The organism is Microvirga yunnanensis (genome assembly GCF_025460875.1).
In genome coordinates this window covers 1-46,422 of the sequence record NZ_JAMXFI010000061.1, presented here as the reverse complement: position 1 = coordinate 46,422, position 46,422 = coordinate 1, and the positions used below count along the sequence as shown (strand labels likewise).

Annotated in this window: 43 protein-coding genes, 3 tRNA genes and 1 pseudogene; 15 read left to right on the top strand and 32 right to left on the bottom strand. The window is 67.4% G+C overall.

Features of this window, described 5'->3' with window-relative positions; genetic code table 11:
- Positions 1–710: 710 nt before the first annotated feature.
- Positions 711–1,526, bottom strand: coding sequence for a CDP-diacylglycerol diphosphatase (locus NF876_RS25675; protein ID WP_262271237.1), 816 nt, complete (start codon positions 1,524–1,526; stop codon positions 711–713).
- Positions 1,527–1,677: 151 nt separating this feature from the next.
- On the opposite strand from NF876_RS25675, the gene NF876_RS25670 reads away from it, so the two are divergent.
- Complete coding sequence (locus NF876_RS25670) at positions 1,678–2,343, top strand: FABP family protein (RefSeq protein WP_262271236.1); 666 nt, start codon at positions 1,678–1,680, stop codon at positions 2,341–2,343.
- Positions 2,344–2,740: 397 nt separating this feature from the next.
- Here NF876_RS25670 and NF876_RS25665 read toward each other — a convergent pair whose 3' ends face one another.
- From NF876_RS25665 to NF876_RS25655, 3 genes are all read right to left on the bottom strand, one after another.
- Positions 2,741–3,637 (bottom strand): calcium-binding protein, encoded by an 897-nt coding sequence (locus tag NF876_RS25665; RefSeq protein WP_262271235.1) that lies wholly within the window; start codon positions 3,635–3,637, stop codon positions 2,741–2,743.
- 268 nt (positions 3,638–3,905) lie between these two features.
- Complete coding sequence (locus NF876_RS25660) at positions 3,906–4,061, bottom strand: hypothetical protein (protein ID WP_262271234.1); 156 nt, start codon at positions 4,059–4,061, stop codon at positions 3,906–3,908.
- A gap of 167 nt (positions 4,062–4,228) precedes the next feature.
- Positions 4,229–4,537, bottom strand: a complete 309-nt coding sequence (locus tag NF876_RS25655; RefSeq protein ID WP_262271233.1) for a hypothetical protein — start codon at positions 4,535–4,537, stop codon at positions 4,229–4,231.
- A 324-nt stretch (positions 4,538–4,861) separates the two neighbouring features.
- Between NF876_RS25655 and NF876_RS25650 the strand changes: the two genes are divergently transcribed.
- Entirely contained in the window at positions 4,862–5,596 is a 735-nt protein-coding gene (locus tag NF876_RS25650; protein WP_262271232.1) for a hypothetical protein, read from the top strand.
- Between the two features lie 249 nt (positions 5,597–5,845).
- On the opposite strand, the gene NF876_RS25645 is transcribed toward NF876_RS25650, so the two are convergent.
- The 3 genes from NF876_RS25645 to NF876_RS25635 all read right to left on the bottom strand — a co-directional run bounded on the left by NF876_RS25645 (position 5,846) and on the right by NF876_RS25635 (position 7,183).
- On the bottom strand, positions 5,846–6,127 hold the full coding sequence (locus NF876_RS25645) for a hypothetical protein (protein ID WP_262271231.1): 282 nt from the start codon (positions 6,125–6,127) through the stop codon (positions 5,846–5,848).
- A gap of 184 nt (positions 6,128–6,311) precedes the next feature.
- Positions 6,312–6,506 (bottom strand): hypothetical protein, encoded by a 195-nt coding sequence (locus NF876_RS25640; RefSeq protein WP_262271230.1) that lies wholly within the window; start codon positions 6,504–6,506, stop codon positions 6,312–6,314.
- 104 nt (positions 6,507–6,610) lie between these two features.
- A complete protein-coding gene (locus tag NF876_RS25635; protein WP_262271229.1) occupies positions 6,611–7,183 on the bottom strand; it encodes a PRC-barrel domain-containing protein in 573 nt (190 codons plus the stop codon).
- A gap of 255 nt (positions 7,184–7,438) precedes the next feature.
- Here NF876_RS25635 and NF876_RS25630 point away from each other — a divergent pair, with 255 nt between their 5' ends.
- The gene (locus NF876_RS25630) at positions 7,439–7,705 is read left to right on the top strand and encodes a hypothetical protein (RefSeq protein ID WP_262271228.1); all 267 of its coding nucleotides are present in this window, start codon (positions 7,439–7,441) and stop codon (positions 7,703–7,705) included.
- Positions 7,706–7,744: 39 nt separating this feature from the next.
- On the opposite strand, the gene NF876_RS25625 is transcribed toward NF876_RS25630, so the two are convergent.
- The 14 genes and pseudogenes from NF876_RS25625 to aceA form a co-directional block, all read right to left on the bottom strand.
- Positions 7,745–8,080, bottom strand: coding sequence for a hypothetical protein (locus NF876_RS25625; protein ID WP_262271227.1), 336 nt, complete (start codon positions 8,078–8,080; stop codon positions 7,745–7,747).
- 376 nt (positions 8,081–8,456) lie between these two features.
- Complete coding sequence (locus tag NF876_RS25620) at positions 8,457–8,855, bottom strand: YbaN family protein (RefSeq protein WP_373696720.1); 399 nt, start codon at positions 8,853–8,855, stop codon at positions 8,457–8,459.
- Between the two features lie 64 nt (positions 8,856–8,919).
- Complete coding sequence (locus tag NF876_RS25615) at positions 8,920–10,218, bottom strand: amidase (protein ID WP_262271226.1); 1,299 nt, start codon at positions 10,216–10,218, stop codon at positions 8,920–8,922.
- Between the two features lie 163 nt (positions 10,219–10,381).
- Positions 10,382–12,532 carry a sensor histidine kinase gene (locus NF876_RS25610; protein ID WP_262271225.1) on the bottom strand — a complete coding sequence of 717 codons (2,151 nt, stop codon included), beginning with the start codon at positions 12,530–12,532 and terminating at the stop codon, positions 10,382–10,384.
- A gap of 1 nt (position 12,533) precedes the next feature.
- Positions 12,534–13,580 carry a sensor histidine kinase gene (locus NF876_RS25605; protein ID WP_262271224.1) on the bottom strand — a complete coding sequence of 349 codons (1,047 nt, stop codon included), beginning with the start codon at positions 13,578–13,580 and terminating at the stop codon, positions 12,534–12,536.
- 9 nt (positions 13,581–13,589) lie between these two features.
- Positions 13,590–14,039 (bottom strand): response regulator, encoded by a 450-nt coding sequence (locus NF876_RS25600; RefSeq protein ID WP_262271223.1) that lies wholly within the window; start codon positions 14,037–14,039, stop codon positions 13,590–13,592.
- The gene (locus NF876_RS25595) at positions 14,040–16,277 is read right to left on the bottom strand and encodes an ATP-binding protein (protein ID WP_262271222.1); all 2,238 of its coding nucleotides are present in this window, start codon (positions 16,275–16,277) and stop codon (positions 14,040–14,042) included. It abuts the gene before it with no gap.
- The gene (locus tag NF876_RS25590; protein WP_262271221.1) at positions 16,274–16,840 is read right to left on the bottom strand and encodes a biliverdin-producing heme oxygenase; all 567 of its coding nucleotides are present in this window, start codon (positions 16,838–16,840) and stop codon (positions 16,274–16,276) included. Before NF876_RS25590 ends, NF876_RS25595 begins: the two co-directional genes overlap by 4 nt.
- Complete coding sequence (locus NF876_RS25585; protein WP_262271220.1) at positions 16,837–17,592, bottom strand: ABC transporter permease; 756 nt, start codon at positions 17,590–17,592, stop codon at positions 16,837–16,839. The genes NF876_RS25590 and NF876_RS25585 overlap by 4 nt, the downstream gene beginning before the upstream one ends.
- Positions 17,589–18,527, bottom strand: a complete 939-nt coding sequence (locus NF876_RS25580) for an ABC transporter ATP-binding protein (RefSeq protein WP_262271219.1) — start codon at positions 18,525–18,527, stop codon at positions 17,589–17,591. Before NF876_RS25580 ends, NF876_RS25585 begins: the two co-directional genes overlap by 4 nt.
- Complete coding sequence (locus NF876_RS25575) at positions 18,528–19,691, bottom strand: ABC transporter permease (RefSeq protein ID WP_262271218.1); 1,164 nt, start codon at positions 19,689–19,691, stop codon at positions 18,528–18,530. It lies immediately after the preceding gene.
- 90 nt (positions 19,692–19,781) lie between these two features.
- Positions 19,782–20,696 (bottom strand): glycine betaine ABC transporter substrate-binding protein OsmF, encoded by a 915-nt coding sequence (gene osmF, locus NF876_RS25570; RefSeq protein ID WP_262271217.1) that lies wholly within the window; start codon positions 20,694–20,696, stop codon positions 19,782–19,784.
- 195 nt (positions 20,697–20,891) lie between these two features.
- Entirely contained in the window at positions 20,892–21,101 is a 210-nt protein-coding gene (locus tag NF876_RS25565; protein WP_262271216.1) for a DUF4170 domain-containing protein, read from the bottom strand.
- Between the two features lie 55 nt (positions 21,102–21,156).
- A pseudogene (aceA, locus tag NF876_RS25560) lies at positions 21,157–22,468 on the bottom strand (isocitrate lyase).
- A 187-nt stretch (positions 22,469–22,655) separates the two neighbouring features.
- On the opposite strand from aceA, the gene NF876_RS25555 reads away from it, so the two are divergent.
- Positions 22,656–24,089 (top strand): helix-turn-helix domain-containing protein, encoded by a 1,434-nt coding sequence (locus NF876_RS25555; RefSeq protein WP_262271215.1) that lies wholly within the window; start codon positions 22,656–22,658, stop codon positions 24,087–24,089.
- A 3-nt stretch (positions 24,090–24,092) separates the two neighbouring features.
- Here the strand turns inward: NF876_RS25555 and NF876_RS25550 are convergent, their stop codons facing one another.
- Positions 24,093–24,833: a glutamine amidotransferase gene (locus NF876_RS25550; RefSeq protein ID WP_262271214.1), complete on the bottom strand. Its 741-nt coding sequence runs from the start codon at positions 24,831–24,833 to the stop codon at positions 24,093–24,095.
- 440 nt (positions 24,834–25,273) lie between these two features.
- On the opposite strand from NF876_RS25550, the gene NF876_RS25545 reads away from it, so the two are divergent.
- The 6 genes from NF876_RS25545 (at position 25,274) to NF876_RS25520 (ending at position 35,829) form a co-directional block, all read left to right on the top strand.
- Complete coding sequence (locus NF876_RS25545) at positions 25,274–25,663, top strand: response regulator (RefSeq protein WP_262271213.1); 390 nt, start codon at positions 25,274–25,276, stop codon at positions 25,661–25,663.
- A 172-nt stretch (positions 25,664–25,835) separates the two neighbouring features.
- Positions 25,836–29,489 carry a FecR domain-containing protein gene (locus NF876_RS25540; protein ID WP_262271212.1) on the top strand — a complete coding sequence of 1,218 codons (3,654 nt, stop codon included), beginning with the start codon at positions 25,836–25,838 and terminating at the stop codon, positions 29,487–29,489.
- Between the two features lies 1 nt (position 29,490).
- On the top strand, positions 29,491–31,467 hold the full coding sequence (locus NF876_RS25535) for a CHASE2 domain-containing protein (RefSeq protein ID WP_262271211.1): 1,977 nt from the start codon (positions 29,491–29,493) through the stop codon (positions 31,465–31,467).
- A 197-nt stretch (positions 31,468–31,664) separates the two neighbouring features.
- Positions 31,665–32,552 (top strand): cation diffusion facilitator family transporter, encoded by an 888-nt coding sequence (locus NF876_RS25530; protein WP_262271210.1) that lies wholly within the window; start codon positions 31,665–31,667, stop codon positions 32,550–32,552.
- Positions 32,553–32,764: 212 nt separating this feature from the next.
- Entirely contained in the window at positions 32,765–33,805 is a 1,041-nt protein-coding gene (gene trpS, locus NF876_RS25525; RefSeq protein WP_262271209.1) for a tryptophan--tRNA ligase, read from the top strand.
- A 326-nt stretch (positions 33,806–34,131) separates the two neighbouring features.
- The gene (locus NF876_RS25520; RefSeq protein WP_262271208.1) at positions 34,132–35,829 is read left to right on the top strand and encodes a methyl-accepting chemotaxis protein; all 1,698 of its coding nucleotides are present in this window, start codon (positions 34,132–34,134) and stop codon (positions 35,827–35,829) included.
- A gap of 505 nt (positions 35,830–36,334) precedes the next feature.
- On the opposite strand, the gene NF876_RS25515 is transcribed toward NF876_RS25520, so the two are convergent.
- From NF876_RS25515 to hemC, 7 genes are all read right to left on the bottom strand, one after another.
- Positions 36,335–36,409 (bottom strand) — tRNA-Gly (locus NF876_RS25515).
- Positions 36,410–36,431: 22 nt separating this feature from the next.
- Positions 36,432–36,507 (bottom strand) — tRNA-Ala (locus NF876_RS25510).
- Between the two features lie 135 nt (positions 36,508–36,642).
- Positions 36,643–36,718 (bottom strand) — tRNA-Thr (locus NF876_RS25505).
- A gap of 80 nt (positions 36,719–36,798) precedes the next feature.
- Positions 36,799–38,397, bottom strand: coding sequence for a heme biosynthesis protein HemY (locus NF876_RS25500; protein ID WP_262271207.1), 1,599 nt, complete (start codon positions 38,395–38,397; stop codon positions 36,799–36,801).
- A gap of 15 nt (positions 38,398–38,412) precedes the next feature.
- Entirely contained in the window at positions 38,413–40,122 is a 1,710-nt protein-coding gene (locus tag NF876_RS25495) for a COG4223 family protein (RefSeq protein ID WP_262271206.1), read from the bottom strand.
- Positions 40,123–40,358: 236 nt separating this feature from the next.
- A complete protein-coding gene (locus NF876_RS25490) occupies positions 40,359–41,054 on the bottom strand; it encodes a uroporphyrinogen-III synthase (protein ID WP_262271205.1) in 696 nt (231 codons plus the stop codon).
- Positions 41,054–41,995 (bottom strand): hydroxymethylbilane synthase, encoded by a 942-nt coding sequence (gene hemC / locus NF876_RS25485; protein WP_262271204.1) that lies wholly within the window; start codon positions 41,993–41,995, stop codon positions 41,054–41,056. The genes NF876_RS25490 and hemC overlap by 1 nt, the downstream gene beginning before the upstream one ends.
- Positions 41,996–42,115: 120 nt before the next feature.
- On the opposite strand from hemC, the gene tsaD reads away from it, so the two are divergent.
- From tsaD to NF876_RS25465, 4 genes are read left to right on the top strand one after another with little or no spacing between them, the layout of a single operon-like run.
- The gene (tsaD, locus tag NF876_RS25480) at positions 42,116–43,171 is read left to right on the top strand and encodes a tRNA (adenosine(37)-N6)-threonylcarbamoyltransferase complex transferase subunit TsaD (protein WP_262271203.1); all 1,056 of its coding nucleotides are present in this window, start codon (positions 42,116–42,118) and stop codon (positions 43,169–43,171) included.
- A gap of 1 nt (position 43,172) precedes the next feature.
- Positions 43,173–43,373, top strand: a complete 201-nt coding sequence (locus NF876_RS25475) for a hypothetical protein (protein ID WP_262271202.1) — start codon at positions 43,173–43,175, stop codon at positions 43,371–43,373.
- Positions 43,370–44,365 carry an NAD(P)H-dependent glycerol-3-phosphate dehydrogenase gene (locus NF876_RS25470; protein ID WP_262271201.1) on the top strand — a complete coding sequence of 332 codons (996 nt, stop codon included), beginning with the start codon at positions 43,370–43,372 and terminating at the stop codon, positions 44,363–44,365. Before NF876_RS25475 ends, NF876_RS25470 begins: the two co-directional genes overlap by 4 nt.
- A 19-nt stretch (positions 44,366–44,384) precedes the next feature.
- Positions 44,385–44,798, top strand: coding sequence for an EVE domain-containing protein (locus NF876_RS25465; protein WP_262271200.1), 414 nt, complete (start codon positions 44,385–44,387; stop codon positions 44,796–44,798).
- Positions 44,799–44,981: 183 nt separating this feature from the next.
- On the opposite strand, the gene NF876_RS25460 is transcribed toward NF876_RS25465, so the two are convergent.
- From NF876_RS25460 to NF876_RS25450, 3 genes are all read right to left on the bottom strand, one after another.
- Positions 44,982–45,185: a hypothetical protein gene (locus NF876_RS25460; protein WP_262271199.1), complete on the bottom strand. Its 204-nt coding sequence runs from the start codon at positions 45,183–45,185 to the stop codon at positions 44,982–44,984.
- 7 nt (positions 45,186–45,192) lie between these two features.
- Positions 45,193–45,435 carry a hypothetical protein gene (locus NF876_RS25455; RefSeq protein ID WP_262271198.1) on the bottom strand — a complete coding sequence of 81 codons (243 nt, stop codon included), beginning with the start codon at positions 45,433–45,435 and terminating at the stop codon, positions 45,193–45,195.
- Between the two features lie 443 nt (positions 45,436–45,878).
- Positions 45,879–46,091, bottom strand: a complete 213-nt coding sequence (locus NF876_RS25450; protein ID WP_262271197.1) for a hypothetical protein — start codon at positions 46,089–46,091, stop codon at positions 45,879–45,881.
- Positions 46,092–46,281: 190 nt separating this feature from the next.
- Here NF876_RS25450 and NF876_RS43205 point away from each other — a divergent pair.
- Positions 46,282–46,422 (top strand): acetyl-coenzyme A synthetase N-terminal domain-containing protein (locus NF876_RS43205; RefSeq protein WP_315975074.1); only part of this gene is annotated, 141 nt, incomplete at its 3' end.

Sequence of the window (46,422 nt, the reverse complement as noted above, 5' to 3'; positions counted from 1 at the left end):
CCGGACGCCGTCGTCGACGAGCGAGATGGCCTGAAGAGCCCCGAAGGGAAGCTGGCTCAGGTCGACCCGGTAGATGCTTCGATAATTGTCAAAACCGATAAACTCCGCTGACGCGACAACATTGGCCATGGAATGCCTCCTCCCGTTGGTTTGAGAAGCAAACGTTCCCGCCAGCCGGAAATTCCGCACCTCCAAAGTCGTAGTTCATTTACTGTACAAAGAGAGGTATTGAAGGCGCGATATTTGTTCTAATGCAGGGCCGCGGTAGTAAAACCACGCGCCAATCTCTTTTAACATATGTTGAAATCTCAGTCGCATTCCTGAACACTTCATCTCAATCGAGTAATGGTCGGATCTGTGTGGCGATGCCGGTCTCCTCACCGCGGGCGACGAGCACGGGGCTCGACCCATGTCGCTTCGTGTCCAAGGAGGGGCGGATTCCCGCCGCAACAGACCCTCAGGAGAGAAAACCGAACGGTCTTGATAAGATCTGCCCGTGGCTGATGCAGCCCTGGAAACGGGACGCCCGCCGAGTCCGGCCCGCGGGAGAGCCGGCAGTCCCTATTCACGATCATCCCGAGCACCATTAGAGCCGCGCGGAAATGGGGACCCGTTGCTCTGGTCGAAGGGACGGGGTTGAGAATGGAGCAGGGGAAATGCAGGCTGTGTTGCCTCGAGCGGGAACGCCGGTGTCCCCGGACGGGTATCCATCATGGGCGCTGAACGTTCGCCGATGAATCGTCGGCAGCAACACCTCGCGCCAGCATACAGCTATGATCCAGGAGATCTTCCGCTTGGCTGTCACGCCCGGAAGCGGCAATGACGTAAAAGCCCTGCCCCGATCCATTCGGCGGAGCGCTGAAGACCGCGACACCCACTCTGGACAAATCCCTTCGATCGCCTGGAAGGTGCGTCAGGCGCTCGAAGATGTTCGATGTGCCCAGTTCGTCCGCGGCGATCCTGATGCCGAAGAAGCGCTGGTTGTCTTGCAGAAAGCCAAGCGACTGCAAGAACTCGAGCGGCTGCCAGGTGCTCCCGAGCTCCGCATCGTGCTGGCGAAGCACCGCGAGAACCTCCGGGTGTGCACAATCGGCGTGAATATGAAGTTGATCCTGCGTGCGACTGCCCCTGGAGTTGATGGCCAGCCCGACATCCTCGAGGCGGACGCGCCCTTTGGCAGCCTCGATGACGAAGCGTCGCGCTGCGAGAGCCGCCTGCCAGTAGGCCTCTGCTCCCGGCTGCTGCAGGGTCGGGGCCTCGATTCCGACCAGACGTGCGGTCGGAACAACGAGGGTATGGGTCTCTTTCCACGGAGGCCTGAGAACGACCGTCCCCGGAGATCCGTGCTGCCCCAAGTTGACTTGGACGCAGGGCAGAGAAACATTGAGCGCCCGCTTGGCGGCGACGCAGGTCTCCACCACGCGCCACAGGGCTCCTCGCGATGGGTCGCTTGCGAAGGTCCTGCGGGCGATGAAGACAGTTGCAAGACACGCAAGGGATAGCCACAGGGCTTGTTTCAGGGACATGCACCGGAGATGGTCAATCCAACCCCCATGGCAATACAACGAATGGGCGATGGCTGCGGCACGCGGTGCCGTTCTGCGCCGGACGCCTCCCCGGACGCGCGCCCCTGTCCCGCTTCCTCTTGCCCTCCCCTGTCGACAGAAAGGTTTAGCCATGACGCCTCTGCCTTCGACGGCCCTCGCGGACGTCTTCACGGAACCCAGCCACGTCGATCCGGACACGCTCAATAATCTGGGTCCCCTCCGGCGCCTGGCGGGGCGCTGGCGCGCACGCAAGGGTGTGGACCTCAACCCCAAGGCGGAAGGCCCGGAGCGGCGCGTGTTCATCGAGACCATCGATTTTCAGGCGATCGACCCGCAGACGAACGGGCCGCAACTGCTCTACGGCCTGCGCTACCACATCCACATCACGACCGAGGAAGAGGACATCACGTTTCACGACCAGGTCGGCTACTGGCTCTGGGAGCCGGCCACCGGCCTCGTCATGCAGACCATCGCCATCCCGCGCGGGCAGGTCGCCCTTGCGGCGGGCCAGGCGAGCCCCGATGCCGACGAGATCGTCGTGACCGCAGCGCGCGGGCAGACCGATTATGGCATCTGCTCGACAACCTTTCTGGAGCAGGCGTTCCGCACCGACCACTACCGGATCACGATCACCTTCCATCCGGACGGGAGTTGGAGCTACGTGACCGATACCGAGTTGCTGGTGCATGGCCGGGACGCGCCCTTCGCCCATCAGGACCGGAACACGCTTCGGCGGGTCGGGGACGCGAAGCCCAATCCCCTGGCGATCATTTTGTCCAAGCGAAAGACAAGCTGAGGGCAGCATCCCGTCGAACGTCGCTCGGCCTCGAAATTTCGCGCCGGCCGACCGCTCCTTCGGAATCTTCGTTGGCTTCAGCCAGGCCGCCGTCATCCACCGGGAGGGCAACCGGCTTTCGCGAACATCCGTTCTTTCATTCGGGAGTGGCCGGCTCCTTGTCTTCGAAGGGGCCGGCAATCTCATACCGAAGACTCGGAGCGGCCGTTCGAAGCGAACAGGTCATCAGCCGGCCATCGAAAGACTGCGGCAGGTGAAGGATTGCACCTTGCGCATCGTGCGGATCCCGAGGGCCGTATCAGTGAAACGTGGACCCGGTCTTGCGCACGATGCGCCCATTCAGAAAGAAGCATCGGATGACACGCAAAAGGGCAGGTCCACTGTTGAGTCCGATGCTTCAGACGATGTTCCAGTAGTTCATGGCTGCCGCCGTCCCCGCATTGGCCATGACAATGCCAATCTCGAACGTGCCGTCCTCATCCTGGTCCGAGAAGACATAGCCCGTGTTCGCCACGATATTGTAGAGAAACGCATGCGTGATCGTCCCGCCGGCAAAGGCGCTCTGCGCATCGAGAAGGGCAGCTTCGACCGTCGTCGCGCCGGTGGCGGCCTCACCATAGTTCGAGGCCGTTCCGTCGATGGCGAGGTCGATCCGGTCAGCCGCCACGCTCCAGTCGGCGATCGTGCTGACCAGCGCGGAGGTCGTTCCCGACGAGTATGGCCCGAAGCTGAACGTGTCGGCCCCGCTGCCGCCGATCATCCAGTCGGTTCCGCGAGCGCTGCCCAAGGTATCGTTGCCGGCCCCGCCTTCCAGCGTGTTGCGGCCCTCTCCGCCATCCAGCCTGTCATTGCCGCCCGAGCCATACAGGTGGTCATTGCCGCTCGATCCCGCGACGGTATCGTTCCCCGTCCCGCCGACAACGGTGTCATTGCCGACATTGCCGTTCAGGAAGTCATCTCCGCCGGCACCCATCAGACGGTCATTGCCATAGCCGCCGGACAGATTGTTGGCCTTGCGGTCGCCCGTCAGCCTGTCATCGTACAATGAGCCGACGACGTTCTCGATGCCGAAGAGACGATCGAACCCCTGGCCGATGGCGGTATTGCGACCGAGATCCACCGTGACGGCGGCGTCGGCCGAGAAGTAGGCCGTATCGCTGCCTGCTCCGCCATACACCGTGTCGCTTCCGACGCCTCCGTCGAGCCAGTCGTTGCCGGCCCCGCCATCGAGGATGTCGGAGAAATCCGTTCCATCGATACGGTCGTCCTTAGGTGTTCCAATGCGAATCGCCATCGATTGCCTCCGCAGGCTCTGGTCGGCCGAAGTCGTTTGTTGGTGAAGTGATGCGCCACGTTCCTAATAGACGAGGAATGACCGTACTGAATCTTCTACAGTCGCAACGGAAACTTTCACGTGAAATGATGTCTTCGATGAATGACGTATTGAACGAGGAGCTTCATCGTAGCCCGGTTCCCGGGATTCGGGCAGCCGTTCAGAAGAGGTACGCTCTTCTACCTCCACTGTGTTGTGTTCGCTTCGGAACGGATGGGCTTGACGTTCATTATGGCGTGTCTGACGGGCGGGCCCGATCTGCCGCAATGCGGCAGGCAAGATTTCCCCTGAGGCCTTCCTCGAATCGGATCGCCCGACCCTGCTGCTGCGCCTGAGCGGGAAGCCCCCACCACAGGCAGGCCAGCGCGAGAACGAGGTTTTTCATGGGGCACGGCTTCTCGAAGCGAAGGCAGAACCGTACCATGCCCAAGAGACGCGAAGGCCTCCTCGAAGGAGTCAGGACCGTCGTGGCCCAAGCGACCGAGTCCAGGCGACCGATCCCGTGCCGATTACGGACGATGCGGGCCGGCCCCGGCGCGACGGATCCGGGCGTCACGCTCCGCGGCTGTCGAGATAGGTCCTGGCCGCCTTGACGGCGGCGTCGCACTGGTTGGACGTGCCGCCGAGGATCTCTTCGGGCCTGGTGCGGCGGGTCCAGACATCGAGCGCCGCCGTGACGACCCAGAGCGGCTCGGCCATGGCCCGGTCGGCGAGCTTCGGCAGGGAGGATTCGGCGCAGGTTCTCATCTCGGCGATGACGGCCTGGGGCGCGCGGACCTGGGCCAGGCGTTCGTTCATCTCCGCCTGAAGCGGATCGACGATCAGCACGCCAACGACGGCCGCCAAAAGATCTTGAAGCATTGTCACCTCTGTGCCGGCGGTCGGATCGGAAGAGATCCGACATCACGCAACAGCCGGCACGGCTTGCGTCAGAGGGGCCCGGATCGGGGTCATCCGGGATGTAGGGGCAGGTCGGCCGGGCTTCAAGGCTGGGCCTTTCCACCGCTGCGCCGTCCGGATCGGCCCGAGCCCTTCGGGTCATGGTGCGCCCGGGCATCAAGATTATATTCCGCTGCGACCAAACGTACTTACGCAATAGAGTGGCCGGGCCTCAAAGTTGCCTGGATTGACCCTGTATCACCCGACCCATGTCGAACGTGATTTGCGGATCGGATCATCAGCCTTATGAGCAGCCCGCCTCAGCCCCGAAGTAACTTCACCTTCCCCTGGTCTGTCGATCATCAACCGCAAAGCGGACTCATTGAAAAGCTCGAAACCTTCCAGAGGCAGTGCCTCCTGCGCTGGCAGTTTATCGAGACCTGCCGGGCGATGGCGCGCCCGGCGCTCGGGCGTGCCGGCATCCTGGTCGACCGGACCGTTCTCGCTACGGCGTTGATCGTCATGCCGAGGGTGTTCGCCGGCTGGGACGCCCTACGTCCCGCCCTGCTCTCGCAGACCCGGGCGCTCCTGCCCTTCGTGCCGCTGCCCAGCCCCGAGGACGAAGCGATCGGGTCCGATCCGGCCTGGGAGCTTCTCGCCGAGTTCCAGGCGCTCGCGCCCGACCAGCAGGACAAGGCGGCCAAGAACCTCGCGCTCCTGTGGGACCATTTCGAGCATCTGTTCGGGGGATTGAGCGGCTTCCTGTCGGAACCGCCGGTCGAGCAATCCCTCTACCTGGACAAGCTGGCGACGGCATCGCGGCGGATGAAGCTCGCGCGCGGGTCCGAGGTCGCCTTTCACTATGTGACGGTCGAACTGATGCGGCTCTACGTGCACGGCCTTCAGCTCGGGCGCAAGGACCGGGCCGCGCTGGCCCTGGCCTCCGCCGTGTCCGGTCTGATCGACCGGGGACGCATGATGACGCCGGCGCTCACCGTGGAGGTGGAAGTGTCCCGGTCGCGGCAGGCGGAGGCCGCCTGAGCCGATCGCAGGCTCTAAAGCATCGGACGCGTGATCGAACTCACGCCCGATGCTTCAAGCTCTTGTTTTGGAGCATCTTTTCGCGCAAAACCGGTTCCCACTTTTGCGCCCGATGCTTCAAGCTTTTGTTTTGGAGCATCTTTTCACGCAAAACCGGTTCCACTTTTGCGTCCGAGGCACCAGGGACGCGACAATGCCCGGGAGGCGGCAGGCCACCCGGGCATTGTCCAGAAAGGTCGCGGTCGAGCCTTAGCGGCAGCGGCGGACGCGGCGGGTCACGATGTCGCCGTCCGGCTCTTCCTCGCGGATCACCACGGTGCGGCAGCGCTCGATGCTTCCGGTGGACAGATGATCGCGGTCATAGACGCGACGGCGCTCGTAGCGGCGTTCGTAGCGGTCATTGTCCGGGCCGACGCGGACGCTCGGGCCATCGGGACCGATGCCGAACTGCACCTGAGCGGACGAAGGCGTCGAAACGACGACGCTCGAACCGATTAACGCGGCTGCCAGGAGCCAAGCTGACTTCTTCATCATTCCATCTCCACGTATTGCCGTGTATTGCCGTTTGGTCGACAACGCGTTACTTCGCTTTACGTTTCATGGAATGAGACGACGAAATGCATTTCCGTCGCAGAGCACGGCTGCGCGAGGAGATGATGGGAAACAACTACGAACAACCATCGGGACACAGGGCGAATACGCAACAGGGCCGGGGCTAGCGCGCCGCCTCGATCTCGCTCTGCTCGACGACGCGCTCGATCAGCTCCGCCTGGCTCTTGATGCAGTAGAGCGGCACGCCGCCTGCGGTGGACGGCAGGAGGCGCAGAACCCGGAACAGATCGTCCGGGAGGCTGTGGCAGTCGGCTCTGGGCCGCACGACCTGGCCGATTTTGAACACATGTGCGATCATGGCACCCTCCAGGAGCCGGGAACCGGGCCATCATAGCAGGCCCGCGCGCTCACCGTGAGGCTTCGCCCAGGTCGAGCGCGGGTCCCGCCGGGCAGGCCCTGCGATCAGATCGGGCCTCTCGGGATGTCGTGCCAGTAATCGCGCATCTCCTGCTCGCGTTTGCGGTCGGGCCAGATGCGTTCGTCGCCGTAGAAGGCGGGAGCCGCCTGGACCTGAGCCTCGGTCACATCGGTGCGATAGCCCTCGAGCTCCCTGTCGTAGGCCAGCTTGTCCCACGGAACCGTATGATGGTGCACACCCAGTCCCAGGAAGCCGCCGAAGGTCACGTCCACGTAGAGAACCCGCCCGCTCACCTTTTCGATCAGCAGGCGCTTGATGGTGCCGATCTGCGTTCCGTCGGGTCCGTAGACGGCCGTGCCTTCCACCCGATCGCTCTGGATCACCGGGTGCCATTCGGTCGGCCGTTCGACCGGTCCCCAGAGATAGAACCCGTTCTCGATGATTCCGGCGGCCACCACCGCCCGGCTGACATTGAGAACCCACTCGTCGTCGGGACCGATGCGCCTGTCGAGAGCCCAGGGCCCATGCTCGGCGGGCAGCGTCTCGCCCGTGGCGCTCTCCGTAAAGCCGCGCAGATCGGGTGTCCGCTCGGACTGGAACACGTAATACGTTCTCATGGGCGCCTCCCATGCAGCAGGTCGATCGCCCCGCACCCCTTCCCTCGTGATCGCCGACGGACTCCATGCGCGTTCCGCGAGGTGATTGGACGTTCAACCTCAAGCGCGTGAGGGCGGTTCCTCGCACCTGCGAAAATGTGCGCTGCATGCCTTGGGGCGCCATGCGCTTTGCAGCGTTGGACCGCGCGCCTTTCGGTGCTAGGCTCCCGAAAGGCAAGCCTTCTGAGTTCAGGGACGGAACAAGTGGTCGCAGACTTGGCAATATCCTTGCTCGTCGTCCTGGCCGGCGCCGTCGGGATGCTCCTGCTGCTTCTCACGTGGTTCGGCGGCAGAACCATCACGCCTGAAATCGAGGACGATCTCGACCCGATCCTGGGCGCGCGGGATCCCATGGCCATCTATGAATCCCATGGCCCGTTCATCCCGATGCCGGGCCATTTGAAAACCCGCGATCAGATGGTGGAATGGATGATCAAGGAGCTTCCCAAGCTCACGGCGGAAATCGCCAACCCGCGAGCCTGAGAAGCGGGTCGAATCAACGGGCGGAAAGCCGGAGCGCCGTCAATCGCAGCGACGGACCCGCCGCTCGATCGTGCGGCCCCATTCGTTCTCCTCGCGAATGATGATGTTGCGGCAGCGGCTCTCGTACCCGTAACGGCGCTCGTCGCGCATCGCATCCCGGCGGCCGGCCTCGTAGGCGCGGGCGCGATCTTCCTCACGGCGCTCGCGCCAGCGTTCCCGGCGCTCGTACCGCTCCTGCTCGGGATCGCGCACGCCGACCTGCGGACGTCCGTCCGGACCGATGCCGAATTGGATCTGAGGCTGAGCGAGCGAAGGAGAAGCACTCCAGAGGCTTGCGCCCATGGCAAGAGCGGACAGAAGAATGATTTTTCGCATCGGAAAAGTCCTGTTCGACAATCGCTGTCCAACGTTCGCTTGCAGAGAGGGTTCCCAAAACAGGTCCCTGCGACGCTGGTCGATGACGTGATGAAAAGTGGATGGGATCGACACGATTTCAGGGAAACATCAGGGCCGAGGCCAGCACGCTCACCGCATAGGCCAATCCGATCAGAAGCGGGGCCAGCATCGCGGCTGACGCCAGCACGAAGACCGACAGGCTGAGGCTGCGCATGATAAGGCTCCTTCAATCATGATGCCCGCAGCCTAACGGGAACCTGGGCCGTAACATGGCACAACCGGGGCCAAACGGGAGACGGCCGGCAAAGTCGCGCCCGCCATGGGCTCGCCGAGTGGCGATGAACGGACGTGGATCCTATCGCTCGCAGGCATCCGGCGCCGCGACATCGGATCTGCCGCGGGGTCTCGGACGGGTGGCGATGTAGAGGGCGACGCTTCCCATGACGGCACTGAGAATCACCGGCAGGATGCGGCTTTCGGCGAGATGCAGAATCACCCCATAGGACAGGGCGAGCATCGTCAGGGCGAAGATTTTGGCCTGGAGCGGAATCGCCTTCTGGTCGCGCCATGCGGTGAGCAGCGGACCGAAGCGGGGATGATTGTCGAGTCTCGCGGCCAGGGCCGGGCTCGACCGGGTGAAGCACCAGGCGGCCAGGAGCACGAAAGGTGTGGTCGGCAAGACCGGCAGAACGATGCCGGCGATCCCGAGCGCGAGGCTCGCATAGCCGAGGCACAGGTAAAGGCGACGCATCATCCCGCTTCTCGCAAGCAACGGTCCGGAGCAGGCATACGCTTCATTCCACGATCCTGTGCCGTGGTCAGGACCCTGGCGCCAGCGCCGCCTCGACGCTCGCGGCGATGTCGAGCAGCCGCTGGTCCTGGCCGTGGCGTGCCACCAGCATGAGGCCGACAGGCCGCTCGGTGCGGGGAAGCGGCACGGAGATCGCGGTCAGGTCGAACTGGTTGCCGAACATGGTGTTGCGCAGGATGAGCGCATCGGTCCTGTTGTAGAGCTTGTCGTCGGCCTCCAGAGGCGCAGTCAGCGGCGCCGCGATGGCGGTGGCCGGCAGCGCCAGCAAGTCGACAGGAGACAACCGCGCGTCCATGGCGGCCGCGAGGGCGCGCCGGCGGCGCAGCATGCGGATATAGACCGGCGCCGGCACGGTCCCGCTGCGGGCGATCCACCAGCGCACCCGCGGGTCCATTTCGGCCGCCTTCGCGTCGAGCCAGTCCGCATGAACCTCGGAGGCCTCGATGGACGCGATGGAGGCCGCCACCGTCGTGTCGGCCATGGCGTCGAGCAGATCCTCGATGCCGTGATCGGCGATCCTTGCGCCGGCCCGCGACAGGACCGTCAACGACGCCTCGAATGCCTGGTCCACCGCCGGCTCGGACTGCGAGAACAGGCGTCCCCGCGGAACACCGATCCGCAACCCGGCCAAGGGGTGCGGAGTCAGCACGCGCGGCTCCTCGCCGGCCATGACCGCATCCGCGAAGGCGCAGTCCTGCACGGTGCGGGCGAGCGGCCCGATGGAATCGAGGCTGGGCGAGAGCGGGAGGGTGCCGTCCAGCGGCACGCGATGCGCCGTGGGCTTGAAGCCGACGACGCCGTTGAGCGCTGCCGGAATGCGCACGGAGCCGCCGATATCGGTCCCGATGGCGATCTCGCTCGTGCCCTCGGCCACCGAGACGCCGGCGCCCGAGGACGAGCCGCCCGGAATCCGCAAGGGATCCGCCGCGTTGCCCGGCGTGCCGTAATGCGGGTTGAGGCCCAGACCCGAGAAGGCGAACTCCACCATGTTGGTCCTGCCCAGGATGACGGCGCCGGCCTGGCGCAGCCGGCGAACGATCGCCGCGTCCCTGGCGGCGGGCGGCGCATCGCGCAGGGCGATCGAGCCCGCGAGCGTGGTCTCGCCCGCCACGTCGAACAGGTCCTTGATGGACACGATCGCCCCGTCGAGCGGCCCGAGCGAGAGCCCGATGCGACGGCGGGCATCAGCGGCATCGGCCGCGACGCGCGCCTGGTCCGCGTAGACGCGCAGGAACACCCGCTCGTCGGCCGCACGCCCGGCCAGGCGCGCCAGAATGGTTTCGAGCTTGTCTCTGATCGTCGTCATGGGGCACCGGGTGCATGGACAAGAGCGTGGAGCAATGTGGAAGAGCGGAGTGACACCTCCCGCGTCATCACCAGCCTCGTGCCGGCGATCCCGATGACGGATGGCACCGGGCTTGTCCCGGCCATGACGGGGAGGGTCAGCGTCGGACGAAAGGCGGTGTCCATCACGACGCGTAGCGCTCGCGGGCCTCGCCCGCATCGCCTTGGTCCGTCGTTATCGTCGACAGCGGGAAGGTGATGACGCAGCGGATTCCCGCCGGGGCGAAATCGAGCTTGATCTCCCCGCCGAGCTGCTGCGCCAGGCCGCGCTGGATGAGCTTCGATCCGAAGCCCTGGCGCTCGGGCTTCTTGACCGTCGGACCGCCGCTCTCGACCCATTCCACGAGCAGCGCGGGATGGTTCGACCCTGCAGTGACGGCCCACATCACATGGAGCTTCCCGTCCGGGACCGACAGGGACCCGTATTTGACGGCGTTCGTCGCGAGTTCATGCACGGCCAGCCCCAGGGCCAGGACGGCGCCCGGTTGCAGATTGATCCTGGGACCCCGCAGACGGATGCGCTGGCGCATGCCGTCCTGGTAGGGCTCCAGCTCGTTCCTGAGCACGTCCTCCAGAAGAGCGCCCTGCCACTGGGTCGCCGTCAGAAGGTCATGGGTCTTGGCCATGCCGTGCAGGCGGTCCATGAAGGCGCTCCACGCCGCGGGATCGTTGCTCTCCGCGGAGCGTCGCGTCAGGGAGGCCACGGACTGAACGGTCGCCAGCGTGTTCTTGACCCGGTGGTTGAGCTCATGGAGCAGAAGCGCCTGCCGCTCCTCGACGAGCCGGCGCTCGGTCACGTCCTGGGACACGCCGACCATGGACACCTGCCCGTCCGGGCCGGTTCGCATCCGGCCGCTGATCCGGATCCAGTGCTCGGTGCCGTCGGGCCAGATCACGCGATAGTCCACGTGCAGATCCGCGCGGGTCGCGAGGGCCTTGGCCAGGGCTTCCGCCTGCGTGGCCCGGTCGTCGGGATGGATCGACGCGATCAGGTCCGCATAGGTGAAGGGCTCGTCGGCGTCGCGGCCGAAATTGGCCCGGCACAGGGCCGACGTGGTGAAGGCGCACGTGGACGGAACGTACTCCCAGGAGCCGAGATGGCCCGCCGTGAGGGCCAGTCGCAGGCGCGCCTCGCTCTCGGCCATATGGGCGAGAACCTCCTCCCGCTCCCGTCGATGCCGGCGGATCCCGCTCGCGGCTTCCACGAGCGCCTTCTTGATCGTGTCGAATTCCAGAACCCGCGTGGTCGTCGGATCCGAAACCTCCCCGCCTCGCCCGAGGGTCTGGGCCGCCGCCACGAGCTGGTCGACCGGCTTGGCGATGGCGCAGGAAAGCAGGACCGCCAGGAGAATGCCGACCAGGATGACGGCGCCGAGAACCGCCAGCCAGAAGAGGGAGCGCTGGGCCGACCGGGCGAGCTCCGTTTCCGGGATGCTGAGCACGAAGGACCAGCCATAGGCCGGCGACTGGCTGAAATAGGTGCGCACCGGGATGCCCTCGAGCGTCACGCTCTGGAGCAGCCCTTCCCGCGAGGCCGCGAGGGCCTCCTGAACATAGGGGCTGGCGGATTGGCCGACGAACCGCTCCGGCGAGCGGGAGCGGGCCACGATGGTCCGGCTGCGGTCGAGCACAGCGGCGTTCCACCCGCTGTCGATCCGCTGGTCGCGGATGATGGTCTGGAAGACGTCCGGCGTGATCGCGAGCGACAGGATATAGGCGACCTGCTCGTCGAGGATGACCGGAACGTCGATGGTGATCAGGCGCTGCCCGGTCAGAGACCCCACATAGAGGTCGGACACATGGGGCTTGCGGGTTTCCTGAACGAGCCGCAGCGCGTCCGGACGATTGCTGTTCGGCAGGGTCACGCCGAAAGGCACGCGGGTGTTGAAGAGAACGCGGCCGCCGGGCTCGAAGAGCGCGATCCAGGACGGGTCGGCCAGTCCGGTGTTCTTGGTCTGCTGGTAGAATTCCGCGAGGTCTCCCCGGGCGAGGCTGGACGATTGGGCGAGCACCTGCAGGGCCACCACCGACTTCTCGATCTCGCGGTCGAGCAGCAGGCTCAGGGCGCGGGCCGTCTCCTGCATGCGCAGGTCGATCGCCTGCTGCTCGGCCCGGTAGCCCGAATAGAGGCCGGCGGCCGCCACCAGGATGGTCGGCAGGGCGAGGACGAAGACCAGTCCCCACAACACCTGCCGCAGCGACGTGCGGGCTCCTGCGGGACGGCCCCGATCAGCTTGCCCGGCACGAACTTGGACGGCGGATCTTCGGCCCGCCATGCTAGCTGTCCTGAACCGGCATCAGGACGCGCACGAGCGTGGCTGGATCCTCGCGGGGCCAGTCGACCTGGGCGTCGAGCTGGCGTGCCAGGGCCTTCAGGATGGTGCCGGAGGCGCTCGTCCGCGCGGCCTCCTTCTCCTCGGGGCTGAAGGCGTCGTCGGAGAGCTGGAACAGCACGGCTCCGTTCCGCAGCTGGAGACGGAGCTTCAGCTTGCCCTGCCGTTCCTTGTAAGCGTGGGTCAGGGCGTTGACCACGATCTCGTTGAACAGCAGGGCCATCGGGGCTGCCTTCCCGGCCTCGACCTCCACGTTCTCGACCTCGAATTCCGGGGTGATCCGCACGTCCGGGAGCGCCGATGTCAGCTCCTGGCACAAGCCCTTGGCGAAGCTCGACGCGTCGAAGCGCGTCGAGCCCTGCCCGTCATAGAGATCGCGATGCGCGGCGGCGAGCGCCTGCATGCGCTCCTTCATGCGCCCGAGCACCTGGCGCGCCTGATCGTCCTCCGCCTGGCGGAACTCGATGCCGATCAGGGAGAGCAGCAGCTGGAGATTGTTCTTCACCCGGTGGTCGAGTTCATGCAGAAGCGCCGTGCGCTCGTCGAGCATCTGCTGCAGGGCATCCTGCGCCCGCTTCTTCTCGGCACGCTCGCCGGCCTCCGCCAGGGCGCGCAGGATCGTGACGGGCAGCCGGTCCAGCTTCTCCTTCAGGACGTAGTCCGTCGCGCCGCGTTTCAGGGCCTCGACGGCGACCTCTTCGCCGAGGGCACCCGACACGAAGACGAAAGGCGTGGCGGGAGCGATCTCCCGGGCGATCTCGAGGGCGTTCAGGCCGTTGAAGGCGGGCAGAAGGTAATCGGCCAGGATCAGGTCCCATCCCCCGTCCCGGACCGCCGCCGTGAACTCGTCGGCGGACACCACGCGCTCGATCGCGGCGGACAGGCCGGCATCGGTCAGGGCTTCCGTCATCAATTCAGCGTCGAGGACGCTGTCCTCCAGCAGGAGGATGCGCGGCCCCTGAGCCGATGGGATGCCGGGCGCCCGAACCATCGTGGCTCCTCAAGCCCCGTTGCGCCGCGGCGGCGGCTCGTTGAGGATCGCCCAGAACACCCCGAGATCCTGGATCGCGTCGAAGAATTCGCGGAAGCCCACGGGCTTCACCACGAAGGCGTTCACGCCGAGCTCGTAGCTGCGCACCAGGTCGCTCTCCTCCCGCGACGAGGTGAGCATGACGACCGGCGTCTGGCGCAGGTGCGGATCGGCCTTGACCTTCTCCAGCACCTCGAGCCCGTCGATCTTCGGCAGCTTGAGATCGAGCAGGACGACGGCCGGGTCGCTGGTGTTGCGGCTCTCATGGGGCCCGCGGCGATAGAGGAAATCGAGCGCCTCCTCGCCGTCGCGCACCACCACGACCTCGTTGGCGAGCTGGCTCTGCTCCAGGGCCGCCAGGGTCAGTTCGAGATCCCTCGGGTTGTCCTCAACCAGCAGGATCGGTTTCAATTCCGGCATTCACGCCGCTCCTTCATCATGATCCGGCAGGGCAATCGAGAAGGTCGCGCCCCTGTCGAGCGCCCCTTCCGCCCAGGCCCGGCCGCCGTGCCGCTCGACGATTCGGCGAACATTGGCGAGCCCGATTCCCGTGCCTTCGAACTCTTCCATCCGGTGCAGGCGCTGGAAGACGCCGAACAACTTGTCGATGTACCTCATATCGAACCCGACGCCGTTGTCGCGCACGAAATAGACCGTCTCCCCATCCTTTCGGCTGGAGCCGATCTCGATGCGCGCTTTCTCCCGGGTGCGGGTGTACTTTACCGCATTGTCGAGGAGGTTTTCAAATACCAGCCGGATCAGGACCGGATCCGCCGTCACGGGAGACAGATCCCCGACGACCCATTGGATCTGGCGGCCGTCATGCTCGGCGGACAGCTTGTGCCTGATCTCGCCGACCAGGCCGGCCACATCCACCGTCCGGGGCTTCAGGGCCGTGCGGCCCATCTGCGAGAAGCGCAGCAGGTTGTCGACGAGGGTTCCGGCCGTGTAGGCGGATTCGATGATGGTGTCCACGTAGCGCCGGCCCTTCTCGGACAGGTCGCCCGCCTCCTTCTTCAGCAGCTCGGAATAGCCCACGATGTGCCGGAACGGGGCCCGCAGGTCGTGGGACACCGAATAGGAGAAGGCCTCCAGCTCCTTGTTGCTGCGGCGCAGCTCCTCCGACAGCGAGGCCAGCTCCTCGGCCCGGCGCAGGACGATGCCCACGATGGCGTTGCGCAGCTCCTTGACCGCCTCGATCTCGCTCCGGTCCCAGGCCAGGGAGCGGCTGCGCACCGTCTCCTTCCAGGTCTCGAAGGAGCGCCGGGGGTGAAGCCTCAAGGAGCCCGCCTCCTCCTGAACGGGCTTCTGCGGATTGCCGCCCCACTTCACGGTCTGCACGACCTCGGGGCGGAACCAGAGCACGTAGCTCGAATGCACCTTCGAGACCGAGATGGAGAGCAGGCCGCTCGCCTTGTCGGCGAAGTCCTGCGCCGCCGGATAGACGGCCGACAGGTGATCGGTGGCGAACACGTCCTCCTGATGGTTGTCGGACAGCCATTCGAACAGCGCCCGGACCTGATCCTTGGCGGGCGTCTCGCCCAGGCACCAGCAATGGTCCTGCGTCAGGACGGCGGCGCCCTGCGCGCCGGAGAGCATCATCAGGTCGTCGGGATGGTTCACGAGGCCCGCGATGAAATGCTCCTCGGCGGCCATGTGGGCGAGAAGCCTCGTCTGCACGGCGCCTAAGCGCACCCGGTTCTCGGCCAGCGTGGTGTTCTCCCGCGCCTCGAGCTGCAGGGAGAAGATCTGCGTGAGGAAATCGCACGCGTTGCGCACCTGGAGCGAGACCCGCTTGGGCTCCTTGTTGTGGCAGGAGATCAGGCCCCACAGCCGGCCGTCGCGCAGGATCGAGATCGACATGGAGGCGAGCGTCCCCATGTTGCGCATGTATTCGAGATGGACCGGCGAGACGCTGCGCAGCACCGAGTCGCTCAGATCCAGCGGAGCGGGATCGCGCGACTGGATGGGGACCGCCGTGTAGGTGGCGTCGGGAATGATGCGCAGGCGGTTGCGGCGGTAGAGCTCCCTGGCCTGAGCCGGGATGTCGGAGGCCGGAAAACGCAGGTCGAGATAGGACGGCAGGACCTCATTGCGGTCCTCGGCGATGACGGTGCCGTTCCACTGCTCGTCGAACTGGTAGATCAGGACCCGGTCGAACCCGGTCATGCGGCGGATGTCCTGCGCGGCGAGCTGGCACAGGGTCTGGATCGTGGAGGCGCCCTGCAGCTGCTCCACGAACCGGCGCAGGGTGGGATAGAGCGCATCGATGCTGGAGACCGCGCCATAAGGCGGCTCCTCCAGCTCGAGGATCGCGCAATCGCCGGACCGGGAGACGGCCGTCTCGAAGAACCGCTCCTGCTGGGCGGTGTGGACCTGGATGGTCCGGACGAACCGGGTATTCCCTGCCGCCGGAGGATCGTCGAGCTGCCCGGCGAATTCCGCGCTCAGGGCGGGCATCACCTCGCCGAAGGGCCGGCCGAGGGCATCGGCCGGATCGAACCCGAAGATCTCGGCCGTGTTGGCGCTGGCATAGGCGATGGTCCGGTCGGACAGCCGGATCGCGAGAAGGATCCCGTGCGGCTGGATGCTGCCGGGGATGTGGATCGGCTCCCGCTCGCAGGCGGTGAGATCGAGGTCCTGCGTCTGCTGGGTCATGGGGCCTCGCACAGCCAATCGTGCATCACGGTAAAGGTATCCTGCGCGGCCCCGACGATGAGATCGTCGGCTTCCGGCGACGACGCTTCCTGAAGCATCGCCCCGAACGACTTCCACATGGCGCCGACATGGCGCCCATAGCTGCGAAAATAGGCGCAGCCCGTTTCCGCGGTAAATCCCAGCCGATTCTCGACCTGGCGCGCGATGATCGCGCCGCCGAGCGTCGAGCCCTCGACCACGTACATGCTTCCGAGCACCGCCTCCGGGGCCGGCAGAGGCATGAGAGGCCGGCATTGTGGCAAACCAATGATGTCGTCGGATTTCAATCCTAGAACCTCGAGGTCTCGGGCGAGCAGGCTCGCCTTGCGGCGCCCGTCGAAGAAGGCCCGGTCGGGGGCGCGCTCGGCGGCCTTCCTCTCCCAGGCCGCGTGGAACCCGTAGAAGCGGATCAGCAGGTCCCTGTAGGCCTCCCGCGACGCGGTCCGGCGGTCGAGATCGATGGCGGCCTCGATCCGGTCGTGCGCCGGGCGGGTTTCGATCTTCAGTCGTTCGAGAAGTGTCATGCAACCTCGTCCACAGGGCGTCCCAGCCGTCGTGCGACCGCCCGTTCCGCCAGCCCCATCCCGTCGTGGATCAGAACCGCGAGAAGCGCAACCACCAACCCGCCCTGCAGCACGAAAGCCACGTTGTTGGACTGGAGGCCCGCGATGATGACCTCGCCCAATCCCTTGGCCGCCACCGTCGACCCGATGGTGGCGGTGCCGAGGCTGATGATCACCGAGAGCCGGATGCCGGCGAGAATCACCGGAAGGGCGAGCGGCAGCTCCACCTGCATCAGGCGCTGGCGCGGGTTCATGCCCATGCCCTTGGCGGCCTCGAGGGTCTGGGGGGAGACGTCCATCAGGCCGGTGAGCGTGTTCTCGAAGATCGGCAGGAGGCCGTAGAGGAAGAGCGCGATGAAGGTCGGCTTCTCGCCGAAGCCGACGAGCGGCACCGCGATGGCCAGGACGGCGATCGGCGGGAAGGTCTGGCCGATATTCACGAGGCTGCGCGACAGCGGCAGGAACTCGGCGCCCGACGGCCGCGTGACGAAGATGCCGAGCCCTACGGCCAGGATCGTGCTGGCGAGCGTCGCCAGCACCACGATGCGCAGATGCGACAGGGTGAGGGCGAGAAGGCTGCCCTGGTTGTAGATCGCCGGCGCGCCGTTCACGGTCAGGGGCCTGAACGCGAAGGCGAAAAGCCCCGGGGCCGTGACGAAGAGCACGAGCAGGAGCAGCGCCGCCGCGCGCAGGGCGAAGGCTCGCGCGCTCATGCGATGGAGCGCCCATGCGCCAGGATGCCCCGGACGCTGACGCGTCCGAGGGCGGCGCCCGTTGCATCGACGACCGGCAAGGCGTCGCGCCCGACCCAGATCAGGCGCGAGAGCGCATCGCGCAGGGACTCGGAGACGAGGATGGGGTCGCCGTCGGCGGCGCCGGGCTCGAGCGCCGCCTGCACGCGCGTCAGGGAGAGAAGTCGGAAGGGCCGCTCGGCCGTCCCCACGAGCTGCTCGACGAACGCCTCCGCTGGATGGGTCAGCAGCTGGGCGGGCGTGTCGTATTGCAGGAGCCGCGCCTGATCCATCACGGCGATGCGGTCGCCGAGCTGGAACGCCTCGTTCATGTCGTGCGTGACGAGCACGATGGTGGTGCCGAGGCGGCGCTGGATCGCCACGAGATCGTCCTGCGCCTTGCTGCGGATGACCGGATCGAGCGCGCCGAACGGCTCGTCCATCAGCAGGAGCCCGGGCTTTGCCGCGAGCGCCCGGGCGACGCCCACGCGCTGCTGCTGTCCGCCCGACAGTTCATGCGGGAATTTTTTGGCGAATTCTCCTGGTTCGAGCTGGAACAGATCGAGAAGCTCCTCGATCCGGGCGGCGATCCGCCGCTTGTCCCAGCCGAGAAGGCGCGGCACCGTAGCGATGTTCTCCGCGACGGTGCGATGGGGAAACAGCCCGTAGCCCTGGATCACGTAGCCGATCCGGTGCCGCAGCTCGTCCTCCGGGATCGCCATCGTGTCCTGGCCGTCGATGAGCACGCGGCCGGCGCTCGGCTCGACGAGGCGGTTGATCATGCGCAGCAGGGTCGACTTGCCTGCCCCCGACGTGCCGACGATCACCGCGATGGTCCCCTCGTCGACCCGCAGGGATACGTCCTCGACCACAATGGTCGCGCCATAGCGCTTGGTAAGGTGCTCGATCTCGATCATCTAGGAGCCCCGCCTGGTCAGATCGACGATGGCATCGAGGGTGATGGCGGCGACGAATGCCAGGGCCACCGTGGGAATGGCCCCGAGCAGCACGAGGTCGATCGCCGTCTGGCCGATGCCCTGGAACACGAAGGTGCCGAAGCCCCCTCCCCCGATCAGCGCCGCCACGGTGGCCAGGCCGAGATTCTGGACCAGCACGATGCGGATGCCGGCCAGGATGACGGGAAGCGCCAGGGGCAGGTCGACCTGCCACAGGCGCTGGCGCGCGGACAATCCCATGCCGCGGGCCGCGTCGGAGACAGCGGCCGGCACCTGGTTCAGCCCGGTGACCGTGTTGGCCACCACGGGCAGCAGGGAATAGAGGAAGAGCGCGATGAAGGCCGGCGCGGCCCCGATGCCGTGAATGCCCAGGGCGGCCGCCAGTGGCACGTGCGCGGACAGATAGCCCAGCGGCGCGATCAGGATCCCGAAGAGCGCGATGCTCGGGATCGTCTGGACGATGTTGAGCACCTGCAGGATCGCCGTCCGCAGGGGCCGGACGCGATGGGCCAGGATGCCGAGGGGCAGCCCGACCAGGCAGGCGGCCGTCATCGATCCCAGGGCGAGCCACAGGTGCTGGCCCGCCTCGCGCCAGAAGATGTCCTGGCGGTTCGCATATTCCTTGAGCAGGGAGAGATCGTTCCAGGCGCCCGAGACGAGCAGGAGGGCGACCGCGCCCGCCGCCGCCGCCATGGCGGCGATCCGCGCCCAGGGTCCCAGGCGCAGGCGCGTCAGCGCGTCGGCGGCCAGCAACGCGAAGGAGAGGGCGAGGAGCCAGAAGCCGAGGGACGGTGACACGCGCGCAAACGTGTTGCCGGCCGGCGTGACGAACCCGGCCGACCATCCGACCGCCGGAAAGATCACGCCCAGCCCCACGGATGCGGCCGCGAGGCGGATCAGCGGGTTGCGGACCAGCGCCGCGCACGACGCCACGCCGAGCGCCGCGATCAGCACGATCAGGACGCCCGGAGGCGGCAGCGCGTCCGTCAGCATCCGTCCCTCGCCCGCCACGATGCGGTTGGCCCGGTAGATGACGAACGGACAGGCGAAGAGCGCGACGCCGATCAGCACGGCGACCACGCTCCCGAGCCGATCGAGGGACAGGGATGGACGCAAGGAAGACATGCCGGGCGCGGTGGTTCGGGAGGAGATCGTGTTCACAAAGCTTCCGGCCCCTATCGCGCCGCCTGTCGTTCCTTGAGCCGGGACGTCAGATCATTTCAGAAATCCCTTGGACTTCAAATAGTCCGTGGCCACCGCCTTCGCCGGCTCGCCGCCCACCTGGACGCGGGCGTTCAGCCCCTGGAGCGTGGCGAGGTCGAGGGACGCGAAGACGGGCTTCAGGATCTCGGCGATCTTCGGGTTCTCCTTCAGGGCGGCCTCGCGGATGATCGGCGCCGGCGCATAGACCGGCTGCACGTTCCTGTTGTCCTCCATCACCACGAGGCCCGACGGGGCGATGCCGCCGTCGGTGCCGTAGACCATGGCGGCGTTCGCCCCGTTGGTCTGCTCGGCCGCCGCCTTGATGGTGGCCGCCGTGTCGCCGCCGGACAGCACGATGAGCTGTTCCGGCTTCATCTTGAAGTCATAGGTCTTCTGGAAGGCCGGCAGGGCCGCGTCCGAGTTCACGAACTCGGCGGAGGCCGCGAGAACCACCTTGCCGCCCTTCGTCACCCACTGGCCGAAATCGGACAGGGTCTTGAGCTTGTTGGAATCGGCCACGTCCTTGCGCAGCGCGATGGCCCAGGTGTTGTTGGCCGGCGCGGGATCGAGCCAGACGATCTTGTTGGCGTCGTAATCGAGCTTCTTGGCCGTCTCGAAGCCCTTCGCCGCATCCTTCCAGACCGGATCGTCGGCCTTGTTGAAGAAGAAGCCCGCATTGCCGGTATATTCCGGGTAGATGTCGATCTCGCCCGCCGTGATGGCCTTGCGCACCACCGGGGTCGCGCCGAGCTGGATCCGGTCCTGGGTCTTGATGCCGTTGGAGTTGAGCGCGAGCAGGATGATGTTGCCCAGCACCGAGCCTTCCGTGTCGATCTTCGACGAGACGACCACGTCGGCCCGGACGGCCCCGGCAGCCGCCAGGGCCAAGGCAGCAGCCAATGTCAGCGACTTGAGGACGGTCTTCATGCGAACCCCCTAGAAAACAGTGCCCTGCTCTTTCTAGGACAGTCGGGCCGTTTAGGCAGGGGGGAGCCTCCCGAAGAATCATGCGGGATGTTAAAAACTTCGTGTAGGGGCAAAAGATCCCGCCGCAGAAGATCCCGCCGGAGGAACCATCGTCCTCCGGCGGGGCGACCGCTGCGAGCGCCTCTCGGGGCCTCGTCAGGCGCTCAGGGTCGACGGAGGCTCCTGGGCGATGGTGAAGCGCACCTGCGCCTGGGGGCGGTGATCCTCGGACAGCGTGCGCCAGGTGCGCTCGGCCTCCATGCGGCTCTCGAAGGGGCCGACCACCCGCTCGGTGCCCTGGACGATGGTTTCGCAGTCGCAGGAGGTGTACTCGCCGCCGACGACCCAGAAACGGGACTTCATCATGATCGATCTCCATTGGTGACAAAGGTGAGAGGGATGGGTTGAGGGTTGGCCGGCCTCACTCGGCCGCCTGAAGCTTGGCCGGGTTCTGGAACTGCGCGGTCTCGGTCGATTCCGCCATCGCCGTGGTGGAGGACTTGCCCCCGGTGATGACCACCGAGACCTGGTCGAAATAGCCGGTGCCGACCTCGCGCTGGTGGCGGGTGGCCGTGTAGCCGTCGGTCTCGGCGGCGAACTCACGCACCTGCAGGTCGGAATAGGCGCCCATGCCGCGGTCGCGGTAGCCGCTCGCCAGTTCGAACATGCCGTAATTGAGCTGGTGGAAGCCGGCCAGCGTCACGAACTGGAACCGGTAGCCCATGGCGCCGAGCTCGCGCTGGAACTTGGCGATGGTGGCGTCGTCGAGCTTCTTCTTCCAGTTGAAGGAGGGCGAGCAGTTATAGGCGAGCAGCTTGCCCGGATGATGCTTGTGGATCGCCTCCGCGAACCGGCGCGCATCGTCGAGATCCGGATGGGAGGTCTCCCACCACAGGAGGTCGGCGAGCTCCGCGTAGGCGAGCCCGCGGGCGATGCAATGGTCGAGGCTCCTTCAGGCGGTAGAAGCCTTCCGGGGTGCGGCTGTCGGGCTCGATGAAGGGCCGGTCGCGCTCGTCCACGTCCGACGTGATGAGCTTGGCCGATTCCGCGTCCGTCCGCGCCATGATCAGGGTCGAGGTGCCCATCACGTCGGCGGCGAGCCGCGCGGCGATCAGGTTGCGCTCGTGCGCCGAGGTCGGGATGAGCACCTTGCCGCCCAGATGCCCGCACTTCTTCTCCGAGGCGAGCTGGTCCTCGAAATGCACGCCGGCGGCTCCGGCCTCGATATAGGCCTTCATGATCTCGAAGGTGTTGAGCGGCCCGCCGAAACCGGCCTCCGCGTCGGCCACGATGGGCAGGAACCAGTCGCGCTTCGCGCCGCCCTCCGCATGCTCGATCTGGTCGGCACGCTGGAAGGTGCGGTTGATGCGACGGCACAGTTCGGGGCCGGAATTGGCCGGATAGAGAGACTGGTCCGGATACATGGCGCCCGCCACGTTCGAATCCGCCGCCACCTGCCAGCCGGAGAGATAGATCGCCTCGAGGCCGGCCCGGGCCATCTGCATGGCCTGATTGCCCGTCATGGCGCCGAGGGAATGGACATAGGGACGCTCCTGCAGCAGCCGCCACAGGCGCTGCGCGCCGCGCTCGGCGAGCGTGTGGGCGATCGGAAAGGATCCGCGCAGCCGGGCCACGTCCTCGGCCGAATAGGGCCTGCGGATACCGTCGAAGCGCCCGTCGGGAGCGGCGGAGATCAGGTCTTGCAGGGAGCCCGAGTTCGGCTGATGGGTCATAGCGATCCGTCCTTTTACATTTCTTGACAAAACCATCCCGCAGTCCAGAATTATTGCAGAGCAGCAGGACGTCTTGATGGAATAATCCGCGAAGAAGCATTTGTTTCAACGAGGAATTTCAAAAGAAAAGTCGCCTTGTAAAGCTTTGACTCGACAGGTCGTGTAAACTTGTAAAAAGATTTACAACATGGATGAGAGCAGAAAGCTTTTCGTGGGTCCACGCCTCAAGCGGCTTCGGCGCGAGCTCAACATGAGCCAGTCGCGCATGGCCGAGGAGCTCGGGCTCTCCCCGAGCTACCTGAACCTGATGGAGCGCAACCAGCGCCCGATCACCGCCCAGGTGCTGATCCGCCTCGCGCACGCCTATTCCCTGGATCCACGCGAATTCGCCAACGACGATCACGAGCGCACCGTGTCGGAACTCGAGGAGGTCTTCGCCGATCCGCTCTTCCGCGCGACCCCGGTGGCGCGGCTCGAGCTGCGCGAGACCGTGGAGAGCGCCCCCTCCCTGGTCGACGCCGTCAACCGTCTCTACCGGGCCTATCAGGCCCTGCGCGGCGCCCGCGAGGCGGTCATGCCGAGCCCCAGCGACCGCGACCGGGCCGAGGACGCATCCCAGGTCAACCCGGTCGACCGGGTGCGGGAGCTGATCCACGAGGCGAAGAACCATTTCGCCGAGCTGGACGAGGCCGCCGAGGCTCTGGCGTCCGACCTCGCCCAGACGGGCCACGAGCCGTTCTTCGCCATGGCCGAACGCCTGCACGCCCGGCACGGCATCCGGGTGCGCGTCATGCCCGTCGACGTGATGCCGGACAGCCTGCGCCGCTACGACCATCACCGGCGCCAGCTCCTGATCTCCGAACTGGTGGATCCTTCCGGCAGAACCTTCCAGGCCGCCTACCAGCTGGCCTTCGCCGAGATGCGCGAGACCATCGACGGGCTCGCCGCCCGCCTCGAGCCCGCGGACGGTCCCGCCCGGCGGCTGCTGCGGGTCTCGTTCGGCAATTACTTCGCCGGCGCCCTCATGATGCCCTATGGCCGGTTCCATGCGGCCGCGGAGGCGCTGGGCTACGACGTGGAGGTGCTGGGCGCCCGCTTCGGCGCGAGCTTCGAACAGGTGGCGCACCGCCTCACCACGCTGGCCCGCCCGGGGGCCCGGGGGATCCCGTTCTTCCTGGTGCGGGTGGATTCCGCCGGCAACGTGTCGAAGCGCTTCTCCTCGGGCCGGTTCCCGTTCTCGCAGTTCGGCGGCACCTGTCCGCTCTGGAACCTGCACTCCACCTTCCGGATTCCGGGACAGGTGGCGACCCAGGTCGTCGAGCTGCCGGATGCCTCGCGCTGGTTCTCCATCGCCCGCATGGTCCGGCGCGCCTTCAACCCCTGGGGGGCGCCCGATCCGCAATTCGTCGTGGGCCTCGGCTGCGAGCTGAAATACGCCCACCGCCTCGTCTATGCCCGCGGCCTCGACCCGGCTTCCGCGGACGCGACGCCGATCGGGGTCAACTGCCGCCTGTGCGAGCGCGCCGCCTGCCCGCAGCGCGCCGCCCCGCCCCTGATGCATGCGCTCATCGTCGACGAGATGAAGCGCGGGATCTCGCCCTTCGAGTTCGACGCGACCTGAATGTTACGCCCGCAGGCGTTTCGGTAACGGATCGTCGAGCCAGTGATCCAGGAACCGGTCGAGCCAGCGGGAGACATGGGGGTCGTGCTGGAAGCGCCCGGCGAGCTGCCGGACCCGGTCCTGCGCACCGGGCATCTTCAGGCGCTCCTCGGCGTGCACGGTCCAGCGGCACAGCATCGCGTGGGTGACCTCCGGGTGGAACTGGAGGCCGAAGGCCCGCTCCCCGACCCGGATCGCCTGGGTGGGAAAGTCGTCCCCCGTCGCCAGGGTCTCGGCCCCGCTCGGGCAGTCGAAGCCCTCCCGGTGCCAGTGATAGACGTGGCTCGGCCAGGAAACGCCCCAGTCGCGGCTGAGGGCCTCTCCGGCCGGCGTCGGCAGCAGGGGGTAATAGCCGATCTCGGCCCGGCCTTCCGGATGGGCCCAGACCCGGGCGCCGAGATGCCTGGCCATCATCTGGGCCCCGAGACAGAGGCCCAGATAAGGCTTGTTCTCCTTGAGCGGCACCTGGATCCAGTCGATCTCCGCCTTCACGAAATCGTCAGGATCGTTGGCGCTCATCGGGCCGCCGAAGATCACGGCTCCGGTGTGCTCGGCAAGGGTGTCCGGCAGCGGGTCACCGAATCGGGGACGGCGGATGTCGAGGGGATAGCCGCGCTCCACGAGCAGGCGCCCGACCCGGCCGGGGGTGGAATGCTCCTGATGCAGAACGATGAGGACGGGTGCCCTGGATCGCCGCCTAGGCATGGGTACGATCCGATCCGGGAGCATTCATGGGCCTATATCGGCAATCACGCGAGGACATGGGGCGATTATTCGAGCCGGGCAGCCTTCCCGCAAGAGCCTCAAAGGACGATCAGCCATGCTTCATCCGGATAGGCGTCCGGCCGGGGATCTCGCGCATCGTGCGGGCCCGGATGGCCGCGCCGGACGATGCGCTGCTTGAGAAGGTGAGCAGCGGACCCACTTTTGGGATCGGTGCTCTAGGCGGGGGCGGAAGACCGCCCTAAGATCACACCGTAACAATATCATATGTTATGGCGGTTCTGCCCGGTTTTTGCTTGGATCTGCAAAAATGATAGAAGCGTCTGATTCTCCAGGCTTGAAGTCCAGACCATCCTGCGCATCTTGCTTCCGTGCCCTGCTGAGCCATCGGCGGGCGCCCCAGCGTGAAAGAAAGTAAACCCGTGACTGACAGCGTAACCAGCGACGGCGATCTCAACGGCCTGCGCATTCTCGTCGTCGAGGACGAAGCCGCGATCTCCCTGCTCCTGGAGGACATGCTTCTCGACTTCGGCTGCGAGGTGATCGGCCCGGCCGCTCGCCTGTCGGCCGCCCTTGACGCTGTGGCGCGCGAACAGGTCGATCTGGCGATCCTCGACGTGAACGTCGCCGGCGAGCCGATCTATCCGGTCGCCGAGGCCCTGGCGCAGCGGTCGATCCCGTTCGTCTTCTCGACCGGCTATGGCAGCGCGGGCATCCGCGACGCCTTCCGCGACCGTCCGGTTCTGCAGAAGCCCTTCGCCCAGAACGATCTGAAGCAGAAGCTGCTGATGGCGCGCGGCACGGCGGCCTGACATCGCATCCTGGCGGCCGTTCCTCTCTCCACCTGTTGCGGGAATGCCGCAATCGTTCACCCTGTGCTGCAAAACACATCATCCGAGATGTGAATCGGCTTTGTTCCTGAGCGCATCCTGCTAAGTTCCAGTAACGTTAGAGCAGGTAACCTCACGATCGAGCCGACCCTCCATGTCTTTCCGTTCCCTCAGGTTTCTGGCCGCCGCAAGCGTCCTGGCGCTGTCTCTTGCCGCTGCTCAGGCGCAGGAACCGGTGCCGCGCCAAACGCCCGCTGCTGGCGCCATCGTGGCGGCCAAGGGCGGCGAGGAGATGCGCTTCGTGCGCGAGGATCTCTGGCGCGCCGCCCAACTCCAGCAGAGCCTCGTGGGCGGCGACACCCTGCGCACCAACGCCATCGGCAACCTGGCCATCCTGTTCAAGGACCAGACCCAGATCCGCGTCGGCCGCAACTCGACCCTGACCGTCAATGACGTGGCCGGCGGCGGCGACGCGAACACCCAGCTCAGCCTCCAGGCCGGCAACATCTGGGCCCGCGCCGCCCGCGGCGGCTCGGGCGTGGACGTCAAGACGCCTGCCGCGGTCGCGGCCATCCGCGGCACCGACTGGTCCCTGTCGGTGGACGGCGCGGGCAAGACCTCCCTGGTGGTGCTCGAGGGGGTCGTCGAGCTCAAGAACCCGCAGGGCGCCGTGACGGTGCGTCAGGGCGAAGGCGCTGTAGCGGCGGTCGGTCAGGCACCGACGAAGTTCGTCCTCGTCAGCCCCAACGACCGCGAGCAGATGCTCTTCTACATGACGATGCGCGAGGTGTTCATCAACCTGCCGACCACAACCCTGGACACCAAGCCGTTCAAGGCCGAAGGCGCTCGAATCCAGGCTCTGCCGGCCCAGGCCCGCACCGCGGAGGACTGGCTCATCCTGGCCGAAAGCCTCATGAATTCCGGCGACAGGCGCGCGGCGGCAGCCCCCCTGGCAGAGGCCCGCAGCCGCCCGATGACCCGGGCGCAGCGTGCCCGCGCCGATTATCTCGAGGCCCTCATGGCCGGTGCGGACCGCCGCTGGCAGGACGCGGTCGGGCTCTTCGAGCGCGCGAAGCCCGGTCTCGACTCCCGGCGCCGCGGCTGGGCCGAATATGGCCGCTACGCTGCCGCCTCCATGGCGGATCCCAAGCGGGTCCAGCCGGTCCCGAAGGTGCCGGTCAAGGATCCCAGAACGGCAGAGATCAGCGCCTATCTCACCGGTTTCCGGCAAGACCTCAAAGCCGCCGCCGCCGAGGCCGCCGCGGCCGAAAAGGCGTTTCCGAACGATGCCGGCCTTGCCATCCTGTCCGCGTCCCTGGCCCAGGATCTCGACCATCGCGAGGACATGTACGCGGCGTATGAACGGGCCAAGGGCGCCGATCCGACCGATCCGAACGTGGTCGCCTTCGGGGCGACGATCAAGGCGGACTATGCCCGCGACATCGACGGCGCCCTGGCCGACCTCTACGCGGTCGTGAAAACCGATCCGAACTTCTCGCTCCTCAACCAGATCGGCCTGCTCGAACAGGGCCGCGGCGCCTTCGTCGAGGCCGAGGCGGCCTTCCGGCGCGCGCTCGCCATGGAGCCGCAGAACCCGATCCCTTATGTCAACCTGGCCCTTCTCCTCCTCGATCAGAGCCGGGTGGACGAGGCGGGCGCTCTTATCGACAAGGCGCTGACGCTCGACCCGACCACCGCCTACACGGCCCGCGGACGCTATCTGCTGCAGAAGGGCAGGATGGCGGAAGCGATCGAGTTCATGCTGGCCGGCTCGGCGGTCAATCCGGCCCTGGCCAACGACCAGGTCACCCTGGCCGACGGCTATTTCCAGAACGGCGATTACGAGCTCGCCTGGCAGACCCTCGACAATGCCGACCGGCTCGATCCCAGATCGCCCATCATCCCCATCCTGCGCACGGCCTTCGCCCTCGATCTCTATCTCGCCGACGAGGCGATCCTCGCCGCGCGCGAGGCCCTGAAGCGCTACCGGGACCGGGGCGGCGATTATGCCGGGATCTCGGTCAGCAAGCAGACCGGCTCCTATCCGGTCGAGGCCTACCGCTTCATCAACCTGCACGACTGGGCGCGCTTCTACGCCGACCGCACCTTCGACCCCTTCGAAGCCCAGGGGTATTTCGACCAGGCGATCGTCAGCCGACCGGGTCTCTTCGTGACCGAGCCGACCCTGGACACCGCGGAAGGCACGGACCTCAACAGCGCCGCCCTGAACCTCTCAATCCAGGGATTGCTGCTCGATCCCCTGGCCGTCGCCGGGCGCATCGGGCGCTACGACCCGATCCGCCGGCCGTTTCTCGATACGGAGATCGGCGGCGGGGCGATCGTGCGCGGCGGCCAGGTCGGCTATCAATCGGGCGTGCTGGTCAACGGCTTCGTCAACGAGCCGCTGCCCACGAGCTTCAGCCTCTCCGCGAGCGCCAACGAGGCCCGCGGCGATCTGACCGCCGACAACGAGAGAGGACGGGGCATCACCTTCAGCCTCGGCACCGCACCCAGCGCCGCCGATCGTTTCCTGTTCATGGGCTGGGCGAACGAGGGACAGCCGGGCCTGACCGACATCAACCGGATCGATCTCACGCAGCATGTCGAGCAGGACACGACCAACCTGTTCGGGATGGCCGGCTGGAGCCACACCTTCGGGTACCGGAACGTGCTCTCGGCCGCCGTGTTCGCGACCCGGAACGACACGCTCGAGCGCGGTGAGCTCTGGGATTACGGGTCTTACCCCCAATTCAACTATCCCTACGCGATCCACACGCTCTGGAGTCAGAAGCAGCGCGTGGACGGTCTGGTCGGGGCCGTCAGCCATGCCATCGGGATCGGCGACTTCAATTTCCGCTACGGGCTGGAGGCGCAGGCTGGGCAGCTGCGCGACAGGGGCGTCAGCGACAGCGACTTCTACTATTTCAGCGGCATCAGGCACGACAGCGACAGCACGGCGTCCGAGAGCCCCTTCCGCGGCGGCCGCGCCTATGCGGACGTCCTGTGGCGCCCGAACGACTGGTTCGAGGCCGAGGCGGGGATCCATCGCACCTTCCTCGACGTCAAATACGACAGGCCCGATGTCTGGGTCTCGCCCCGGTTCGGCCTCGGCATCTCGCCGCTGGAAGGCCAATGGCTCCGCGCCGCCTATGTGGAGAATGCCGACACGTTCCTGAGCTACACGCTCGCGCCGACCACCACGGTCGGTCTGATCCCCAACGATGCGCCCGCCAGCGGGCCGACCAAGAGCCTCGTTCTGCGCTGGGACGCGGAATGGACGCCACAGGTCTTCACGGCCGTGGAATATCAGCGGCAGACCCTGAACGATCTCAACGTTCCCAGGATCAACACGCTGAGCAGCTTCGAGGACATCGAGGAGGCCCGCGCCGAATGGCTCGCCGCCACGATCAACGTCTGGCTCGGTCACGGCATCGGCGTCTTCGGCACCGTGGGCGGGGCGACGTCGAAGATCCTGGAAAGCTCGCGGACGGACGAGCCCACAGGGGTCGGCGAGCCGGTTCCCTACATTCCGGAGCGCTTTGCCCGCTTCGGGATGACCTTCGTCCACCCGAGCCGGCTGCGGTTCACCCTGACCCAGAACTTCATCGGCGAACGCTCGGGATCCTACGGGAACGACCGGCTCGATTCGTACTGGACGACCGACGCCGCCCTGACCTGGGAAACGCCGGACCGGCGCTTCCAGGTCGGCGTGACGGCGCTGAACCTGTTCGACCAGAGATATGATTTCGGCTTCGACATCCCGGCTCCGGGCCGCACCGTCGCGGCCAGCGTGAAGGCGCGGTTCTAAGGTGAGCGGCGGAGGATCGACCGCGAGAGACCAGGCCGGGGAGCCCCTCTGGCGTCACTTCGCCATGGCCGGGCTGATCGCCGCTCTGCTGATCCCGGTTCTCGTCTTTCCGCCTTTTCGCCTGATCGAGGCACGGCTCTACGACATTCTCTCGGTCGTTGCGCCGCCTCTGCCGGCGCAGGCGGGCGCCGTGGTGGTGGCCATCGACGAGCCGTCCATCGGCGAAATCGGTCAGCGCTGGCCCTGGTCGCGCGAGCTTCACGCCAGGCTGGTCGAGAACCTGCGGGCCGCCGGCGCGAAGGTGATCGCCTTCGACATCATCTTCGCCGACCCGACCACGGAGGCTGCCGACACGGCTTTCGCAGGGGCGCTCGGACCGGACGTGGTGCTGGCCGCCGACGACGTGACCACGCCGCTGGCCCAGGGCATCCAGGTCACCCGGGTCATGCCTCTCGATCCCTTCCTCGATGCCGGTGCGGCCATCGGCGTGGCGTCGGTCGACCTCGACGGCGACGCCTATCTGCGCCGCATGCCGCCGTTGAAAGACAGCCTGGCGGCGGAAGTGCTTCGCCTGAAGGGCGAACCTCAGGGGCCCGCCCCGGACGGGGCCCTGATCCAGTATTTCGGGCCGGCCCGCTCCTATCCGACCGTCTCCTATTACCAGGCCCTGAAGCCCGACGAGTTCCTGCCGCCCGGGTTCTTCAAGGACCAGGTCGTGCTGGTGGGCCTGAGCCTGAAGCAGGCGACCTCCGCCGAGATCGGCGCGCCCGATACCTTCCCGACCCCCTATACCCTTACGGAAGGCACGCTCACGGCCGGCGTGGAGGTCCAGGCCACGATCCTCGACAATCTCAGGCACAATCTCTACGTGCTGCCCGTGCCCCGGCTCGTCATGGCGCTTCTGGTGATCGCCGGGGCTCTCCTGGCCGCGTCCTTCTCCACCCGGGGCGTGTCCTGGCGGACCGGGGTCGCGGCGGCGTTCCTGGTCGCGTTCTTCTTCGTCGGCGCCTGGACCGTGCTGCGCCTCGGCCGCGTCTGGGCCCCGCCGGCTCTGCCGGCCGCGGCGGCGCTGGCGGTGTTCGGGGCGCGGTTCGGGCTCGATTACGCCCGCGAACGCCATCTGCGCCGCACCGTGTCGGAGGCCTTCTCGCGCTATCTCTCGCCGGATCTCGTGGCGCAGCTCGCGCGCGATCCGAGCGCCCTGAAGCTCGGCGGAGAACGGCGCGAGCTCTCGATCCTGTTCTGCGACGTGCGCGGCTTCACGACCCTGTCGGAGAAGCTGAAGGACGAGCCGGAGCGGCTGACCACGCTCATCAACCGTCTGCTCGATCCGCTCTCCGAAGCGGTGCTCGCGGAAGGCGGCACCATCGACAAATACATCGGCGATTGCGTGATGGCGTTCTGGAATGCGCCGCTGCCGAGCCCGAACCATCCCCTGCGCGCCGCCCGGGCGGCCATGCGCATGCTGGAGGCGGTCGAGACCCTGAACGCCGAGCTGAGCCGGGAGCAGGGCGAGGATGCGCCCCGCTTCGCCATCGGGGTCGGCATCAACACCGGCGATTGCGTGGTCGGCAACGTGGGCTCGCGCTGGCGCTACGATTACTCGGTCCTCGGCGATACGGTGAACCTCGCCTCGCGCCTGGAGAGCCTGTCGAAGGAATACGGCGTCTCCATCGTGCTCGGGCCCGCGACGGCGAACGCCCTGCAGGAACACTTCGTGCTGATCGAGCTCGACCGGATCGCCGTGAAAGGCCGCGCCGAGAAGACGGCCATCTTCACCATCCTGGCGCCCGCAACCCAACGGCAGGATCCGGCGCTCGCCGAGCTGATGGAGCTGCATCCCACGGTCCTCGACACCATCGGGGCCGGACGTCGGGTGGAGGCCCTCGCGCTCGTCCGGCACTGCCAGACGCTCGCCCCCTCCCTGTCGCGCTATTACGGCAAGCTTCTGCTCAAGGCGACAGCGCTCCCGGAATGACCCTCCCGCCACCGGCTTCCGGAGCCCGGGTTCGCACCTTCGTCCCGCACGGTTAGGTCCGACATGCGGTCGGCAGGCCCTTCCGACGACCTGACTTTGCGACCTAATTGCAAGTAAAACAAAGCCTTGCGCTTGAAAAAACAGCCTCTATAAGGTCGCCTCGTTTCCCGCAGCACTCTCTCGTCAAGCATCGCGCCATGGACAAGATTCAAAAACTTGCCCTGGGCAGCATTTTCGTCGGAACCGTTGTTTTCGCTCTGAAATATGCCGCCTATTACATCACGGGCAGCATTGCGCTTTATTCGGATGCGCTGGAAAGCATCATCAATGTGGTGACGGCGCTGGCGGCCTTTCTGGCGGTGCGCCTGAGCGCCGCCCCGGCGGACGCCAACCATCCCTACGGACACCACAAGGTGGAGTATTTTTCCGCCGTCCTCGAAGGCGTTCTGATCATCGTGGCGGCGCTGGCGATCCTGCGCGAGGCCTATTTCGGGTTCCTGTCGCCCAAGATGATCGACGCCCCCATGGAGGGCTTGGCGGTCAACGCCTTTGCGGGTGTCATCAACGCCGTCTGGTCCTGGCTGCTGATCAGCCGCGGACGGCGCATGCGCTCCCCGGCCCTGGTGGCCGACGGGCGCCATCTCCTGACCGATGTGATGACCTCGGCGGGCGTCCTGATCGGCCTTCTGCTGGTTCCCTTCACCGGCTGGTACTGGCTCGACTCCGCCCTCGCGGCCATGGTGGCCATCAACATCCTCTGGTCCGGCTGGGGGCTGATGAAGGAAAGCATCGGCGGCCTCATGGACGAGGCCCTGCCCGAGACGACGCTCGCCCGCGTCCGCGAGGTCATCGCGGTCAACGCGGAAGGCGCCATCGAGGCGCACGACCTGCGCACGCGCCACGCGGGCCGGATGACCTTCATCGATTTCCATCTCGTGGTGCCCGGCCACATGAGCGTGACCGACGCCCACGACATCTGCGACCGCCTGGAGCGGGCGCTCAAGGCCGCCGTGCAGGATGCGCTCATCACGATCCACGTGGAGCCCGACAACAAGGCCAAGCACGCCGGCATCGTGGTTCTCTGACGGCCCGACGGTCTTGCGCGGAGACCTCGCCCGTGGCATTCCTGCGCGCATGACCAACCGTGCGAACCCGGCCGGAACCCTTTGGTGGCGCTCCTGACAGGAGCGGCACGTCGTCATGTTTTCCCCCACGACCCTAGCTGCCATGCGCGGCAGGCAGCGTTCGTGATCCGATCAGGCCCTTCGTCATGGCGGCTCTCATCCGGAGAAGCCCCATGCCTACAGATCTTGATCCACGCCCTGTCATCCTGACCGGAGACCGCACGACCGGCCCGCTCCATCTCGGCCATTATGCCGGCTCCTTGAGGAACCGGGTCGCCCTGCAGCACAGCCACAGGCAGTATCTGCTGCTCGCGGACACCCAGGCGCTCACCGACAACGCGTCCGATCCGTCCAAGGTGCGCCGCAACGTCCTGGAGGTCGCCCTCGATTACCTCTCCGTCGGCATCGATCCGGCGCAGACGACGATCTGCGTGCAGTCCGGCCTGCCGGCTCTGGCCGAGCTCACCCTGCTCTACCTCAACTTCGTCACCGTGGCGCGCCTCGAGCGCAACCCGACCATCAAGGACGAGATCCAGGCCCGCGGCTTCGGGCGCGACATCCCGGCGGGCTTCCTCTGCTACCCGGCCGCCCAGGCGGCCGACATCACGGCTTTCAAGGCGAGCGTCGTGCCGGTCGGCGAGGACCAGGCGCCCCTGATCGAGCAGACCAACGAGATCGTGCGCCGCCTCAACCGGCAGATCGGCCGGGACGTTCTGCCCGAGGCGCGCGCCCTGATCCCGTCGGTCGGGCGCCTGCCCGGAATCGACGGCAGGGCGAAGATGAGCAAGTCGCAGGGCAACGCGATTCCGCTCTCCGCCACGCCCGACGCGATCCGGGATGCGGTCCGGCGCATGTATACGGATCCAGGCCACCTGCGCGCCGCCGACCCGGGCATCGTCGAGGGCAACGTGGTCTTCACCTATCTCGATGCTTTCGACGACGACCATGCCGCGGTCGAGGCGCTGAAGGCGCATTACCGCCGCGGCGGTCTCGGCGACGCCGTGGTGAAGCGGCGGCTGGACGAGATCCTTCAGGCGCTCCTGGCCCCGATCCGGGAGCGTCGTGCGGCCCTGGCGCGGGATCCTGGCCATGTCCTGGAACTCCTGCGGGCCGGCACGCGGGCGGCGCGCGAGACCACGCAGGCCACCCTGGACGAACTGCGCGGCGGCCTGGGGCTGTTCAGCCTGGAGCGGCCCGGGATCGGCATGCCGTGATGCAGCGTCAAGCGGGAGCTGCTCCCTGCCGGCGCTGCCGGAAGCCCGGATCGCGGATCGAAGCCAGGGAACAGGCCGCGCCTGCTTCGATCCCCAACACGAGCGCGGAAAGCCAGCCACGACGAAGATTAATATAAAGTAAACGTTTAGATCTATACTAAGATCGAGCAACATACAGCCGCGCCAATGCGCTTTCTCGCATTCTACTAAGTAATATTCCGTAATGTGCGATGAAGCATGGAACAGTTATAAACAAGACACCTGTTGCAAGCGCGTCGCGGGGGCGTGCGCCTCCCGCGGCGATGCGGGCAGGTCATCGAAGGACTATGCGTTTTCTCAATAACCTGAAGCTGATTGTCAAACTAGCAATCCCGACCTTTATTTTCGTCGCCGTCAGCGTCGGACTCATCGTCATGGCGGATCGCGGCCTGAACAACATAGCGGACGATACCCGGGATCTGGTCGAGCATGACGTCGCCCGTCTGACGGCCATCCTGCAGATCAACGCGGAGGTGAACGAGTCGAGCATCCAGGAGAAGAACCTCATCCTCCTCAATGCCGGCCAGCAGGATCGCCTGAAGAGCGGCGAGACCGTCTATCAGGACTACAAGAAACTGGCCCTGCAACACGCCAAGGAGCTCGTCGATCTCTCGAATTCGGCGGAACGCCGCAGGATCAACGAAGAGATCCAGGCCACCCTGAACGCGTATTTCGACCTCATGGATAAGAGCGTGGCCTTCGCCATGCAGGACAACGACCAGGGCGCCTTGGCCATCTCCAACGGGGAAGGGCGCGATCTTCGCAAGAAGGCCCGTGAACTGCTCACTGCGCGGATCGACGCGAACAAGAAGGCTCTGGCCGAGTCGGCGGACGATGGCGCAGAGCTTGCCAATGAGACATCGACAACCCTCGTCGCATCGGCGGTCGTCGGCCTTCTGTCCGCTCTCGGGTTGATCGGCGCCATCGTGATCGTCGGCATCACCCGCCCGCTCGGTGCGATGGCCGGCGCCATGGAGCAGCTCGCGGGCGGCAACCTGTCGGTCGCGGTGACCGGCACGGAGCGCCGGGACGAGGTCGGGGCGCTCGCCCGTTCGCTGCAGGTGTTCAAGGACAACGCCGTCGAGGCGCGCCGCCTCGCGGCCGCCCAGGAGGCCGAGAACCAGGCCAAGATGCGCCGCGCCGAGCTGCTCGACCAGCTGACGAAGCGCTTCGAGATGAACGTCTCGGCCCTGACGCAGGGCCTTTCCTCGGCCGCCACCGAGATGGAAGCCACGGCCCAGTCGATGACCTCGATCGCCGGCCAGACGACCAGCCAGTCCCTCGCCGTGGCGTCCGTGGCCCAGCAGACCTCGGCCAACGTGCAGACGGTGGCGGCCGCCACCGAGGAGCTGTCGATCTCGATCCGCGAGATCGCCAGCCAGGTCAGCCAGTCGTCGCAGATCGCCGAGCGCGCGGTGGAAGGCGCCCGGCGCACCAACGGCACGGTTCAGGAACTGGCCACGATGGCGGACAAGATCGGCGACGTGGTGCAGCTGATCAACACCATCGCGGGCCAGACCAACCTGCTCGCCCTCAACGCCACCATCGAGGCGGCACGCGCCGGCGAAGCCGGCAAGGGCTTTGCGGTCGTGGCCTCGGAGGTCAAGGATCTGGCCAATCAGACCGCCCGGGCCACCGAGGAGATCTCGCAGCAGATCGCCTCGGTTCAGCAGGCGACCGGCCAGACCGTGGCGGCGATCCAGGAGATCGCCCGCACCATCACCGAGATGTCGCAGATTTCCGTGTCCATTGCGGCCGCCATGGAGGAGCAGGGAGCGGCGACCGCGGAGATCGCCCGCAACGTCCAGGAAGCCGCGCGGGGAACCGAGCGGGTCACCGGCAGCATCGCGGACGTGCAGAACGGGGCCGGCGAGACCGGCTCGGCCGCGTCCCAGGTTCTGGGCGCCGCCCAGGAGCTGTCGCGCCACTCGCACGATCTCGGCCGCGAGGTGTCCAGCTTCCTGCAGGATGTCAAGGCCGCCTAAGGCAGCCTTTCCGTTCGGCGACCGACGCGATCATCGTGGCCCGGCATTCGTTAGCCGGGCCACTTTCTTTTCCGCCACGCTGAAACAAGCCGCAGGCTGAGAGCTTTCTATCTCTGACGGGACGTGATCTCGCTCCTGGAGAAGAGCCCGTCGCAGAGAGCGGAGCGGCATGCTTGTTCGAGCGGGTTCCTGACCGACGCCCGTTCCGCAACATCGATGAACCGGGCACCCGCCCCGGCTTGAACGGATGGAGGCTCGCATAGCGATTGCGCCTGGGCTGAAACCCCCCTCCGCGTCGAAACGTTGAGCGCCGGAGACACCCTTCAGCTCGACAACTTGAGATTGATTGACCGGTTTACCCGGATGAACGTCGATGACGTGTGACTCAGAGTCACCGCGGGCCCTGCTCCATCCATGGACGGGGCCCGTTTGTTCGAGCGGGCCCGATCAAACACGAAAGGCGCCCGGAGGCGCCTTGTCGATGAACGTTCCCGTTCGAAGGAATTGGAGCGGGCGAAGGGATTCGAACCCTCGACCCCAACCTTGGCAAGGTTGTGCTCTACCCCTGAGCTACACCCGCACGCTCCGTCTTCAGATCAGATTGGTGGAGCCGAGCGGGATCGAACCGCTGACCTCGTGAATGCCATTCACGCGCTCTCCCAACTGAGCTACGACCCCAGTCTGATCTGCACTGGCCTTTCGACCAATCTTTCTCTCCCCACCGTGGCGACCCGATGGGCGCCCGGCGGAATGGCAGGTCTTTAAGACCTTGCCGGACCAACCGTCAACCCCTTGGTTTTCAGGGAGAATGGATGGTGCCGCAAGAGGGATTCGAACCCCCGACCCCCTCATTACGAATGAGGTGCTCTACCAGCTGAGCTATTGCGGCATCGCAAGGTTGCGATCCGAGAGGCCGCCCTCTTACCCCCTCCCCTGCTGCTTGGCAAGGGAGGGATAGGCCGGAATGGCTTACCAGACCGAAAAAACGCTGCGACGTGCGGACGCCTGCTCCTTCGGCTTCGGCACGTCCGGAGGCGTGGCCGGGAAGACCACCGGTCCGGGCGACGGGAGCGGCGTTTCCGACCGCATCTCCTCCTTGAGCGGTTCCGCCGTGACGGTCTCCGTCCTGACTTCGGTGTCCGCCGGCGCGGGTTCGGGCGCAGGGACGGGCTCGCTGGAGGGAAGCGGAGAAGCGGGCTCTCCGGCAGGCGCGACGGGCAGGACCCTGACCTCGTCGTCGAGGTCCGCCGTCACGTCGTCGTGCAGGGTGAGCTCGGGGGCGATCAGCACGTCCGGCGGCGCCTGCCAGACGAAGGCGTCGAGGCGGCCGGTCACGGGCGAGATCGGCGCCCAGTGATCCGACACGACCCCGTCCGCGATCCAAGCCGGATCCCGCGGCGCCCGGGTGGCGCGGGCAAGCCACTCGCGTCCCTTGCCGGTAGAGCCGTGCTCCGCCTGCTCCAGGTCGGACATGAGGAGGCAGACGCGCATGGTCGGGCGATCCCGCAACAGAGGCTCGAGGGCATCGCGCGCCCGGTCGAACTCGCGGGCCTCGAGGGCCGAACGCGCCACGGCGAGGCGACCTTCCGGCGCTCCGCTGGAGAGCCGCGAGAGCGTCTCCGCGCGCTTGAGGCGGTCGAGGCCCGAATCGCCCGGACGGAGGTTGAGATAGACCTCCGCCAGATCCGGATGAGGCAGGCTGCGCCAGGCGGTCTCGACCACCTTGGCGGCCCGGCGCAGATCGCCTTTCCGCGACAGGAGACGCCCGGCGAGCGCCGCGGCCGGCACGAGATCGGGCGCGAGCTTCACCGCATCCTGGGCGCTTCTGAGGGAACCCTCCGGATCGCGGTCGATCCGCTCCAGGGCGTCCGCCGTGAGCAGGACCGCCCGGTGGCGTCTCGCCGTCTTCTTGTCGAGGAGACCGAGCGAGGTCCGCCGCTCGACCGTCTCGAGCGCTCCGCGCCAGTCCCGTTCGGCGCAGCGCGCTTCGAGAACCGCATCGCTTGCCCAGGCGGCCGCCGGGGCGAGGCGCACGGCCTCGGTGGCATATTCGTGCGCCGATTCCGCGTCACCCCGGCGGCGCGCCTCGACGAAGAGGCCGCGCAGGCCGAGGACCCGCGTCTCGTCCTCGTCCATCATCTGCCGGAAAGCGGCTTCGGCGACCTCCCGGTTGCCGGACACCTGGGCGGCCTGCGCCTTGAGCAGGAGCGTCAGGGGCTCCTTGCCCAGAAGACGCTCGGCCTCGTTGGCGTAGCGGCGGGCCGCGATCGTGTCGCCGGCGCCGACCGCCACCATCCCGCGCGAGACGGCCTGATAGCCCCGCGAGCGGCGGCGGGCCCGCGACGCGAAGGTCAGCCGGGTGGGAAGCTGGATGAGGCCGGTGACCAGGGACCACAGAAGGGCCAGGGCAAGGGCGAGGCCGGCCAGGGCGATGGCGGCCACCGCCACCGACATCTGGATCTCGTACCCGCCGAAGGTGATCAGAACCGTGCCCGGCCGGTCGGCCAGCCAGACCGCGCCGAAGGCCGCGACGCAGAGAAGACCGATGAAAACGAGAGCGCGCCACATGCGGGGCTGATCCTTTTATTGGGTCGTACGGTTGAGGGTGGCGAGGGCGTCGGAGCTGATCGCCTGCGCGGCCTGGCGCGCCTCGGCGACCGCCTTGACCTGCCGGCCCCAGTCCTCGGAAAGCCGCCGCGAGGGCTCGGGCAAGGCCTCCCAGGCGGCGGCGGCATCCGTCACGTCGCCGTGCTCCAGGGCTTGCCGGATGCGGGCGACGAGGCCGGGAACGCCGGCGGAGCCCGGGTCGTTCACGGGCCTCACCGTCACCACCCGGTCGGCCATGCGCAGAAGCCGGTCGGTCCAGCCCTCGGCCGGGCCGCGGCTCTCGCGCAGGATCGCCGTCTCGACCGGCTCGAAGCTGCGGGCGAGCGCCTCCGCGGTCGGCGCCCCCTGCTGGGCGAAGGGCTCCAGGGGCGCCACGCGGCTCGCGTCGGTCCCGGCCTTCCTGACGCTGTCGAGCACGTCCGCATAGGGCGTCCCGCTCGTCAGGGCATCGTTCAGGCGCCCGGCGAGCACGACCTTGGTCCCGGACTGGCCTGCCGCCTCGGCGTTGCGGGCGTTCTGCGCCGCCTGCTGGGACAGGGCCGCGAGCCGCTGCTCCTGCTCGGTGAAGCGCCTGTCCGTGTCCGTGAAGCGACGTTCGGTCTCGGAGAAACGCCTCTCGGCCTCGCCGAACCGGCGGTCCTGGTCGGCGAGGCGCCGGTCCAGGTCCACGATGCGGCGGTCGAGTTCCTGCGTGGCGGTCGCGGCCTTGGCGGCGGCATCGGTCGCCGCCTGGGCGTTGGCCCGGACCTGCTCGTCGAGGGCCGTCAGGCGATTGCCCAGGTCCGTGATCGCGGCCTCGTTCTGTGGCGCCGGCTGCGGAGCCTCGGGCGCGGGGCGGTTCAAGGCCTCCTGGGCCTGGCTCGCCGCCTGCTGGGCCGTGCCCTGAATGGCCTGGAGCCGCTGGTCCAGGTCGCCTCGGGCGGTTTCGAGCGCCTGGATGCGCTCCGCCAGGGCCTGGGTGTTGGCCGGCGCTTGACCCGTTGGGGCCGGCTGCTGCCGCAGGGCGTTCACCCGCTGCTCCAGTTGGGCGAGCCGCGGGTCGTCCTGGGCGGGCCGGCCTTGCCAGGCCTGCAATCCGTAGAGAAGGCCCGCTCCGATCAGGCCGCCGAGCAGCCCCGAACCGAGGACAGCGCCGGCGGAGCTGCGCCGCTCCGGCGCGTGCGGGCGAGGAGGCACGGCCTCGTCGGGCGCACGCGCCGTGGGAGAATCCTGGAAGGAGCTTCCAGACGACGTGGCATCCGGCTTCCATGGCTCCTCGACGGAGGCTCCGGCCGGGAGCGTGTCCGTGCCGGCTCCCGAATCGAGCGTGGCCTCCGGCGAGGCCACCACGTCCTCGGCCGGAGGCGGGCTGCCGCCCGGGATGGTCCCGTCGAGGATCACATCCGGGGTCGCGCCTGCGGCGATCGTCGTCTCGGAGCCCCCCTCCCCAACGGGGGTTTCCGCAGCGAGAGGTTCCGGACCAAGGGTGTCGGAACCAAGGGTGTCGGGACCAAGCGTATCCGGGCCAAGCGTATCCGAGCCAAGCGTATCCGGGCCGAGCGTGTCCGGTCCGGCCGTGTCCCGGGCGGCACCGGCATGGGCGGTGCCGTCGTCGATGACGGTCGCCTTCAGGTCGAGGGTTGCCGGCTCACGCGAGGGCTTCTTGCGGGACGATTTCGGACGTCGGGGATCAGATGAATCGGTCACGGGTCACTCTTGCATGGGTCTTGCATGGGTCGCTTCGGGCGCGAGATCTTCGAAAGGTCAGTGTGAAAGGCAATTGAGGCAAGCTTGGGCGGAGCGTTTCGTTCCCTCTTTCGTTCCCTCCATCATTCCTTCCTGGCGGCACGATCCCCGAAAACGGGCCGGCCCATCGGACCACGATCCTCCTCGTATGGCAAAGCTTGCCGACGGCCGCATCGCCGGCGGCGCGGCCGCGGCGGTCACGGAGGCGGACCGAGAAGACCGAGAAGCGCGTCCTCGGACGGGTTCCCGGCCACGCGTGTCGCGGCTCCGGCCGCCACGAGGGGCGCGGCCACGTCGGCCGACAGGCAGAGATGGGAAACGGCCCGGAGGTTCGAAGCCAGTCCCGCCTCCTTCGCCAGCCGGACGACGAGATCGGCGCTCCGGCGTGAATAATGGAGCGCGGCGCCGATTTGGCCAGTGCGCAGGGCTGCGGCGGCGGCCTCGGGCAGCGTCTCGACCGCCTTCGCCTCGTAGGCCTCCCAGACCAGGACGCGAAAGCCGGCCGCCTGGAGCGAAGCGGCCGGCTCGTCCTTGTGGTGGCGGCCCGTCACGTGGAGCAGCGCACGGCCCGGCGGCAGGGTTTCGCGAATCAGCCGCGCCAGCGACACCGCGTCCCCGTCCGCCACGGACACGCGGGCGAAGCCCTGCGCGCGAACCACATCGGCCGTGTGCGCGCCCACAGCGAAGACGGGCCTCGTCCGGTCGAGGCCGGCCAGGGCCTCGACCGCATGGGCGCTGGTCACGATGAGCGCATCGCAGGACGTCTCCGGCCCCGGGTCGCCGGTCGCGACGATCCGGGTCACCGGGGCGAGGCAGGCCGCGTGGCCCAGGGCGGCGAGCTTCTCCGCCGTGCGACCGGCATCCTCGGGAGAGCGGGTGACGAGGACCCGCATCAGGCTTTCAGGAAATCGGCCGGCATGCGGGCGCGCAGCTCCGCCCCGGCCTCGCGCCCAAGGGCAGCCGCATCCTCCGGGGCGCCGCGGCGCACGGCCTCCAGGCTCTCCGACCCGTCCGGACGCAGCACGAGGCCGCGGATCTCGAGCTCCTGCCCGATGAGCCGGGCATGGCCTGCGATGGGGGTGCGGCAGGAGCCGTCGAGGATGGTGAGAAAGGCCCGCTCGGCGGCGAGCGCCTGGCCGGTCGGCCCGTCGAGGATGGGGGCCAGCGCCTGCCGCACCCGCTCATCCTCGGCCCGGATCGCCACCGCGATGGCCCCCTGCCCGACCGCCGGGAGGAAATCGTCCGTCTCGAGCACGGTGGTCACGTGCCCGGTGAGCCCGAGCCGGCGCAGGCCCGCCATGGCGAGCAGGGTCGCGTCGACCTCGCCGCGTTCGAGCTTGGCGAGCCTCGTCTGCACGTTGCCGCGCAGGAGGGTGACCTGGAGGTCCGGCCGCAGGCGGAGCACCTGGGCCTGCCGCCGCAGGGAGGCGGAGCCCACCACGGCGCCGCGCGGCAGATCGTCCAGGCTTGAGAAGCGGTGGCTGATGAAAGCGTCGCGCACGTCCTCGCGCGGCAGGAAGCCCGCGATGGCGATCCCCTCCGGCAGGGCTGTCGGCAGGTCCTTGGCGGAATGGACCGCGAGATCGATGGAGCCGTCGAGGAGTGCGATGTCGAGCTCCTTGGTAAAGAGCCCCTTGCCGCCGGCCTCCGACAGGGGCCGGTCCTGGATGGCGTCGCCCGTGGTCTTGATGATCGACAGAGGCAGATGCTCCACGGACCAGCCCTCCCCGGTTGAACCATGGGCGGCGACCAGCCGGTCTTGCGTCTCGTGGGCCTGGGCGAGCGCCAGGGGGCTGCCTCGCGTACCGATGACCAGGGTGGGGGAAGAGGCCATTCTGCCTGAGGTCTCCTGTCTTGAACGATCGGGTTTGATTTGATGCGGCGCGGCGGACTATAGGGGGAGGAGCGCCGGGCCGGAAGCCCGGACAACACCGGAATTGAGCAGCCCCCGACCATGCGCATCCTTGGCATCGAGACCACCTGCGACGAGACCGCGGCCGCCGTGGTCGGAATCGGATTCGACGGACGCGGCGAGATCCTCTCCAACGAGGTGCTGAGCCAGATCGCCGAGCATGCCCGCTACGGCGGCGTCGTGCCGGAGATCGCCGCCCGCGCCCATGTGGAGGTGATCGACCGGCTCGTGGCCCGGGCGCTGAAAAGCGCCAACTGCTCCGTGAAGGACATCGACGGCATCGCCGTGGCGGCGGGCCCCGGGCTGATCGGCGGCGTGCTGGTGGGGCTGACCACCGCCAAGGCCATCTCGCTGGTGACCCGTAAGCCCCTGATGGCGGTGAACCACCTGGAGGCCCATGCGCTCACCGCGCGGCTCACCGAGGGCATCGGCTTCCCGTACCTGCTGCTGCTCGCCTCCGGGGGCCACACCCAGCTCGTGGCGGTGCGCGGCGTCGGCGACTACGTGCGCCTCGGCACCACCATCGACGACGCCATCGGCGAGGCCTTCGACAAGGTCGCCAAGATGCTGGGCCTGCCCTATCCGGGCGGCCCGCACGTGGAGCAGGAGGCCCTGAAGGGCAATCCGGAGCGTTTCTCCTTCCCGCGCCCCATGCAGGGCCGGACGGAACCCAATTTCTCCCTGTCGGGGCTCAAGACCGCCGTGCGCATCGAGGCGGAGAAGATCGCCCCGCTGACCGCCAGCGACATCGCCGATCTCTGCGCCGGCTTCCAGGCGGCCATCGTGGACGTGGTGGTCGACCGCACCCGCGTGGGGCTTCGCGCCTTCCGGGACATCTCCGGCCATCCGACCGCCCTCGTGGTGGCGGGCGGCGTCGCGGCCAACCAGGGCATGCGTCAGGGCCTCCAGCGGCTCGCCGTGGAGGCCGGGCTCAAGCTCGTCGCCCCGCCGCTGGCGCTCTGCGGCGACAACGGCGCCATGATCGCCTGGGCCGGCCTGGAGCGCATGCGGCTCGGCCTCATCGACGACATCGCGGCCCCGGCCCGCGCCCGCTGGCCCCTCGACACCAGCCGCGACGAGGCCGGGGCGAAGGCGTGAGATGACCACCTCGGCAGGCTTGCCCATCGCCCGTCGGTCCCTCTCCTGTCATGGCCGCGCTCGTCCCGGCCATCCCGACGCCATCGGACGCCGCGCCACCCAGATCGGGATCACTGGCAAGGGACCGGTGACGACGAGGGAAGGGACGGTCCGGCCCGGTGGCAGGGAGCCGCGCCGCACCGGCCGGCAGCGCCCGACATGAGCGCGCCGATCCCAACCATCGGCATCGCCGGCGCGGGCGCCTGGGGGACGGCGCTCGCCAATGCGGCGGCCAATGCGGGCAACCCCGTGGTGCTCTGGATGCGCTCGCCCGAGCACGCGGCGGCCCTGGCCGCGACGCGCACCAACGAGCGCTTCCTGCCGGGCGTGGCGCTGCACGAGCGCATCCGCCCGACCGCGGCGCTCGCCGATCTGGCCCAGGCCCGCGCGGTGCTTCTCGTCACGCCCGCCCAGACCACGCGGGAGATGAGCGCGGCGCTCGCCGGCGTGCTGCCGCCGGCGACCCCGCTGGTGCTCTGCGCCAAGGGCATCGAGCGCGCGAGCGGATTTTTTCTCTGCGACGTGGTCGAGGAGGCGCGTCCCGGGGCGCCCGTGGCGGTGCTGTCGGGCCCGAGCTTCGCCGACGACGTGGCCCGCGGCCTGCCCACCGCCGTGACGCTCGCCTGCCGGGACGCGGCCCTCGCGGAAGACCTGGCGACCGCCCTGTCCGGCCCGACCCTGCGGGTCTATCACCGGGGCGACGTGCGCGGCGTCGAGATCGGGGGCGCGGCCAAGAACGTGCTCGCCATCGCGTGCGGGGCCGTGGCCGGCCGGGGCCTGGGCGAGAGCGCCAAGGCGGCGCTGATCGCCCGCGGCTTCGCCGAGCTCCTGCGCTTCGCCCGCGCCTATGGCGGCGACGCGGAAACCCTGATGGGGCTGTCGGGTCTCGGCGATCTGGTGCTGACCTGCTCGTCGGCCCATTCCCGCAACTTCGCCTTCGGCCAGCGCCTCGGCCAGGGGATGAGCGTCGCCGAGGCCGCCGGCGGCAAGCTGGTGGAAGGCGCCGCGACCGCGAGCGCCCTGGTGGCGCTGGCGCGCGCGAAAGCCGTCGACATGCCGATCGCCGAGGCGGTCGACCGGATCCTGTCCGGCGCCTGGACCCTCGACCAGGCGGTCGACGCGCTGATGAACCGACCGGTCAAGTCCGAACACTGAACAGAACGAGTAAGCGTCGATGGCCCACTGGCTCTACAAGTCCGAACCCTCCGTCTGGTCCTGGGACCAGCAGGTCGCCGAGGGCGCGAAAGGCACCCACTGGAACGGGGTGCGCAACCACGTGGCCAAGCAGAACCTGATGGCCATGAAGAAGGGCGAGCAGGGCTTCTTCTACCATTCCAACGAAGGCAAGGCGGTGGTCGGCATCGTCGAGGTGATCCGGGAATACTATCCCGACCACACGGACGAGACCGGCCGGTTCGGCATGGTCGACATCAAGGCGGTGAAGCCGTTGAAGCGTCCCGTCACCCTCGAGGCCATCAAGAAGGAACCCGGCCTCGACACGATGATCCTGGTCAACAATTCCCGCCTCTCGGTGCAGCCGGTGACCGACGAGGAATGGGCCATCATCTGCCGGATGGGCGGCGTGTGAGGGGTTCCCTGTCGTCCTCTCCCCGTCATGGCCGGGCCTGTCCCGGCCATCCCGATCGGAAGAGCGCGGCGCTTCAAGCACGCGGGATCACCGGCACAAGGCCGGTGGTGACGGGGCAGGGTGACCGTCCGGTTCGCGCTGTCTTTCCCCTCATGGCCGGAAGCCGAGGCCAGGGGATGCGATCTACGCTCTCTCTCGGGCCTTCACGCCCCTGAGGTCGAACGGGTCGTGGGGTGCCATGGGGTCGTAGGGGTAAACCGGCCGGGTCAGGAGCACGCGCGCCAGGGCCACCTGCGCGCGGCAGCGCTGCAAGCGCTGCTGATGCTCCACCCGGAGCGTGCTGGCGCGACGGCTTGCCTGAGCGCAGGTTTCGAAACGTTCTTCCAACTTGAGGTCATTCATCGGGAGACAGTTGCATGTCCCCGGGCCGCCCGCCTTCACCCAGGTTAAGACCACGCGCGCCGATGACGGAACCGCCCATGACACGGGCGACGAGCGGTCGGGTATCGGCCAGCAGCTTCTTGGACCGCTCCACGGCGTCCCTCGACATGCGAAGAAGCGCGGCGTCGTACACGACGGACGGAATTCGATCCTGGGGACGATCCTGGGGCAGTCGATCTTGGGGAGTCTTGGCCATGACGGCGCTCCTCGGCCTTGCAGGCGGGAGCGCACGTCTCTCTCAGCCACCGGCGCCTACGGATTCGTGATCGGCCGGTGATGAGCGGTATATGGGGTTCCTCGGGTGAAAGTCCAAGCGCGGCCACGGAGTCTTCTGACACGATGGTCGGGAACCATGAACAAATCCGGTCGCGGATCGTTAAGCCCCGTTGCTGGCAGGGGGCTGACCGTGGATGTGGTGCCGTTCGATCAATGCGCGGATTATCGCCGGCGGGCGCGAGAGGCGCGGGCGATGGCCGGCTGGATCTCGCTGAACGACGCCAAGCAGCAGCTTCTGGAACAGGCGAAGCATCTGGACACGCTGGCCGCGAGATCGAGGAGCGGAAAATGCGCCAGATCGTCCCCCTTCAGGCGCTCAAGCCGGAAGCCTGACGCCCCAGAAGCGCTCTTCGCGTCGCGCCCTCAGCCGCGGTCGATCGCGTCCAGGATGATCCTTCGCCGGACGTGCCACTGCTCCACGAGAGCTTCCAGCTGCCCGAGCAGGTCCCGGGCTTCGGTCGTGTCGCGGCCCTTCTCGACCATCCGCTCGATCCGGGCGATCTGCGCGGAGATCCGCAGATCCCCCTCGACGATGCATTCCTGGATCCTGGCGATGTCTGTCTGAGGGTCGGTCATGGGGCGATCATACCCCGGGTCAACCGATTAACCTATGTTTATCCCGCAGGCCGGGCCGATGCTGCCGGCGCCCGCCCTGCTCCGGAAGGAGCAGAGACCAAAGTCCGATCCCGGCCCCGCTTGCCCGACCCCTCTCTTCTTCCGTAAACCTAGCGCTAATTCCATCGAGGATGCGTTCGGGAGAAGCGCCATGGACGAGAAGATCTACGACGTGCCGGCCGAGTGGACCCACCGTGCCTATCTGGACGACGCGGGCTACCGGGCCAAGTACGAGGCCTCGGTCAAGGATCCGGAGGGCTTCTGGGCCGAGGAGGCGAAGCGCATCGACTGG

What these genes read in the sequence shown, in the direction of transcription:
- NF876_RS25675 (WP_262271237.1), bottom strand. Translation starts at nt 1,526, where the DNA reads ATGTCCCTGAAACAAGCCCTGTGGCTATCCCTTGCGTGTCTTGCAACT.
- NF876_RS25670 (WP_262271236.1), top strand. Translation starts at nt 1,678, where the DNA reads ATGACGCCTCTGCCTTCGACGGCCCTCGCGGACGTCTTCACGGAACCC.
- NF876_RS25665 (WP_262271235.1), bottom strand. Translation starts at nt 3,637, where the DNA reads ATGGCGATTCGCATTGGAACACCTAAGGACGACCGTATCGATGGAACG.
- NF876_RS25660 (WP_262271234.1), bottom strand. Translation starts at nt 4,061, where the DNA reads ATGAAAAACCTCGTTCTCGCGCTGGCCTGCCTGTGGTGGGGGCTTCCC.
- NF876_RS25655 (WP_262271233.1), bottom strand. Translation starts at nt 4,537, where the DNA reads ATGCTTCAAGATCTTTTGGCGGCCGTCGTTGGCGTGCTGATCGTCGAT.
- NF876_RS25650 (WP_262271232.1), top strand. Translation starts at nt 4,862, where the DNA reads ATGAGCAGCCCGCCTCAGCCCCGAAGTAACTTCACCTTCCCCTGGTCT.
- NF876_RS25645 (WP_262271231.1), bottom strand. Translation starts at nt 6,127, where the DNA reads ATGAAGAAGTCAGCTTGGCTCCTGGCAGCCGCGTTAATCGGTTCGAGC.
- NF876_RS25640 (WP_262271230.1), bottom strand. Translation starts at nt 6,506, where the DNA reads ATGATCGCACATGTGTTCAAAATCGGCCAGGTCGTGCGGCCCAGAGCC.
- NF876_RS25635 (WP_262271229.1), bottom strand. Translation starts at nt 7,183, where the DNA reads ATGAGAACGTATTACGTGTTCCAGTCCGAGCGGACACCCGATCTGCGC.
- NF876_RS25625 (WP_262271227.1), bottom strand. Translation starts at nt 8,080, where the DNA reads ATGCGAAAAATCATTCTTCTGTCCGCTCTTGCCATGGGCGCAAGCCTC.
- NF876_RS25620 (WP_373696720.1), bottom strand. Translation starts at nt 8,855, where the DNA reads ATGATGCGTCGCCTTTACCTGTGCCTCGGCTATGCGAGCCTCGCGCTC.
- NF876_RS25615 (WP_262271226.1), bottom strand. Translation starts at nt 10,218, where the DNA reads ATGACGACGATCAGAGACAAGCTCGAAACCATTCTGGCGCGCCTGGCC.
- NF876_RS25610 (WP_262271225.1), bottom strand. Translation starts at nt 12,532, where the DNA reads ATGGCGGGCCGAAGATCCGCCGTCCAAGTTCGTGCCGGGCAAGCTGAT.
- NF876_RS25605 (WP_262271224.1), bottom strand. Translation starts at nt 13,580, where the DNA reads ATGGTTCGGGCGCCCGGCATCCCATCGGCTCAGGGGCCGCGCATCCTC.
- NF876_RS25600 (WP_262271223.1), bottom strand. Translation starts at nt 14,039, where the DNA reads ATGCCGGAATTGAAACCGATCCTGCTGGTTGAGGACAACCCGAGGGAT.
- NF876_RS25595 (WP_262271222.1), bottom strand. Translation starts at nt 16,277, where the DNA reads ATGACCCAGCAGACGCAGGACCTCGATCTCACCGCCTGCGAGCGGGAG.
- NF876_RS25590 (WP_262271221.1), bottom strand. Translation starts at nt 16,840, where the DNA reads ATGACACTTCTCGAACGACTGAAGATCGAAACCCGCCCGGCGCACGAC.
- NF876_RS25585 (WP_262271220.1), bottom strand. Translation starts at nt 17,592, where the DNA reads ATGAGCGCGCGAGCCTTCGCCCTGCGCGCGGCGGCGCTGCTCCTGCTC.
- NF876_RS25580 (WP_262271219.1), bottom strand. Translation starts at nt 18,527, where the DNA reads ATGATCGAGATCGAGCACCTTACCAAGCGCTATGGCGCGACCATTGTG.
- NF876_RS25575 (WP_262271218.1), bottom strand. Translation starts at nt 19,691, where the DNA reads ATGTCTTCCTTGCGTCCATCCCTGTCCCTCGATCGGCTCGGGAGCGTG.
- osmF (WP_262271217.1), bottom strand. Translation starts at nt 20,696, where the DNA reads ATGAAGACCGTCCTCAAGTCGCTGACATTGGCTGCTGCCTTGGCCCTG.
- NF876_RS25565 (WP_262271216.1), bottom strand. Translation starts at nt 21,101, where the DNA reads ATGATGAAGTCCCGTTTCTGGGTCGTCGGCGGCGAGTACACCTCCTGC.
- NF876_RS25555 (WP_262271215.1), top strand. Translation starts at nt 22,656, where the DNA reads ATGGATGAGAGCAGAAAGCTTTTCGTGGGTCCACGCCTCAAGCGGCTT.
- NF876_RS25550 (WP_262271214.1), bottom strand. Translation starts at nt 24,833, where the DNA reads ATGCCTAGGCGGCGATCCAGGGCACCCGTCCTCATCGTTCTGCATCAG.
- NF876_RS25540 (WP_262271212.1), top strand. Translation starts at nt 25,836, where the DNA reads ATGTCTTTCCGTTCCCTCAGGTTTCTGGCCGCCGCAAGCGTCCTGGCG.
- NF876_RS25530 (WP_262271210.1), top strand. Translation starts at nt 31,665, where the DNA reads ATGGACAAGATTCAAAAACTTGCCCTGGGCAGCATTTTCGTCGGAACC.
- trpS (WP_262271209.1), top strand. Translation starts at nt 32,765, where the DNA reads ATGCCTACAGATCTTGATCCACGCCCTGTCATCCTGACCGGAGACCGC.
- NF876_RS25520 (WP_262271208.1), top strand. Translation starts at nt 34,132, where the DNA reads ATGCGTTTTCTCAATAACCTGAAGCTGATTGTCAAACTAGCAATCCCG.
- NF876_RS25500 (WP_262271207.1), bottom strand. Translation starts at nt 38,397, where the DNA reads ATGTGGCGCGCTCTCGTTTTCATCGGTCTTCTCTGCGTCGCGGCCTTC.
- NF876_RS25490 (WP_262271205.1), bottom strand. Translation starts at nt 41,054, where the DNA reads ATGCGGGTCCTCGTCACCCGCTCTCCCGAGGATGCCGGTCGCACGGCG.
- hemC (WP_262271204.1), bottom strand. Translation starts at nt 41,995, where the DNA reads ATGGCCTCTTCCCCCACCCTGGTCATCGGTACGCGAGGCAGCCCCCTG.
- tsaD (WP_262271203.1), top strand. Translation starts at nt 42,116, where the DNA reads ATGCGCATCCTTGGCATCGAGACCACCTGCGACGAGACCGCGGCCGCC.
- NF876_RS25475 (WP_262271202.1), top strand. Translation starts at nt 43,173, where the DNA reads ATGACCACCTCGGCAGGCTTGCCCATCGCCCGTCGGTCCCTCTCCTGT.
- NF876_RS25470 (WP_262271201.1), top strand. Translation starts at nt 43,370, where the DNA reads ATGAGCGCGCCGATCCCAACCATCGGCATCGCCGGCGCGGGCGCCTGG.
- NF876_RS25465 (WP_262271200.1), top strand. Translation starts at nt 44,385, where the DNA reads ATGGCCCACTGGCTCTACAAGTCCGAACCCTCCGTCTGGTCCTGGGAC.
- NF876_RS25455 (WP_262271198.1), bottom strand. Translation starts at nt 45,435, where the DNA reads ATGGCCAAGACTCCCCAAGATCGACTGCCCCAGGATCGTCCCCAGGAT.
- NF876_RS25450 (WP_262271197.1), bottom strand. Translation starts at nt 46,091, where the DNA reads ATGACCGACCCTCAGACAGACATCGCCAGGATCCAGGAATGCATCGTC.